The sequence below is a fragment of the Propionivibrio limicola genome (genome assembly GCF_009469695.1).
GTDB lineage: Bacteria > Pseudomonadota > Gammaproteobacteria > Burkholderiales > Rhodocyclaceae > Propionivibrio > Propionivibrio limicola.
The window spans coordinates 57,035-114,285 of sequence record NZ_SSSR01000005.1; the positions used below are offsets into that span (position 1 = coordinate 57,035).

Genomic DNA, 57,251 nt, shown 5'->3' on the forward strand with positions numbered 1-57,251 from the left:
GCAGACGATTGACATACACGACGCTTGGATCGTAGGCAACGCCAAAGTAGTCGAGAAAATCCTCCGCCGACTCGAGATCGGCCATTTCGGATTCAAGATCAATTGGAATGGCAGTAGTCATGGAACACTCCTCTCAATGGACAGCAGATGGCGTAAAAACAGAAGAAACTGGAGCGGTATCGCGGCGCAGGACCGCGGGAAGCAGCGCCAGATCGCGAAAGCTGGCCGCGCCCCGGCGCAGGTCATGCAGCATGCTCATTAATTCATCGGGGGACGGCGGCCGCTTGGCCGCGCAGACGAATTCCTTGACGAAGGAAAGCAGGCAGGCCGCTTCGCTTTCGGTGATCGGCTGGCCGAGCATGGCGTAGACCGCCTGCACGCCGCCCTTGCCGGAATGCTTGCCAAGCACGAAACGGTGCTGGCGGCCGACGATTTCCGGATCAAATCCCTGATAGTTTTCCGGATGCTTGAGCAGGCCATCGACGTGCACACCGGCCTCATGCGTGAACACGCCTTCGCCGACCACGCTTTTCTGCCAGGGAACCGGGCGGCCGGAAGCGTTCGCTACCTTCTGCGAAACCTCGGGCAACTGGTGCAGGTCGATCCCCGTCTCGATGTTGTAGAAGCGGCGCAAACCGAGAACGACTTCGCCAAACGGCGCGTTGCCGGCACGCTCGCCAAGTCCGTTGACCGTCGTATTGACGTGCGTCGCGCCGGCGCGCACGGCGGCCAGCGTATTGGCCGTGGCGAGACCGAGGTCGTCATGGGCGTGCATTTCGATTTCGAGATCGGTCGACCGGCGCAGGCTGCCAACCCGTTCAACCACGGCGAACGGATCGAGCACGCCGAGCGTGTCGGCGAAGCGAATGCGGCGGGCACCGGCCTTTTGCGCGGCTTCGGCGATCTGCGCCAGAAAATCCGGATCGGAGCGCGAAGCATCCTCGGCGCCGATGCACACATCCAGCCCCGCGTCGCGGGCCCGCTGGATGTGGTGGCCAATATTCGTCAGCAGCCAGTTGCGGTCGCGCCGCAGTTTGTAGGCCAGGTGCTGGTCGGATGCCGGCACCGAGATGTTGATCAGATGCACACCCAGGCCGGTGCACGCGTCGATGTCGCCATCGCGCATGCGGCTCCAGACCATCAGGCGCGCCGGCAAACCAAGCGAAGCGATGGCGCGGATGTCGTCGCGCTCGGCCTCGCCCATGGTCGGAATGCCGATTTCGAGTTCCTGCACGCCGAGCGCAACCAGATGGCGCGCGATATCGAGTTTTTCCTCGATGCTGAAGGCAACCCCGGCGGATTGCTCGCCATCGCGCAGGGTCGTATCGTTAATGACGACTAGAGAGTTTGCAGTAGTTGACATAGTGGCCTCCTGGACTTGATCTAGCAAATCCGGTGCCTATACGCCAAAAACTCCTAAAACAACGTAAAAACAGAGAGATAGAAAAAACACACAAACAACAACACCCCTGACGATTGTTATATTGCCAACAAAAGCCAGGGGCTAAAACTGACATCCTCACTCGTTTGATGCTGCCGTCTCTCCTGCGCTGGCCGCCTCTTCCGCGGCGAGAGCTTCTTTGGCAGCCGCTTCGGCCAGCCGCTCCTGCCATCCCGGCCGGCGTTCAAAGAGGGCGATCGATTCGACGTGCGAAGTGTTCGGGAACATATTGACCACCCCCGCTCCGCACAGCGCATAACCTTTGACCGCCACCAGAACCGCCGCATCGCGCGCCAGCGTCGCGGGACTGCAGGAGACATAGACGATCCGTTGCGGCGCATCGTCGCCGAGCGCCTTGACGAGTTCCACCGCCCCTTCGCGCGGCGGATCGATCAGCATCTTGTCGAAGTGTCCCAGCGCGGCGACGGTTTCCGGCGTCGCCTCAAAGAGGTTGGCGACGCCGTATTCCACCTTGTCGGCCAACCCGTTCGCCGCCGCGTTCTCGCCGGCGCGCTGAACGAGTTCGGCACTGCCCTCGATCCCGACCACCTGCGCGCCCGAGCGGGCAATCGGCAGCGTGAAGTTGCCGAGACCGCAGAACATATCCGCGATCCGCTCGCCCGGTTGCGGATCGAGCAGCGCCATCGCCCGACGCACGAGCACGCGATTGATCGCGTGGTTGACCTGCGTGAATTCAGTCGGCGAAAAGTAGTGTTCGATGTCGAATTCCGGCAGGGTGTAAGACAGCCGCGGCCCTTCCAGCGGATAGAAACGGTAGGCGGTCGCCGGACCCTTCGGTTGCAGGTAGAAAACGATGCCGTGCTTGTCGGCAAACGCACGCAACAGTTCTTCATCGTTGGCGTTGATCGGTTCCATGTTGCGCAACACCAGCGCCGTCACATGTTCACCGACGGCAACTTCGATCTGCGGCATCGCCGTGCTGATCGACAGACTCGCCACCAGGTCGCGCAACGGCAGCAACAGGTCGGAAAGGTGCTTCGGCAGATTCGGGCAGACCTGCATGTCGGCCACGTAGCTGCTCTTGCGCTCATGGAAGCCGATCAACATGCCGCCCTTCTTGGGCACCATGCGCGCCGACAGGCGGGCGCGGAAACGGTAGCCCCACGGCTCACCGTAGATCGGCGAATAAAGCTGCTCGGGCGCCAGCCGGCCGAGATGCCACAGGTTCGACTCCAGCACGCGCTGTTTCGCCGCCACCTGCGCCGCCGGATCGAAGTGCTGCATGCTGCAGCCGCCGCAGACGCCAAAATGCGGGCACTTGGGCGTCACCCGGTCGGCCGATGCTTTGATGATCCGGTCCACACGGGCGATTTCGTAAGTCGGCTTCTTGCGGTAGCTGGTGAACTCGACGCGCTCGCCGGGCAAAGCACCTTCGACAAAGATCGTCTTGCCTTCGAGCCGCGTGATTCCGCGCGCTTCATGATCGAGCGATTCAATGGTTCCTACCGGCATGGAGCTTCCCCGAGAAAAAACGCAGGATTCTACCGAAAAACCTGGCCAGCCAGGGAGCGCAGAACAAACTTTCTCAAATAAACAACAAGTTATCCAACGACTGTAGTTCCTGACGGCTCACAACAAGAACGTCCCCTTGCGACTCGGTCAGCACATGTTTGGTCACGCTGCCGAGCAGGTAATTCTCGAACTCGCTGCCATGCTTGCCCATCACGATCAGATCACAGTCGTATTCCTGTTCAAGCAGAAGGATTTGCTGCGTCGGATCGCAGTAGCGCACGGCAAGCAGGCTTCCCTCATCCTTTCCGGCAAACGCGCTGATCGTCTGCGGCACCTCCCCCTCGGCCAGATGCACCGTGGCGCCCACGCAATGCTAACATCCCGATTCCGCAGCAATATGCGGCAGCAGAAGCCGCCAGCTCAAAGGCACGATCCGCTGCATGCCGCGACGGTGCCGACAAGTCGGTGGCCGCCACAATCCGACTATAGCCCGTCCCGCCCGACGGCACCTACAGGAACGGCTCCTCGGCCTTCATACCGACCAGCATTTGCCGTTTCCCGGCAAAGCCCTGCCTTTTTTCGATCGCGAATCCGGCCGCTTGCAACGCCTGTCGAACGTGGCCGGCGACCGACCACGTGGCCAGCGTCGCGCCCGGATTGGCCAGGCGCGTCAGTGAGCGGAACAGTTCGCCGGACCACAAGTCAGGATTCTTGGCGGGTGAAAAACCGTCGAGATAGAAGGCGTCGACGGAGGCTTCGAGCGTCGGCAAGACGGCGACGGCGTCGCCAAAAACCAGGCGCAGCGTGACATGGCCCTCTTCCAGCACCAACCGGTGCTCCCCGGCCACAAGCCGCGGCCATTGCTCGTGCAGATGGGCGACCAGTTCGGCGAACTCCGGCCAAACGGAGTGGGCAACGCGAAGATCGTCGACGGAGAACGGGTGTTTCTCCACGGACACGAATTCCAGCCCCCGGCAGCGCGCCGCATCATTCTTCCAGGCCAGCCAGGTCGCCATGAAATTGAGGCCAAGGCCGAATCCGGTCTCAAGAATCGAAAACGTTTCGCGCCCTTGCCAGCGCTCCGGCAGCCCATTTCCCGCCAGAAAAACATGCTGCGCCTGCGCGTGCCCACCGGCCACCGAATGGTAGACGTCGCCATAGGTCTCGGAAAACGGCGTGCCATCGGGGGCGAGCAGCAGACGGGCGGGTTCGATCGGCATCTTCAACAGCGCTCATTCAAAACATTGAAAAGCGCGGAATATAGCGCACCAGCCGCCAATCACGCCGGTTCGTATTTGTAGCCGATGCCATAAACCGAGCGGATGAGCTCCGCATCCGGCGCGGCCTCGGCGAGCTTGCGCCGGATTTTCTTGATGTGGCTATCGACGGTCCGGTCGGCGACGATGCGGTCGTCGCCGTGCATCGCGTCCATGAGCTGTTCGCGGGTGAAAATCCGTCCGGGTTGCTCGGTCATCTGTTTGAGCAGCTTGAACTCGATGGCGGTCAGGCCGAGATCGCGGCCGTGCCACGCCGCCTGCCAGCGCGCCTGATCGAGCGCCAGCCCGGCATTTCGGTCGGAACGTAAAGACGCGGAATTGATGCGCCGCAACACTGCCTTGACCCGGGCGACCACTTCACGCGGGCTGAACGGCTTGCAGATGTAGTCGTCGGCACCGAGTTCGAGGCCGAGCAGCCGGTCGGATTCCTCGACACGCGCCGTGGTCATGATGATGGCCAGCTTGGCGCCGTTCGCACGCAGGGCTCGACAGACGTTCTGACCGGACAGTCCGGGCAGCATCAGATCGAGCAACAAGAGATCGGTGGAGTTTTCTCGCAGCCACGGGACGACCTCGTCGCCGCGCCTCAGGCGATGGGTCGCGTAGCCGTCGCGGACCAGATAGTCGTGCAGGATGGCGGCGATCTTGTCCTCGTCCTCGACGATCAGGACATGCTCAGTCATGGTGAGACTCCGATAGTGACATATGGGGCAGCGGGAATTGGATGCGCCAACTCAGGCCGCCCAGCGGGCTGTGTCCGCCTTCCAGACGGCCGCCGTGGTCTTCGATGATCGCGTTGGCGATGGCCAGCCCGAGGCCGCTGCCGCCACTCGCGCGATCGCGCGCTTCATCGACCCGGTAAAGGCGTTCGGTCAGGCTGGCCAGATGCTGCGGATCGACGCCGGGCGCCGAATCCTGCCATCGCAGGCACGCCTCACCGTGTTGCCGCGTCAGTTCGATGCGCAGACGGCGTGGCGGATCGGTATAGCGCAAGGTGTTCTGCAGCAGGTTGCCGAGAACTTGCTGCAGGCGGATCTCGTCGCCGTGGATCAGCACGTCGGAGGCAAGTGACAATTCGACAGCCAGCCCACCTTCGGCAATCGTTTGCTGGCTTGCTTCCAGGCAATCGCGGACGACCTCCCCCAGATCGAGTTCGGCAAAGTGATAGCGCAACGCCCCCAGGTCCGACAACGACAGCAGATGCAGATCCTCGACCAGCCGCGTCAGCCGGTTGCTCTCCTGCGCCAGAGAGTTCAGCCCGGCCCGTGTCAGCGGTCGAACGCCGTCCTGCAAGGCTTCGATTTCCGCACGCAAGGTGGTCAATGGCGTGCGCAATTCATGCGCGATGTCGGCGATCCACTGCCGGCGGGAACGCTGGACGCTCTCCAGAGCACTGGCCAGATTGTTGAAATCGGTCGACAGCTGGGCGAATTCGTCGTGGCCGACCACCGCGATGCGCGTGCCGTAATCGCCCTCCGCCAACCGGTTGGCTCCGTTGCGCAGGGCGTTGAGGCGACGCGCCAGCCAGTGCGCGATCAAGGCCGCATTGATCAGCACCGCCGCCAGCATGCCGATGGCGATGGCGAGAAAGCGGTGCGCCTGCTGTCGCTGGAATACCTGCTCCAGCGACTCGACCATCGCCAGCCGCGGAATGTACGCCAGATAGCCGACGACCTCGCCATCGACTTCGATCGTCTTGCGCAACGCCTGCTCGACGCGGTCCGCCGGACCGATCAGAACCTCGCCGTCGCGGTCGAGCAACAGCATGCGCGGGTCGATGGTCAGCGCCGGTGGCGGCGCGCTCCTTTCCTCTCCCGCCATCGGACGCTCTCCATGCGGATGGCGCAAATAGCGGCTGTTTCCTAACACCTCCTCGCGCAGCATGCTCTGCCAACGCGGCTTATCGTCGGCGATCCACGTCCAGTCGGCCGCGTGCTCGCGATAGCCGTCGGCAAGTCGCTGAATCAACGGCGTCAGGCGCGCTTCATCGGCCTTGTTCAGGTATTCGAGCAGCCCGCGATCGAAGCTGTGGCTGTAGATCTGGTAGGCCGCAACGACGAGTACGATATTCGCCCCGGCGATCGCCAGAAAGAGTTTGACGCCCAGCGTATACAGGTGACGGCGCCAGCCTTTTGGGTGACGGGGTGGGTTCATATGCGGAGTGAAGACCAGAGACGCAACAAAGCGTAAATGATAATCCATCCCAATTGCTTCCTTAATTTCTTGTTAACTTCCGGCTCGTTTATCGAAATTTATTCGAGCGGAGCGATATGGATAGAAAAGAGGGTCAGAGCAAGCTACGCGGGCTTGCCGGTCGGGTTCTCGCCCGCGTTTCTCCCCCGGCACTCGGTCTTTTGATCGTTTTTGCCGGCGGCGGGCTTTTGCTGGGCACGTGGTCATGGAGCAGGAACGGCCAGGCATCGGAAGAGTTCATCAGCGTCGAGGTACGCCGAGGCGATATCAAGGATCTCGTTGCGGCCACCGGCGCGCTGCAACCCCGGGATTACGTCGATGTCGGGGCGCAGGTATCGGGGCAGTTGAAGAAAATCCATGTCGAGGTCGGGCAAACGGTCAAGGAAGGCGAACTGCTGGCCGAGATCGATGCCGAGCAGTCGGCCGCCAAGGTCGAAGCCGCCCTCGCCCAGTTGCGTTCGCTGGATGCCCAGTTGGAGCAAAAGAGGCTGAGTCTGGTCAAGACCGAACGCGATCTTGCGCGCTTCCGCAACCTGGTCGCCGAGGAAGCCGCCACGGTCGAAAGCCTACAAAACGCGGAAACCGAGGTCGCCAACATGAAGGCGCAGATGGCCCAGTTGCGCGCCCAGATCGATCAGCTCCGGGCGACGACGCGCGTCGAGCAAGCCAACCTCAAATACACCAAGATCTACGCGCCGATGTCCGGCACGGTGGTCAGCATCGCCGCGAAAAAAGGCCAGACTCTGAACACCAACCAGTCGGCGCCCACGCTGATGCGCATCGCCGACCTGGCGGTGATGAACGTGCAGACGCAGGTTTCCGAAGCCGACGTGAGCAAATTGGAGATGGGCATGGAAGCTTACTTCACGACACTGGGCGGTCAGGGGCGGCGCTGGTACGGCAAGCTGATGAAGATCGAGCCGACGCCGACCGTCACCAACAACGTCGTTCTCTACAACGCCCTGTTCGAGGTGCCCAACGACACCGGGATGCTGATGACCCAGATGACCGCGCAGGTGTTTTTCGTCGTAGCGCAGGTTCACAAGGTGCTGGTCATCCCGATGTCGGCTCTGAGCCAGCTCGGGCCAGCCGATGAAACGAAATCCCCACGCAGCAAAGCAGAAGGTGAAGCACGAGTGGGGCGTCGCGATGGCGCTAGCGAACAACGCCAACGCCGCACACCGGATTCTTCGGCCCCCAAGGGGCAACACGAGGCGCGGGTTCGGGTGCTCCTGTCCGATGGCTCGATCGAGGAACGCAAGGTGAAGATCGGCGTCAGCAACCGCATTCACGCCGAGGTCATCTCCGGCCTGAAGGAAGGAGACAAGGTCGTGGCCGGCGTGCGTACACAGGAAAAATCGTCGGAAAAAGCCCAGGACAAGGCACGCGGCCAGGATTCATCGAATCGCCAGTCGGCCATGCAGCAGCCGATGCCCGGCGTGCCGGGTATGCCGGGTGGCGCAGGTGGCATGAGTCGGGGTCGATAAGATGAACGTGCAGGAAGCGCAACCAGCACCACCGCCTTGCCCGCCGACGCCGCTCATCGAACTGCACGGCGTCACCAAGACCTACCAGAGCGGCGAACTGGCCGTCCAGGTGTTGCACGGCCTCGACCTGACGATCCACGAAGGCGAGTTCGTCGCCATCGTCGGCGCGTCGGGCTCCGGCAAATCGACGCTGATGAATATTCTCGGCTTCCTCGACCGTCCGACGTCCGGCGCCTACCTGTTTCGCGGCAAGGACGTTTCCGGCCTCGACCGCGATGCGCTGGCCGAATTGCGACGCGAGGATTTCGGCTTCGTCTTTCAGAGCTACAACCTGATTGCGACAGCCACCGCCGCCGAGAACGTCGAAGTGCCGGCCATGTACGCCGGCGTGCCGCCCGCCGAACGGCACCGGCGCGCCAACGCGTTGCTCGACGTGCTCGGCCTTTCCGATCGCGGCCACCATCGCCCGAACCAGCTCTCCGGCGGTCAGCAGCAAAGGGTGTCGATCGCCCGCGCGCTGATGAACGGCGGCCGGGTGATTCTGGCCGACGAGCCGACCGGCGCCCTCGACAGCAAGAGCGGTGCCGAAGTCATGAAGTTGCTGAAGGAACTCTCGGAAGCCGGCCATACGGTCATTCTGATTACCCACGCCACCGAAGTCGCCGCGCATGCGGCACGCGTTATCGAATTGCGCGACGGCAACGTGATGTCGGATTCCGGATCGTGCCAGCCAACCGACTTGCCTGCACCGGAAAACCTACCAACGGTTCGCGAGACCAACAGTGCGGCCGACCTCTTCGAATCGGCGAAAAGCGCCTTGCGGGCCTTGCGCGCCAACATCTTCCGCTCGGCGCTGACCCTGCTCGGCATCGTCATCGGTGTCGCCTCGGTCATCGCCATGCTGGCCATCGGCGACGGCGCGAAGCAGGAAGTGCTCGACCGGATCAGCGCGATGGGCTCGAACCTGCTGCTGGTGCGCCCCGGTGCGCCGAATCAGCGCGGCTTTCGCAATACGGCGACGCTCGTGCTCGCCGACGTGCAGGCCATCGACAAGGAAGTGCCGAACGTGCTGGCCGCCGTGCCCGAGCAGGAAAGCAGCTCGACGCTGCGCTACGAGGAATCGGACTACTCGACGAGCATCATGGGCACCTCGGCCAAATTCCCGCTGGCGCGGCAATGGCCGGTCGCCGAAGGAACCTTCTTCTCCGACGAGGACGAAGCCGCTTATGCGACGGTCGCCGTGCTCGGACAGACGGTGGCACGCGGCCTGTTCCCGGATGGCCGTTCGCCGCTCGGGGAGTACGTACTGGTCAACAACCTGATTTTCCAGGTGATCGGCGTCATGTCCGCGCGCGGCGCCTCGCCGAACGGCCAGGATCAGGACGATGTCGTTCTCGTGCCCTACCAGACCAGCCAGCTGCGCCTGTCCGGGCAGCGCTTCCTGCGCAACGTGACGGTGGCGGTCGCCGACGTGCGCCACATCAACGCGACGCAGACCGCCGTCGAATCGCTGCTGACGGCACGTCACGGCACGGTCGATTTCCAGATCCGCAACATGGCGTCGATCATCGATGCGGCGACCGAAACGCAGAACACGATGACGCTGCTGCTCGGCTCGATCGCCGCCATCTCGCTGCTGGTCGGCGGCATTGGCGTGATGAACATCATGCTGGTCAGCGTGACCGAGCGGACGCGGGAAATCGGCATCCGCATGGCGACCGGTGCGCGCACCAGCAATATCCTGCAGCAGTTCCTGATCGAAGCGCTGGTCGTCTCGGCGCTCGGCGGACTGATCGGCATCGCCTGCGGGCTGGGCACAGCGGCGGTCATCGCGGCGTTCGGCACGCCGATCCGCTATTCGCTGCTGCCCGTCGTTCTCGCTTTCGGCTGTTCGTTCGCCACCGGCCTCGTCTTCGGTTATTTGCCGGCGCGCAAGGCGGCCGGTCTCGATCCGGTCGTCGCGCTGGCCTCGGAGTAGAAAATCCAATGATCGTCAAAGACTCACCGCGTTTCAGCCGTTCCCTGACGGCGATGGCGACGGCGCTCGCGCTCCAGCTCGGTGCGTGCACCATCCACGAACCCACTTCGTTGCCACGGATGCAACTGCCGGAAAAATGGAGCGAATCGGTCCCGACCGGGGCGGCGCTCACCGGCGTCGAGGCCGATTGGTGGAAGGGCTTTGCCTCCACCGAACTCAATCGCCTCGTCGACATCGCGCTCAAGGACAATCCCGATCTGCTGATTTCAGCCGAACGTATCCGGCAAGCCGAGATTGCTCTGGGCATCACGCAGGCTTCCCGCCTGCCGAATGTCGGCCTGAGCGCCGGCAGTTCGCAAAGCCGCCGCACGCCGGACGGCGAGTCGACTACGCGCACCGAGGCCAGCAGCCTCGGCGTGTCGGTCAGTTACGAAGTCGATCTGTGGGGAAAGATCGCGGCGAACGTCGCGGCCGGCGAAGCAAGCCTGAAGTCGACGCGTTTCGATTACGAGGCGTCCCGGCTGTCGCTGATCGCCAGCGTCGCCAGCGTCCACTTCCAGTCGCTGACGGCGAGTGAGCGGCTGCGCATTGCGCAGGAAAACCTCTCGCTCGCGCAACGCATTCTCGCCATTGTCGAAGCGCGCCACCGGAATGGCATCGCCACCCGCCTCGATGTCTCGCAGCAACGCACTACCGTCCTGTCGGCACAAGCGGCCCTGATTCCGCTCGCCGTGCAGGTGCGCCAACTGCATTCGGCGCTCGCCCTGCTGCTCGGTCAAATACCGCAGCAAGCCGCCTTCGCCGACGAGGAATTGTCGCGGCTGAGCATTCCGGTAATCGCCCCGGAAATGCCGCCGGCGCTGCTGACGCGCCGCCCGGACATCGCGGCGGCCGAAGCAACGCTGGCCGCCAACGACGCCAACGTCGCCGCCGCGCGTGCCGCCCTCCTGCCGAGCGCTTCGCTGTCGCTCTCCGGCAGCCTGAGCAGCGCCGTGCTGCTCGATCTGGCCAGCCCGACGCGCAGTGTCTCCACCGCCTTGTCGCTGGCGCAGAACATTTTCGACGGCGGCAAGCTGCGTCTGCAAACCGAAAGCGCACGTTCGCAACGCGCCGTGCAGATCATCACCTACTCGAAAACGGTACGAACCGCGCTCAAGGAAGTCGACGACGGACTCGGCAACATCGAAAAATCCGAACGTCAGGAAGCGGCCCAGCAAGCCGTGCTGGAGCAATCTTCACGCTCGCTACGCCTCGCCGGGTTGCAATACCGCGAAGGCACCGGCCAATTGCTCTCGGTGCTGGAGGCCCAGAAAACCGTTTTCTCCGCCCGCGACCAGCTGGCCACCCTGCGGCTGGCCCGGTTGCAGGCGGTGATCGATTTGAGCAAGGCGCTGGGCGGCGGTTGGCGGAATGAACTTTGACGCCTCGCGTTACGAGCGGCGCCAGATCGCCGTCGACGGCCAGCCCCTCCCCGCATCACTCGCAGTAATGGCTATTCAGACATTACATCCAGCTGGGCGTGCCTTCGGCCGGCACGCCATCGGTTTCAGTGAACTGGTTCAGGCTGTTGGCTTTGCTCTGGATACAAACGAAGCGCAGCGAGCTGCCGGCATCCGCCTTGATGCAGCGTTTGGCGACCGGATCGACACGCAAGACATCGCCTTCGCACAGAGCCAGCTCTTCGCCATCGAGATAGAACAGCCCTTTGCCGGAGAGGATCAGATACACCTCTTCGTTTTGCTGATGCGCGTGCACAAACGGAACCGCCACGCCTGCCGGCAGCTCGTTGATGGAAACTTCCGAGCCGGTCAGGGCAAGGTCGTTGTGCAGGGTGATACGGCCGAGTGTTTTGATATCGCCGAGTGTGATGCGTTTGTAGTTAGCCATGTTTTCTACTTTCCGTTGAGAGGTTGGATCGATTATTTCGCCACGGGTGCGGTCGAAAAACTGTAGTGCGAGAACTTCCGGATTGGCGATCAGCCGCCGAACAATTGGCCTGCCCCGGCCCAGTCTGAAGGCGCCAAGTCTTCGAAAATGACGTAGATGTACTTCGGATCAGTCCCGGTATTGCGGACGATGCTTTCCGTAATTTCGGCAGCGACCGCTTGTTTTGTGGGGGTGTCTTTCCCTTCGAACCAGCTGACACGTACGACGGGCATGAATATCTCCTTGCGTGGAAAAATGGTGGGAAATGAGCGTCAGATTGATCAACGCTCAAGAAAATCGCGAAGGTCTTCCGTGAACTTGAACGGGTTCTTGAACATGAGGAAGTGGTCGCCCTGTTCTTCTTTGCGATAGACATGGAGCGAGGCATTCGGGATGACCGAGGCCATCCAGCGCTGGCTGGGTACGTTGGCGCTGTACTCCCCGGTAAAAATGGCCACGGGCAGATCAATCTTGTGCCGAATGACATCGCGCCAGTCGTTCGTGACATGGTCGAACAGGATCAGCGACAGGTACTTCGGATCGTTCTTGATGAATTCCGCCACGAATTTCTCCGAGTTCTCGTAATACGGAGAATCCATGGCCACGTAGCGCTCAAACAACTTCGTGTCGGCAATCAGGCTATTCACTGGGATACCGGCCGTGAAAGCGGCGATCATGCGCTCCGGCGAGGTCGTCATTCCACCGGCTTCCAGTCTTTCCTGTTCCGACCAATCGGCATGGGAATAAATGGAGATAGGCTCATCGACAAAGATGGCCTTGCGCATGGCTTGACTGCCGAACAGGTCGATGTAATTCCACAGGACGGAGGCACCCATCGACCAGCCCAGATAATCTGCCGATTTCAAACCGAGGTGATCGCCGAACTCCTTTACGTCCATCGCGTAACGCGAGATGCGCAGGCCGTAGTCGCCCCGCTCGGAGAGTCCCTGATTGCGCGGGTCCAGCACATAGACGCGGTAATGCTTGCTGAGCAGGTACATCACGTTGATGAACTCGGCGCCGCCCGCCGACCAGCCGGGGATGATCACCAGTGGCTTGCCTTCGCCTGCTTCCCAGTAGGCGAGCTTCACGCCATCGCTGGTCTTGAAGCTGTTGATTTGCAAGGCCGTGAAGTCCGACAACCTGGCCGGCAAGCCTGCCAGCGTGTTGGGAAAGGTAAAGTCGCGCCCCAACACGTCGATGGCCGGCGCCGCCAGCGCAAGGCTGGACGAAACGATCAGGGAAAGCGCATACAGCGCTGTACGGATACCGCATCCGACGGCTCCGTGACCGATTTTGTCCGCCAGGACTGCACCCATATTGCCCGTTCTGCTGATGGCAATTTTCATCGTTTTCTCTCGCTAAAAGACCCAGTGCCCGCACTTTAAGACTTGAAACCCCTATGGATAAATGGTCAAAATTGACCATCACTTGAAATGGAGTGTTTCAAATGGACAGACTGCTCAGCATGAGCGTATTTGCCAAAGCGGTGGAACTTGGGTCTTTTTCTGCGGCGGGAGAGATCTTGAGGATGTCCTCCCAGTTGGTTGGCAAGCATGTGCAGACGCTGGAGCAGCATCTGGGCATCCGTCTGATCAATCGCACGACACGACGGCACCACCTCACGGAGGCAGGCCTGGCCTTCTACGAACGGGTGAAAATCATTCTCGCGGAAGTCGAAGCCGCCGAGGGAATGGCCGCCATGAGCATCGGAACCCCTCGGGGACGATTGCGTATCAATGCCCCAGTCTCGTTCGGCATCCACGCCTTGTCCAAACGTTTGCCTGAATACATGGCCGCGTATCCCGAAGTATCGGTCGACATATCGCTGTCAAACCGATTCATCGACCTCATCGACGAAGGTTTCGATGTGGCATTTAGAGTCGGAGAACTGTCGGATAGCGGCCTTATCGCCCGAGCCCTTGCGCCTTATCGCCTGCGGCTGTGTGCAGCGCCATCCTATCTGGCGAATCATCCGCCGATTACGCATCCGAACGACCTGGCACGGCACGAATGTTTAGGATTTTCGTACACCGAGTTGCGCACGCGCTGGACGTTCGAGGGGCCGGACGGCGAAATGACCGTACCTGTTTCCGGAAAGTTGATGGTCGATAGTGGGGAAGCTTTGCTGACGGTGGCACGGGCCGGCATGGGCCTGCTGCTTCAACCTTGTGAATTGGTCAGAGAGGATCTGGCGGCCGGCAGACTCGTCGAGGTACTTCCCGACTACCCCATCCCCACGCGCCCCTTTCACATTCTCTACACCCCCGACCGGCGAATGACGCCGAAGTTGCGGAGTTTTATCGACTTTGCCGTCGCAGCGTTCGGGATAAATGTTCAAGCGAACGTCGATTCAACAGGCATTCAGATAGCCCGAAGGTGACATTCAAGGACGGGTAGCAGAATGGCCGCTTTAGCGTAACGGCAAGCAGCATCAATTTTTTTGCACATTTCTAGTTAATAATAACTCTCGTTACGTTATTTGAGGTTTAGGATCGTCCCATGGCTTCAACACTCAACTTTGTCTCGTTCGCCGATCGGCGGCCCAGACTGAACACCGCCTTGCGTTCCCTGCTGGCGATCTTCGGCGGCTACGGACTGGCGGCGCTGACCTCCGCGACGCTGGCGCTCGCGTTGCCGCTGGCGCGTGTCGATGCGGTGATGGCGGCAACGATGATCGCTTTCTTCGTCTACCTGCTGGCAGTTATCTGGGCTTTCGCCACGGCGACGCTGGCCCGGGCGTTTGGCGGTCTGCTGCTGCCGGCCGGCATTCTGGCGATCTGCTTCGCCGCCTTGCCCAAAGGAGTTCCGGCATGAGATTCGACCAGCCGCGCTATTTTCGCCAGTCGATGTCCTGGGTGCACACCTGGACCGGCCTGCTGATGGGATGGCTGTTGTTCGCCGTCTATGTCACCGGCAGCCTGTCCTACTTCCGCAACGAGATCACGCTCTGGATGCAGCCCGAGCTGCATGCGGCCACACCCGACGCCAACTGGCTGCCGAGGGCCATCAACTTGCTGAACGAGCAGGGAAGCAAGGCGCAGCAATGGACGATCAACCCGCCCGGGCCGCGCAGTTCGGTCGTCGGCCTGTCGTACCGGGAAGGTACGCCGGGCGGCCGACAGCAAGAAATGGGCGGCGCCGCCAATGGCCCGCAAGGCCAACAGGGGCAACAAAACCAGCAAGGTCAGCCGCCCGAGCGGGATCGCGGCGTCAAACGCCTGACGATGGACCCGGCGACCGGCGAGGTCCTTGAGGCGCGCACCACGGCCGGCGGCAATTTCCTTTACCGCTTCCACTACCAGCTGCACGGCATGGACCGGATGTGGGGTCGCTGGATCGTCGGCATTGCGACGATGCTGATGTTCATCGCGATCATCACCGGCGTCATCGTGCACCGGAACATCTTCAAGGATTTCTTCACTTTCCGGCCGGCCAAGGGCAAGCGTTCCTGGCTCGACGGACATAACGCCACCGGCGTCCTCGCCCTACCCTTCCACATCCTCATCACGTTTTCCGGTCTGTTGCTGCTCGCCGCGCAACTGATGCCCTGGGCGGCCGATGCACTGTACGCTGGCGATCGGCGCGCCTACATGCAGGACGTACGCGGTGGCGGCGCGGGACGCGAAACGCCGGCCGTCGCCGGTCAGACCGCTCAGGCGGGCGGGCGTGGCGAGGAACGTGAAAGGGGAAGCGAAGATGGCCGTCGCGGTGATCGTGCTAATCGTGGCGGAGGCAAAGAACCGGCTGCGCTGACCGACCTTCGTCCCTTATACGCGCAAGCGCTGCACCAGTGGCCGAAACAGGGTGTCGGCGCCATCGTCGTGACCAATCCGGGCAAGTCGAATGCCACCGTTGAAATACGTCAGGCCTTCGGCGAACAACTGACGGCGCGCGGCGGCGCCGAACGCCTGCTGTTCAACGGACTGACCGGCGAGTCGCTGGAAACGCTCGAAACTCCGACCACGCAGGCGCCCTCCTTCACCCGCTCGATCTGGAACGTATTAACGACGGTGCATGAAGGCCGCTTCGCCACGGCGATGGTGCGCTGGCTGCTCTTCCTCTGCGGCGTACTCGGCTCGGCGATGGTCGCCAGCGGCCTCGTACTCTGGGTGGTGTCGAGACAAAAGGAACGCCAGGCGCTCGGTCGTGCGCCGCTTGGACATCGCTTTGTGGAAATCATGAACGTCGGCGCGGTCAGCGGGCTGCTTCTCGCCATTGCCGCTTTCTTCTGGGCCAACCGCCTCATCCCCGCCGCGCTCGAGAACCGCAGCGCTCTGGAAATCCAGACTTTCTTCGTCATCTGGGGACTCGCCTTCGTGCACGCCTTGCTGCGTCGCCACAAACAGGCCTGGGTCGAGCAGCTTTCGGCAGGCGCGGCCATGTTCGTGCTCATACCGATGCTCAACGGACTGACCGGCGGCGCGCATTTGGGACGCAGCTTGCTGCAAGGGCACTGGCAAGTGGCCAGCTTTGACATCGCCGTATTCGTGACAGGAATCCTGATGCTGTTCATCGCCTACCGCTTGCACCTCTACGTCCCCAAACCGTCTAAAAAAGGTTCGAACGGTTTGGCGATCGCCGAATCCACCTAAATTCCAAGGAGTTAATGTGAGCTTCCTGATTCTCGCCTCTTCCTTTGCCGGCTTCGGCGCGCTGTGCCTGAGCATGGAGCGCCACGGCAAACAGGTCATCGGGTCGGTACCGCCGCTTGCTTTCCAGTTGCTGGCATCGATTCTCGGCTGGGGCCTGCTGGCCCTGGCGCTGACCCTGTCGGTGCGCAACTACGGCGCATCGGTCGGCATCACGGCCTGGTTCGGCTATTTGACCCTGGCGGCCGTTGCCGTCGGCCTGTCGCTGACTTATGCGCCGCGAACGCTTCGCCATGTTGCCCCAGCCTTATTGGTGCTGGCCGGCGTGTTGGCGGTGCTGGTTTAACCCTTACGATCGACCTTTTCCGCGACCAAACCGCAATCATCCTGGTCATTCTGATCGCCAGGATGATTCGCTTGGCGCTTGGCGGGGCAAACGGATCGTCACCTGCAGTCCGCCCGCTTTCATGTTCTCCAGACAGACGCTGCCGCCGTGCCGCTGCACACACGAGCGGACGATACTCAGCCCCAGCCCCACGTTTTCATGCTCACCGGTCGTACTCGCCGGCAAACGGAAGAATGGCTCGAAGACGCGCTTGTGAAATTCTTGAGGAATTCCCGGGCCGTCATCCGTGACCCGGATTTCGACACGCCGGGGCGATTCGCTCAAGCTAATCGCCGCTTGCGACCCATGCCGCAAGGCGTTGTCCAGCAGGTTGCCCAAGGCTCTCGACAGTGCCAGCGGGTAACCGGCGAATGGCAGCGTCGGCGGCCCGGAACAACTAACGCGCTGCGCCGGCCCGGTTCGCTGGGCTACGAGCTCCTCCAACAACACGGACAGGTCGAATTCTTCACGCTTTTCCTGACAGGCCTCACCGCGCAGGAAAGACAAGGCTTCGTCGACCATCCGCTGCAGTTGCGTAATGGTCTTGAGCATGGCGTTCTTGTTCGCTCCATCCTCGACCAGCTCGGCCCGAATACGCAACGACGTGATCGGCGTTCTCAAATCATGGCTGACCGAGGCGAGCAGGCAGGTCCGGTCACGAACGTGCCGGGCCAGGTTTTCGTGCATGGAGTTGAATGCGCCGATCAACTGTTGCAATTCGCGCGGTCCTCGCTTGAGCAACGGCCCCGCCGAAACACCGTGGCTCATTTTCATCGCCGCACGCTCCAGATCGCGCAACGGACGAAGCAACCAGCGCGTGAAAAGAACGACGAGCAACAGAACGGGCAGCACGCGGTCGGCCAGTGAAAAAACAAGCGAGCGCCACCATCGATTCTGAACCGTGACGTGCTGAACCGAGACCAGCCACTGTTCGCCAAAACGAAGCGCCGTCACGAGTTCGCCACGGCCGCGGGAAAATGCTGAATCGTCGGCAAAGCCCCGTTCATTCAGCGAAACAACGATCGACTGAGGCGGCCAATCGCCAGCCTGCACAAATTGATCGGCCAGCTTCGCCTCCCGTTCATCCATCGCTCGATCGGCGAGCGGATTCCGGCGCTGCATGGAAAAGCGGACGCGCTCGGTACTGAGAGAGCGCAGCATCAACTCGCGATCACACGTCCCGCAGGTGGCCAGCAGACGAGTGGCGACCACAACGCGTTCGATCGCCTGGTTCCGGGCGATTGGATGCAGTTCATCGCCCACCCTCACATTGATCAAAACGCCGATCAGGTGGGCCGCCGCAATTCCGGCGACAAGCAGGAGGCTCAATTGGGCCGTCAACGAAGCGGGGCGAAAAATCATGCCGATGAGCGAACGACATCGGCGGTCAGAATGTAACCATCGCCCCAAACCGTGCGCAGAAGTCGCGGGTTGCGGGCATCATCGCCAAGCTTGCGACGCAACCGGCTGATCTGGCTATCGATACTCCGGTCAAACACATTCGCCTCCAGCCGGCAGGTCAGGTCCAGCAAGCGATCGCGGCTGAGGACGGTCTGCGGATTCTCGAGCAAAACCCGTAGCAGACGAAACTCCGCATCTCCGATATCCAGCGGCGTTCCGTCCTGCACATTTGAAAGCTCGCGCTTTTCGACATCCATCACCCAACTGGCAAACCGGTAGCGCGTTCGCGGCGCGCCGGAAAGAGGACTATCGGCGTGGCGTGTGCGTCGAATGACACGCCGGATCCGCGCGACCAGTCCCCGTGGATCAAACGGCTTGACGAGATAGTCGTCCGCGCCGATTTCCAAACCGGCGATGCGATCGGAGGTTTCTCCCAGAGCGCTGAGCAGAATCACCGGAATCGCCAGATGTTCATGGACATACCGGCAAAGCGACAGGCCATCCTCGCCTGGCAACATCACATCGAGCACGATCAAATCGAAGCGACTTTCGTGCAGCGCGGCACGCATCTGCTCCCCGTCTTCAGCGGCCGAAACCTCAAAACCATAGCGGCGAAGGTAAGCCGCGAGCGGCTCATGAATCTCGGGATGGTCGTCGACGATCAGAAGCCGGAGCGCGATTTGGGTAGTTTTTTGCATGGCGCGTATTTGTGTCAATTTGTGTAATCCAGAAACAAAATTATACAACTGTTGTTGCTTATCATTCTCAACGAGATTTATCGCTCGTGACATTGGAGAATGGAAAAATGCAAAGAAGCACCGAGTTGAAACTGCGCCCGCTGGTTGTCGCGGTGGGGATGGCCTGCACGTTGCCGCACTTCGCGCTGGCCCAGCAGGTCGAGAGTACGTTGCAAGAAGTCGAGGTCATCGGCACCGCCGAGGAAATGCTCAAGCAGGCTCCCGGGGTATCCATCATTTCCAAGGAAGATCTGGAAAAACGCCCGCCGGCCAACGACCTCTCCGAAATCATCCGGACCATGCCCGGCGTCAACCTGACCGGCAACTCCGCCTCCGGCCAATACGGCAACAATCGCCAGATCGACCTGCGCGGCATGGGGCCAGAAAACACACTGATCCTCATCGACGGCACTCCCGTGTCGTCGCGCAATTCGACCCGGATGGGGCGCAGCGGTGAGCGCAATACACGCGGTGACAGCAACTGGGTGCCGGTCGAAGCCGTCGAGAGCATCGAAGTCCTGCGCGGCCCGGCCGCGGCCCGCTACGGCTCTGGAGCGGCCGGCGGCGTGGTCAACATCATCACCAAGAAGCCAACGGACAAGCTGACCGGGTCGGTCACCTATTACACCAATCAACCGGAAGACAGCGACGAACAGGACACCAACCGGATCGGTTTCAATCTGGCCGGGCCGTTGAGTGAAAAAGTGTCGTTCCGCTTCTACGGCAACGCCAACAAGACCGATGCCGATGCACTCAGCCTCAACCAGGACTACGCGACTGGCACGACCCCGCCCGCCGGACGTGAGGGCGTGCGCAACCGCGACGCCAACCTGCTGCTGCGCTGGGATCTGACCGACAATCAGGTGCTGGAATTCAACACCGGTTTCAGCCGCCAGGGCAACATTTACGCGGGGGACCGTGCGGTATCGACTGCGGGCTCTGCAACTCTCAACGAGTTGGCTAACGACGGCGCCGAAACCAACACCCTCTATCGTCGAACATCATCGCTGGTTCATCGCGGAAACTGGGGTGAAGGGCGCAAGTCCAAACTGACGTTGGCCTATGAGGGCACCGACAATCGTCGCCTCAACGAGGGGCTGGTCGGTGGGAGCGAAGGCTCGATCAATACGACAGTAGCCACCTCAACGTCGGAATTGAGAAACTGGATGTTCAACGGCGAGTACAACGCCCCGCTTCAACTCGGTGGCCTGAAGCAGATGATGACGTTCGGCTTTGATGTCAAACAGGAAACCCTCGATGATCCGTGGGCGATGAGCAACACAGTCGCGGCGCTTGGCCTCAACTCGGGCCGCGACACCGATTCGGAAGCCAAAAGCTGGGCCTTGCTCGTCGAAGACAACATTGAGCTGACCGACAAGCTGATCCTTACCCCGGGCCTGCGTTTCGACCAGCATGACCAGTTCGGCAGCAACTGGAGCCCGAGCCTGAACGCCTCCTATCAGTTGCGTCCGGCAATCACGCTGAAAGGCGGCATCGCCCGCGCCTTCAAGGCCCCCAACCTGTATCAGACGAACCCGAATTACATCTACCGGTCGTCCGGCAACGGTTGTCCGCTCGGCTATCTGAACTCCCAGACGCCCGGCTACAGCGGCTGCAATATTCTGGGCAACGCCGATCTGGAAGCGGAAACCAGCGTCAACAAGGAAGTCGGCATTGACTACAACCGCGACGGTTGGGGCGCCGGCTTGACCTATTTCCGCAACGACTACAAGAACAAGGTCGTCGCCGACATGCCTGACCAGACGCCGACGCTCGTTAACGGCACCAAGCTGTTCCAGTGGATGAATGCCAAAGAGGCCGTCGTGCGCGGCTTTGAGGGGCATTTCACGATGCCGATTCTCGGCAAATACGGTAGCCGCCTGAAGTGGATCAACAACTTCACCTACATGATCGAGAACAAGGACCGCACAACTCGCCAGCCGCTGGCGACGGTGCCGGAATACACGGTCAACTCCAGTCTCGACTGGCAAGCCACGGACAAACTGTCGGTCATGGTGACTGCCACCTTCTACGGCGACCAGGAGCCGCGCACCCGGAACGCCAACGGCAGCACGACGAGCGGTACCGAAACACAGGTCCGCGACGCCTATCACCTGGTCGGCATCAGCGCCGGCTACACCTTCGACCGGAACCTGAAGGGGCGCGTTGGTATTTCCAACCTGTTCGACAAGCGTCTGTACCGCGAAGCGAACAGCAGCGGCGCCGGAGCGGCGACCTACAACGAAGCCGGTCGTGCCTTCTATGCGACGGTGACGGCGTCGTTCTAAGTCCCAGGCCCCGTCCAAGTCCCGTCTGATAATGCGGCGGGGAATCGATGAGACGAGTCGCGAAGCCCCCCGGACAAAAAAAGACCGGCGGAGCTATTTTTCTCCGCCGGTTGAAGGCTTCAGTCTTATTTCACGTGCCTCAAGAGGCCCAGCCCGCTTGCAGTCAGGCAAAACTTCTCTCAGCGGGATGAAATATAGGCGCGCTCCGCCATTCCGTAAATCGCAAAATATGCATACAAACCATACACAAAATGGAATAATAACGGCATTTCAATTACAAACACACAGCGTTCGACCGGCCAGGACTTGCAGTAGCCACCCCGGAACAGGCCGGGTCGAACCTGATACAGGCTATGAACGAAGGCTTCGAAAACGAGCAATATCTTGATCCAAAGGATTTACGGCTACTCGACGTGCTCTACACCACGCGGAGCGTGACCCGAACCGCCGAACTGATGGGGCAAACCCAGCCCCGCATCAGCATCTGGCTGAAAAGAATCCGTGACCAACTGCAGGACCCGCTGTTTGTGCGGACGTCGCAAGGCATGGCGCCGACGGCACGGGCGGAAGTCGTGGTCGGCAAGGCTCGGGAGATTCTCGATGCCATGCATCAGATTACCGACACGCCGGTTTTCGATCCGCTTACCTCGTCGCGTATCTTCCGGATGTGCATCCCCGACGGCGCACAGACGACGCTCCTGCCGAGCATGCTGCATCACATCTACAGCGTCGCGCCGAATGTGCGTTTCGAAGCCCTGCCGCTCGACAAGAACACGCCGCGCCTGCTCGAAACCGGCGAGGCCGATCTGGCCTTTGGCGGATTCGTCCCCGAAATGGTCGCCGGTTTCTACGAACAAACGCTGTTCGACCAGGCTTATATCTGCCTCGTCAACGTCAATCATCCCCGCATCAAGACTGAGCTGACGATCGACGACTTTCAGCGCGAAGCACACGTCGCCTTCGGCTACGGCCGCTCCTACGAGATCATCGAATCGGAGATGAAGCAGCGCAACATTACGCGGCGGGTATTGGTCTATCTGCCGGGTGTACTGGGCGTTGCGAAAATCATCGCCTCCACCGAGATGATCACCACCCTCCCCGGCCAGATCGGCACCATTCTCGGCAACAGCAGCGACGCCGTCCGCGTATTTCCCTGCCCGGTGCCGCTGCCGAACATCGTTGTCAAACAGTTCTGGCACGCCCGCGTCCACCGCGATCCCGCCCACCAATGGCTGCGCGGCATCTGCGCGGACGAAGCACGCGCCGGCATGGCGCAGCTTCTGGAGCACGACATCGCCGAACATATGGCCGTCGCTATCGAATGACAGGCCACAAAACAACAAAGGGCCGTATTTCGCGGCCCTTTGTTGTTTGAGGAACGGCTTTCAGTTGCAGGTTTTCAGTTGCCACCGGCCGGCGGCTGCGTCACAAAGCCAATCTTGTTCACGCCGGCGCGCCGTGCGGCGCTCATGACCTCGGCGACCGTCTCATAGCGCGTCGCCCGATCGGCCATCAGATGCACTTCCACCGCCTCATCCCGCTGCACGGCTTCGCGGAAGCGCCGTTCAATCTCTTCGCCGGCGACGGCCACGCCACCGAACTGCACCTGATTCGCCGCATCGATGCTGACCTGCAGCGCCGTAAGCGTCTGCGGAGCCGGCGCGCTCGCCGTTTTGGGCAATTCGACATTAACCGAATGCGTCAGCAGCGGAGCGGTGATGATGAAAATGATCAACAGCACCAGCATCACATCGACCAGCGGCGTCATGTTGATTTCGGCCATCGGCATCTGGCCGCCGCCCGAATTGAAGCTGCCCATCGCCATGTCAGGCCGCCTCCGACGCCAGACGCGCACGCATCGGATGAATTTGCGCGCTATTGGCGACAAACGGCTTGCCGACGGTGAAGAAGGCGTGCAGATCGTGTGCGAACGCGTCCAAGTCGGCGAGGATGACGCGATTGGCGCGTGAGAAGGCGTTGTAGGCAAGCACCGCCGGCAAGGCGACGGCCAGGCCGGCGGCGGTCATGATCAGCGCCTCGCCGACCGGGCCGGCGACCTTTTCCAGCGACGCCTGCCCGGACAGGCCGATCGCCACCAGCGCGTGGTAAATCCCCCACACCGTCCCGAACAGCCCGACGAACGGCGCCGTCGCCCCGGTCGTTGCCAGCAGCGTCAAACCGTTCTCCATGCTCGCCTGCGTCGTCGACAACTGCTGGCGCAGCGCCCGCTCCATCTGCTCGGCCGGATCGAAACGCGACGCCAGCCGACCGCTGAGCGCTTCGCAATCGCTGTTGCACAGGCTCGCCTGCGTCGCCAACTGTGCATACGGGCTGCCGGCCCCGGCTTCGAGCAAGCGATCGAGGCCGCTCGCCACGCTGGAGGCCGCCCAGAATCCGGCCACGCCGCGCGCTGCCCGACGCAGGCGCCACCAATCCCACGCCTTGGCCAGAATCAGATACCAGCTGGCCACCGACATGATGCCGAGGGCAATCGCCACCGTATGCGATATCGCGTCGCCACTGGCCCAAAGATGGGCGAAACCGAAAGCGTTTTCCTGCATGTTATTGCTCCAACTTGAAAATAATGGGAACGACTACCGAGCTTTGCACCGGCGTATCACCGCGCTTGGCAGGGATGAACCTCCATTTGCGAACAGTACGCAGCGCCGAATCATCCAGCCGCGAGCTACCCGACGACGTTTTCAACTCGACGTTCGCCGCGCTGCCGTCGGCATTGACCAGCACGCGCAGCAAGACCTTGCCTGTTTCGCCCATGCGCCGCGACATCGGCGGATATGGGGGCGGCGGATTGCGCAGATAGTCGGCATCGAAGCGTGCCGAACTCGCCGAATCGCCTTCGCCCCCCGCCGCGCCATGCGCGTTGCCGCCCGTACCTTTTCCTGATGACGAACCGCCGGACGATGCACCCGCCCCGCTTTCGCCCCCCAAAGCCGCCGCGACAGGGGCCGGGCTTGCCGGAGTCGATTCAACAGCCGACTCCGCCTTGGCGGGGACTGGAATGACCGACTCCGGTTTGCTCACCCGTTCCGCTTTTTCAATCTTGACCGGCACACTCGGCGATTTTTTCTGCACACTTGGCGCTTTCCTGGCAGACGAAGAACTGGAAGCGGAGGCGGAGGCCGCTTTCGCGGCTGGCGTTCCAAGCGCCGCCGGCAACATCTCAACAAACATGGGAGCCGGAGGCGTTATCGGAGCCGACGAATTGGCAAAGAGCAACGCAAGAAGGAAGGCCAAATGCACACCAATCACGAGGCCGAAAAGACTGCCTCGCTGCGCCGTCGTCGCCGCCGGAAACGTATCAGGCATCAGGGCATAGCTCATCGAAGTTTCCCCCTGTGCGCTCTCGCGCCACACGACATGCAACGATTAGCGATGAACGACATTGCACACATCCCTTTTTGCGTATTTCATGCGTCGCTGGGTTATGCCTGTCCGAACCTCAACCCAAGCCAAACCAGAGCGCAGTCCGGTAGGTCAGGAATGCCGCCAGATAAGCCAGCCCAAAGAGATAAACCGCCGTGATGATCGGCATCCTCCAGCCACCGGTTTCGCGTTTGATGGCGGCCAGCGTTGCAAGGCAATGCGGGGCAAAAACAAACCAGGCGAGCATGGACAGCGCCGTCGCCAGACTCCATGTCTCGGAGATCAGCGAGCCAAGCGCCTGTTCAGTTTCCTCCTCGCCTTCGGCTGACAGCGAATACACCGTACCGAGGGCACTGACAACCACTTCGCGGGCAGCCATCGCCGGGATCAACGCGACGCTGATCTGCCAGTTGAAGCCGACCGGCTCAAACGCCACCGACATCGCCTTGCCGATCTGCCCCGCATAGCTGTACTCAATCTGTGACTTGTCGCCATCTTCAGGCGCCGCCGGGAAGCTCGCCAGGAACCACAGGAGGACGCTGGAAACGAGGATGATGCCGCCAACGCGCCGGATAAAAATCGACGCGCGCTGCCACAGGCCGATGCCTACGTTGCGCACCGTCGGCAGGTGATAGCTCGGCAACTCCATCATCAAGGGACGGACCTGACGGCCGGCTGCGGTAAACTGCTTGAGCACCCACGCCACGCCCATCGCCCCGATGATTCCGGCCAGGTAGAGCGCGAACAGCACCACGCCTTGCAGCTCGAAGAATCCGCCCACCTCGCGCTGCGGAATGAATGCACCGATCAGCAACGCATAGACCGGCAGACGGGCCGAACACGTCATCAGCGGCGCGATCAGGATCGTCACCAATCGGTCGCGTGGATTGCCGATGGTGCGCGCCGCCATGATGCCGGGAATGGCGCAGGCAAAGCTCGACAGCATCGGGATGAACGAACGGCCGGAGAGGCCAACCCAGCCCATAAACCGGTCGAGCAGGAATGCCGCCCGTGGCAGATAGCCGGACTCCTCAAGCACGAGGATGAAGAAGAACAAGATCAGAATCTGCGGCAAGAACACCAGCACGCCACCGGCACCGGCGATAACGCCGTCGACGATCAAGCTCTTCAGCCAGCCGTCGGCCAGATAAGCACCGGCCAACTCGCCAACGGTGGTCGTGGCATCCTCGATCCAGCCCATCGGCGCTTCCGCCCATGAGAAAACTGCTTGGAAGACCATGAACAGAACCGCCGTCAACAATAACGGCCCGAGCACCGGATTCAGAACAAAACGATCGATGCGATCGCTCGTCGTATGCGGAACGATCTCGTCGAGGCCGAGCTTCTGCAGAATATGACGTACCGCGATGTGGTCGCCATGCTCCGTCGCTTCGACGTTCGCCGCGACCGGAGGCAGCGTACGCCATGTCGCCTGTTCATCGATCAGTTTCAGCAGCGATTCGACGCCGTTATTCTTTACCGCCACGGTACTAACGACCGGCATCCCGAGTTCCGCCGCCAAAGTTTCGGGGACGACCTTGATGCCACGCTTTTCCGCGATGTCGGTCATATTGAGTGCCACGAGGCATGGCAGCCCGAGGCGCTTGACGGCCAGCGCCAGCCGGAGATTGCGTCGCAGGTTGGTCGCATCGACGACGCAAACGACCAGATCCGGGCGTTTTTCACCGGTTGCCCGGCCATAAAGCACATCGCACGTCACCCGCTCGTCCGGCGAGCGCGGATAGAGGCTGTAAGCACCCGGCAAATCGAGGACGCGCACCGTCTTGCCGGCCGGCGTCGTAAAACGCCCTTCCTTGCGCTCGACCGTCACGCCGGCGTAATTGGCGACTTTCTGGCGGCTGCCGGTCAGCAGGTTGAACAGCGCCGTCTTGCCGCAGTTGGGGTTGCCAACCAGCGCCATGAGCAGGCCGGCCGGATGAACGTGAATGACCGCCTGTTTCATGCCTGCGCGCCTCCCAGCGCCAGCCTCTCGAGAGAAGACGACGAAGCAAATGCCTCTACGGGAACCACGCTGACACACGCAGCTTCGGCGCGCCGCAGGGCAAACGTCGATTGCCCCACCCGAACGACCAACGGATCGCCCCCGGGAATGGCACGCGCCATCAGGCTCACCTGTTCGCCGGCAATGAAGCCGATCTCCTCGAGCCAGCGCGCCCATTCAGGCGCCGCAACCGGTGCATGAACTTTCAGCACCGCCAGTGTTTCGCCGATCCCGGCTGTTTCCAGGGTTGCAGTTGAAGTGCTGCAGTCAAACTTATTCACGATAACCTCCTGCGCCGGAGCGGGTAATGAAGAATGATTAAATTTGGTACCGACGGCCCGAAACTCACTCCGGCCACCGACTCGAACTGACCTTAAAACCGCCACGTAACGCCAAGCGTGGCCGAATCCGTTTTGGTTTTCGGACTTTCATCGTCCCGCGCATGGATAAAGCCAAGCGCCAGATCGACATCCTTGCTGGGGGAATAGATCGCACCGATTTCGACGAACTTTGTACGCACGGTTTCGTTATCCGCTTTCGCCGATTCGACGCCCAAATCGAGCGCCAACTTCCACTGTTCTGAGACATCCCAGACCGGAGCGACCGACAGGCGCTTGGTGGTCGTATTCGGGTTGTCTTCGGTATTGCGGAAGCGGTCGCGACCGACGCCGGCATTGAAGTGGATGGCGCCGAACGGAACGTCTTGTGACAGGATGAAGGTCAGCGCCCCCGAGGTCTCACCCGAGCCCAATCCCTCCGCCTCGCGGCTCGAACTCACCGGGATGGCGATTTCAGGCTTGATCGCCAAGCTCGTTCCGGAAGCCTCACTCTCGAAGAAACGCCATTTCGCGCCGAACACCGTATTGGCGAAACCGTTCGCATCTCCGCCGGAAACGCTCGAATTGATGCGCGTATATTCAACCCCGATGCCCAGATCGAGCGAATCGGTGACGCCATACGTATAAACGACTGGCACGGCATGCACGCGCTCCGTCTCGCCATAAACGCGAGAGCGGTCTTGATTGTAGGAAAACTCGACCTGGTTGCCGCCCGTACCCTGCGTGCCGGTATCGTCGGTAATCAATGGCTGAAGCGCGGCGGCCGGCGCAGAAAGTCCGGCCAGAACGACGAGAGCGGGCAGACCGAGCGAAACCTTACTGCTTGATTTATTACTTGTTCTAATTGGCATCAGAAGACCTCTATAGACCTAAAAAGTTCAATGATAACGATTTACATATTACATGAGAATTATTAACATTTGCAACGACCATTTCCCCAAAGAAGCAGACAACCGCGACTACACGGCCCGCAAGAACTGTTCCGGTTCAAAACACACCGGCAAAAAGAACCTGCCGACCCAAAAAAAGGAACCGCCACTGGCGCATCCAGCGTTGCATTGTTTGCTTCGACGGAGAACAGACAAGCAACTGTCGCCCCAACAATACGGATGAAGATCCTGTTTCGTTTGTCGCACGTGCGACAAACGAAACGAACGCGCATAGTCTCAGATCAACGAACGCCGCCGATAGAACAACATCCCCGGCAAGGCAAGCCCAACGGCCAATGCGGCAACGATGAAGCACGCGCTAAGACCAGAGTTGATGGCGGCAGCCAAAAGTTCCGGCGTGACACCCGAGCGCTGCATTCTTGCCAACGAGAGCAACGCTGTAAAAATCGGCACGCCCGGAATCATGGGGATCATGGCGGCGACCGTGAAGGCTTTCGGGTGCATCCGGAGTTTCCTCCCCACGAAAACACCCAGCGTGCTCACCGTCGCCGCCGCGATGAAGGTTGCCCATTCAATCGGAGCAACCTCCCAGACATCGGCGATCAGGAAACGCAAACCACGCGCGACGGCCCCGCCTGCCGCGCACACCCCGAGCAATCTGACCGGCACGTTGAACGACACGCCGAAGCCGGTTGCCGCAAGAGCCGCCAACAACGTGTTTTCAATGAAACCAACGATAAACACGTTCATAGCCACCCCCACACATCCCATACGGAAGTCGCCAGGATGACGCCGGTGCACGTCGCCGCCGACAACATCGTCGCGACCGCCCAGCGCGTGATCCCGGTATTCATGTAGCCCTTCACCATATCGGCAACGGCGTTGATCAGCGGAAAACCGGGCACCAGCATCAGGACACTCGCCGCCATGGCGACCTTGGGGGTGCTACCAATTCCCCAGACGAGTCCCTGGGCGGCGATCGACGTTGCGACAAAAGCGGTCGCGAAGAAATTGATGAGGGGGCTGAAATGCAAGGCCGCCAGATGCTGACGCACGAACATCGCCGAACCGCTCGCCACGAACGCCACCAGACAACCGGCCAGATCGGCATGCGCCAGCCGGGCAAAACATGCGCACGCGAGACCGACGACCAGCGCCACCAGCCAGCGCGGATAACGCAATGGACGGATGACCTCAAGCCGCTCACGGTAGCCGTGGCGATCGAGCTTGCCGGTTTCGGCGTCGAGCATGGCCTGCTGCACTTCGATAAGCACATGGACATTGATCCCGCGATCCTCATTTCGCCGAACCGTCGTGATGCAATGCCGCTCGCTCAACGTCGTAACCACCACGGCGCTCGACATCAGCGCGATTTCCACCCCTTCGGCACCCAACGCAACGCCCACGCGACGCGCCGTGTTTTCCACCAGCGCACTTTCCGCGCCGTGCTGCAAGAGCATCAATGCCGTGCGCGCACACAAACGCGTCACCTCACGCTGCTCCGATTCGCTCAGGATTCTTGATTGAGGGCAAGCGGAAGATCCGGCCTGTTGTAGCCCCATCGGAAAAACCTCCAAATTTGAACAACCGTCGAAAGGCCCTTGAAACAAACATACCTACCAGAAACAGGATAGCGCTGCCAACGCTAGCGCAACTCGACGCGCCCGATTTCTGCAGCCATCGCCTCAATGAAAGACGCACTGATCGGCAGCGTCACTCCATTGACCATTCGTTTGGCCTGCAGAACGATATGATCAACGCCCAATTTCACGAGCTGCCCGGCCATGCGTCCGGCGTCCGCCGGGCTGAGCAGCGTCTCGTCCGCCGTACATCGTATCTCGTACGGTTTCCCTGAAGCCAGAACGTACGAGAGCGCGCGTTGCGCCGCGTTGCCGCTCTTCGCGCCCGTCACTCTCGGGTAATCGCAGAACGGCGCTTTGACGTCAAACCCGACCCAGTCGACCAGCGGAAACAAACCAGCCAGACGGTCCGGATAGACGCCGGCCGTGTGCAGACCGACACCGAATCCCCGTTCGCGCACCTGCCACATCGCGCCGGCCAATCCTCTTTGCAACAACGGCTCGCCGCCGCTGAACACAACGCTATCGAGCATGCCGCGCCGCGTTTGCAGCCAGTCAAGAACTTCGGTCCAGAGTGGGCCGTTGCGAACGCCCGCCGGTTGCAGGTGCGGGTTATGGCAATACGGACAACGCCACGGACAGCCCTGGCAAAACACCACGGCAGACAGACGGCCGGGGTAATCAACGGTCGAAAACCGCGTCAGCCCCCCGACCGTGATCGGGTGTAACGCGACCATCAATCGCCCCGCGCGAAACAGTCGGGCTCGGAAAAATGCTGCCGCTCACGGTGTTCGCACTGCTTGCCGAGGTTGAATTCGGTCACCGGGCGGTGATAGCCCATGACGCGCGTCCACACTTCGCAACGCTGACGCTCGTGTTCAGGCAACAGACTGGCCAAATTTTCGTTCATGGCATTCATGGTCATTCCTTCATTCAAAAAGGGGAAACAAGTGCATCGTCGGACGTAGCGCCCGACTGTTGGTCAGCTTTCTTGCGCCGCGCCAGAATTTCCTCGTCGCAGCGCGGGCAGAACTCGTGCTCGCCGGCCAGATAACCGTGCTTCGGGCAGATCGAGAAAGTCGGCGTCACGGTGATGTACGGCAGGCGAAACTTCGACAAGGAGGTCTGTACCAGCTTGCGGCAGGCTTCCGGCGAGGAAATGCGTTCGCGCATGTACAGGTGCAGTACGGTGCCGCCGGTGTAGCGTGTCTGCAGCTCATCCTGCCGTTGCAGGGCTTCGAACGGGTCGTCGGTGAAGCCGACCGGCAGTTGCGTCGAATTGGTGTAGTACGGCGCTTCCGGTGTGCCGGCCTGCAGGATGTCGGGATAACGCTTTTTGTCCTCGCGCGCGAAGCGGTAGGTCGTGCCTTCGGCCGGGGTCGCTTCGAGGTTGTAGAGGTTGCCGGTCTGTTCCTGGTAGCCGCGCATGCGTTCGCGCAGGAAGTCGAGCAGGCGGATCGCCAGTGCGTGGCCGTCTGGCTGGCTGATGTCAGAGGCACCGTGCGTGAAGTTGCGCACCAGCTCGTTGACGCCGTTGATGCCGATCGTCGAGAAGTGGTTGCGCAGCGTGCCCAGGTAGCGCCTGGTGTAGGGGAAGAGGCCGTCGTCCATCAGGCGCTGCACGACCTTGCGCTTGATCTCCAGGCTGTCGCGCGCCATGTCGGCGAGGTGGCCGAGGCGCGACAGCAGGCCGGCTTCGTCGCCGGCAAAACGGTAGCCCAGCCGTGCGCAGTTGATCGTGACGACGCCGAGCGAGCCGGTCTGCTCGGCCGAGCCGAACAGGCCGTTGCCGCGCTTCAGCAACTCGCGCAGATCGAGCTGCAGGCGGCAGCACATCGAGCGCACGTGGTTCGGCTGCATGTCCGAATTCAGGAAATTCTGGAAGTACGGCAGGCCGTACTTGGCGGTCATGGCGAACAGCCGCTCGGCGTTTTCCGATTCCCACGGGAAGTCGGGCGTGATGTTGTAGGTCGGGATCGGGAAGGTGAACACCCGGCCGCGCCGGTCGCCGGCGCTCATCACCTCGATGAAGGCACGGTTGATCAGGTCCATCTCGGCCTGCAGCTCGCCATAGGCGAAGGGCATCTCGACGCCACCAATGACCGGCACCTGTTCGCGCAGGTCGGCCGGGCAGACCCAGTCGAAGGTGAGGTTGGTGAACGGCGTTTGCGTGCCCCAGCGCGACGGCACGTTGAGGTTGTAGATGAACTCCTGCATCCCTTGGCGCACGGCATCGTAGTTGAGCCCGTCGTTGCGCACGTAGGCGGCCAGGTAGGTGTCGAAGGAACTGAATGCCTGCGCGCCTGCCCATTCGTTCTGCAGCGTGCCGAGAAAATTGACCATCTGCCCGAGCGCGCTGGAAAAGTGCTTCGGCGGATCGGCCTCCGGCTTGCCGGCGACACCGTTGAAACCCTCGAACAGCAGGGTGCGCAGCGACCAGCCGGCGCAGTAGCCGGAGAGCATGTCGAGGTCGTGGATATGGAAATCGGCTTCGCGGTGCGCCTGCCCGATTTCCGGCGGATAAACGTGCGACAACCAGTAGTTGGCGATGACCTTGCCGGAGACGTTGAGAATCAGCCCGCCCAGCGAATAGCCCTGGTTGGCGTTGGCCTTGACGCGCCAGTCGGCACGGTCGACGTATTCGTTGATCGAGATTTCGACGTCGATCAGCGTCTTGCGCGTTTCACGCAGCCGGCGGTGCTGGTCGCGGTAGGTGACGTAGGCGCGGAAGGTGCGCAGGTGGTTGGCTTCGACCAGTACCTGCTCGACGACGTCCTGCACCTGTTCGACGGTCGGGTCGGACGATGCGAAGCGGTGGTGCAGGACTTTGAGCACGCGCTGCGTCAACAGGGCGGCTTCGTCCTCGTCAAACTCGCCGGAAGCCTGTCCGGCGCGGGTCAGCGCATCGGCAATACGGCGCGGCGCAAAGCTGGCGCGCTCGCCGTTGCGCTTGACGATGCCGCCGGGAAAGCGCGTTTTGGGTATGGCCGCAGCCTCAGGTAAGTGCATCAGAGTTGTCCTTCAATGGTTGGAGGCAGCGCAATCCAGAGGCTGGCCGCGATGACGCCGACGATGCCGGCCCAGATCAGCCAGCCTTGACAGGTGCGGGGATGGCCGATCAGTAGGGATTGACCGAACAGGCCGCGCCGGTTCAGGAAATTGCGCGAAAGCTCGCGCTGGCGAAACCAGCGTTCTTTTCGCTCCGGACCGATCAGTCTGACGATGACCTGCACGACTGCGATCCAGAGAAAAAACACGAGCAGTAGCCGGGAAATTGCTGTCACAGCCCTGTTCCTTCCCGATGTCGGCGAACAGTTCGTACGTGTGCCGGTCCACTTGCCGCGCTGGCCAGGGTGGTCGTCGAACACGGGTTGGCACGCGCGGTAGCGTAGGCGCCAAAAAGCGCTGTGGATCGTTCCTCCGGAAAAAACACAAGTTCGAGGCGACCGGCATGTTCGTGCAGCCATGACTGCACGCCTTGGTGCTGAAAAGCATCGAATCTATCGACGATCAGGACGATTTTTCGGGTGGCGTCATTGATCAGCGCGGTCATGAACTCGATCAGCCGATCTTCGCTAACCAGGCCCGGAAAGAGCATCCAGCGGCTTTTTCGCCGATTGCTTGTGGCCGACAACATGGTCAGTCGCGGTTGGTCTTCCGGACGCCCAGGGGCAGGATCGAGATGTGTCGAACGTCGGGCCCACAGGATTTGCGCCCCCTCTCCAACGGCCCTGAGCCGGACCGACGGGTACGACACTTCCAGCCAGCGTTGCAGCCAGCCGGGACGGGAATCCGTATCGTTGCTTTGAGCTTGAGGCGGGAGCAGTCCCCATCGCGCCAGATATTTCCCGGTGGAGCGCAGGATCGGCTGTCTGCCGCTTTCGCGGCGAATGAGTTGCGCCACAGCCTGCCTATCCCACAACGCTCCATCCAACCCAACTTGTTCGGGGCGTTGGCGACAAAGAAGGTGCTGGATGCGGGCCTCCTGCGCCTCGCTCAGGCGCCGTCCGCTTCCCGGTTTTCTGCCGCGCTCAGTCGGCTTCAGTGCGGCCATTCCGCCTTCCGCGAATAGTGTGAGGGCCGCTCGGACGCCGGGCCTGCTAAGCCCGGTCGCCGCAACGATCCGCATCATCGGCACGTCCTGAAGATGCAGCCGCACGGCCACCTTGCGTCGGGCGTGCAATTCCGCCAGCGTGGGTACCTCTCGCTTTCTGCTTGGCATGGCGTCGTCCTTTTATGGCTTGGGCAGGGAAAACGGCCAGACCAGCGGAATGACCGCGACCGAGACCAGCAGGCAGACGATGACCAGACCGCTGCCGACTTTCACGTAATCCATGAACTTGTAGCCGCCCGGGCCAAGCACAAGCGTGTTGGGCGGCGTGCCGACCAGTGTGATGATGCCGCCGAGCCCGGCGGCGAAGGCCATCGGCATCATCTGGCGTTTGGCGGAAATGCCGGATACGCCGCAAATGCCTGCAACCACAGGGATCAGGCAGGCGGTAGTCGCCGTGTTCGAAGTGACCGAGGAAAGCGCCGCCGCCGTTACCATGGTGCCGATCATCAGCGAGTTTTCGCCGGTGCCGGTGACCTTGACGACCGAGGCACCGATCTTTTGCGCCAGCCCGGTGTGAAACATGGCGGCGCCGATCACGAACATCGAGGCGAACAACACCACTGTGGAGTTCGAGAGTCCCGAGAAAATGTCATGTATCGGGATGATGCCGAGCACGCCGACGGCGATGGCGCCGGCCATGGCCGTCACCGCCAGAGGTACCAGTTCCGTGATGAAGAAGAAGGCCACGACGGCCAGCACGACGAGTGTCAGGAGGTCATGGCTCATTGCATTGCCCTCCTTGTGGCGTTGGCCGTCGGGAGGAGGCTGCAAAGGGTTAATTCGGGAAAATCATGGTTGTGCATCGGGTCGCTCCGTCGGAACGGGGAGCCGAATGGGCCGATGCCACGATGCGCGCGTCTGTGTCAGCCCGCAGGGCGAGCGTTGGCCCGAACCTGAAATGGGGTGCAGCAAGATGAATACGCATGATGAACCTCTCGTCCGGGACGCCCCGCCCCTGTTACGTGAAAAGAATGCTGAGGCAGGTCTCCTGGCTCTCGGGTCATCACGCTTTGCCCGCCTTCCCGGTGTTTTACCAGTGGCAAGATGGGGCAAAGATTCGCCGATTACAGTTGCGGGGGCAGCCCCGGATTTCGGGTCGAAGCAATCACAAAACGCGCTCGACCCGGCACCGGATTCCCTATTAATCCCTTTTGGGGAACCTTCAACGGCGCAAAGTATAGGAACGCACCGATGGCATTGTCAAACCTGAGCCGCAGCGCCGGAACATAACGCCTGGCGATTGCCGGGGCTTTGTCATCGCTTCGGCGACTGGCTCGTTAAGCGAGCACAAAAGCCAGGGACGCAAACCCTGCCATCGACGAAAAGCGGCGCGAAATCGAACCACGCAGAAGGGTATACTCGGCGCCCTCGCTGCACACTGCCGAAAACCGCCGCGTTATTACGGAAGCTCCATGACATCTCGAACCTCTACGCGAATTGCTGCCAGTTCCCATCCCGCAACGGCCGAAATCAAAGAGTCCCCCCTCCCCCTTCCCGAGATGTGGAAATCGCAGGTCGAAACACAGATGGATGACAACGAGAAAATCCTCGCTTGGCTGGAAATCGACCTCGATACCCAACTGCGCTTCACCAAAGGCGTTGTCGTACTGACCAGCAGGCACTTGCTCGCCAGGAGCGAAGAATCAGCAGACTGGCAAAGCCTCGAACTTCGTCCCGGCCTGAAGCTGACCCGCCGCGACCATGCCGGCGTCGGCAGCCTGGAGCTTTTCGATCAGGAGGGACGTCGAGCGCTGTGGCGCTATACGTTGCAGCTGGACGTTGCCGCCGGACGGCTGATCGATCGTTTCACACGTCAGCTCGAATTTCTCGCAACAGGTGCCCTGACACCACCGCCCGCACATGCCCTGTGCCCAAAGTGCGAAACCCCGCTGCTCGCCGGCCAGGATGAATGCCCGGTGTGCAGCAAGGAAGAACTGACGCCGCCTTCGACGTGGACGCTGTTCCGCCTGTGGCGCTTCGCCCGCCCGTACCGCTGGCAACTGCTGGCCGGCTTCCTGCTCTCGCTCGCCACCACGGCAGCGACGCTGGTAGCGCCCTACCTGACCATGCCGCTGATGGACAAGGTGCTGATCCCGTACCAGAACGGCAAGCCGATCGACACCGGCCTCGTCACGCTCTACCTCTCCGGCCTGCTTGGCGCGGCGCTGCTCGCCTGGGTGCTCGGCTGGGCGCGTACCTACATTCTGGCGCTGGTTTCCGAACGCATCGGCCGCGACCTGCGCACGACGACGTATGAGCACCTGCTCAAGCTTTCGCAGGAATACTTCGGCGGCAAGCGCACCGGCGACCTGATGGCACGGATCGGCTCGGAAACCGACCGCATCAACCTGTTCATTTCGCTGCACTTCCTCGACTTCGCCACCGACGTCCTGATGATCACGATGACGACGCTGATCCTCGTCTCGATCAACCCGTGGCTGGCGCTCGTCACGCTTTTACCGCTGCCGGTCATCGCTTTCCTGATCCACACCGTGCGCGAGAAGCTGCGCACCGGCTTCGAGCGCGTCGACCGTATCTGGGCCGAAGTCACCAACGTGCTCGCCGACACCATTCCCGGCATCCGCGTCGTTAAGGCCTTCGCGCAGGAAAGCCGCGAGGCCGCGCGCTTCCGCGCCGCCAACCAGCACAATCTGGAAGTCAACGACAAGGTCAACCGAGTGTGGTCGCTGTTCGGCCCGACCGTCACCCTGCTCACCGAGATCGGCCTGCTGATCATCTGGGCCTTCGGCATCTGGCAGATTTCTCGCAACGACATCTCGGTCGGTGTGCTGACCGCCTTCCTCGCCTACATCGGCCGTTTCTACACCCGCCTCGACTCGATGAGCCGCATCGTTTCGGTGACGCAAAAGGCCGCCGCCGGCGCCAAGCGCATCTTCGACATCCTCGACCATGTATCGAGCGTGCCGGAACCCGCCAATCCGGTGCATCTGCCGGCCGTCACCGGGCGCATCGAGCTGCGCAACGTTGGCTTCCGCTACGGCACGCGCAGCGTCACGCGCGACATCAGCCTGACCATCGAACCGGGCGAAATGGTCGGTCTCGTCGGCCACAGCGGTTCGGGCAAGAGCACGATGGTCAACCTGATCTGCCGCTTCTACGACGTTTCCGAAGGCGCGATCCTGATCGACGGCGTCGACATCCGTTCGGTGCCAGTCGCCGAATACCGCAAGCACATCGGCCTCGTGCTGCAGGAGCCGTTCCTGTTCTTCGGCACCATCGCCGAGAACATCGCCTACGGCAAGCCCGACGCGACGCGCGAGGAAATCGTCGCCGCCGCCCGCGCCGCGCACGCCCACGAGTTCATCCTGCGCCTGCCGCACGGCTACGATTCGCTGGTCGGCGAACGTGGCCAGGCGCTCTCCGGCGGCGAGCGCCAGCGCATCTCGATTGCCCGCGCCTTGCTGATCGACCCGAAGATCCTGATCCTCGACGAAGCCACCTCGTCGGTCGACACGACGACCGAGAAGGAAATCCAGAAGGCGCTCGACAACCTCGTGCGCGGGCGGACCACGATCGCCATCGCCCACCGCCTGTCGACGCTGCGCGAAGCCAACCGGCTGGTCGTGCTCGATCGCGGCAGCGTCGTCGAGGTCGGCAGCCACGATGAGCTGATGGCCAGGGAAGGTCATTACTACGAGCTTTATCAGGCACAGGCACGCAACGTCGACACCGAGAACGGCAGCGAAGGCAACGAGGAAGGAGAAGAAGAATGAGTCTGACGCCCGATTACCAACTGCAGCGCAATCCCTTCGGCAAACTGATCTTCACCGGCAGCGACGGCGAAGCGAAGGAGGCCGTCCCCGTGCGCGCCTTTCCGATCGGAGCACCGGATGAAGGCATCGCGCTCGTCGACCCGCATGGCCATGAACTGGCTTGGGTCGAACGGCTTTCCGAACTTCCCGCTCCTTTGCGCGAACTGATCGAAAGCGAACTGGCCAGCCGCGAGTTCATGCCCGCCATCGAACGGATCGTCGATGTGTCGAGCTTTGCCACGCCGAGCACGTGGACGGTCGCCACCAACCGCGGCGAGACGAAACTGATCCTAAAAGGCGAGGAGGACATCCGCCGCCTGCCCGGACCGGCCTTGCTGATCGCCGACAACAACGGCATCCAGTACCTGATCCGCGACCGTTACGGACTGGATACGCACAGCCGCAAGATTCTCGACCGTTTCCTCTAATAACCCCTGCGTGTCCGTGTCAGCCGAATGCCACGAACCGCGTTACTTGCAAACTTAGTCGCCGCATAATAACGAACCGTTTTTCCGATCATCCATCGACCGCTTCAGGCAACCATTGATCACATGAAAACAAAAGACATCAAGTTCCTCGACATCCGCCACCTGCGCGGCCCCAACATGTGGACCTACCGTCCCGTTCTCGAAGCGATCGTCGATATCGGTGATCTCGAAGACTGCCCGTCGAACACCATCCCCGGCTACTACGAGCGTCTGAAGGACATGCTGCCCTCGCTCTACGAACACCGCTGCAGCTATGAAGAGCCGGGCGGCTTTCTGCGTCGGGTGCAGGAAGGCACCTGGCCGGCGCACATCCTCGAACATGTGACGCTGGAACTGCAGAACCTGGCCGGGCTGCCGGGCGGATTCGGCAAGGCACGCGGCACCTCCGAGCGCGGCGTCTACAAGGTTGTCGTCCGCGCCTGGCAAGAACAGGTGACCCACGCCGCGCTGCACGAAGCCCGCGAGCTCATCATGGCGGCGATGGAAGACCGTCCGTTCGACGTCAAAGCCTCGGTCGAAAAACTCGCCGACATGGTCGACTCGCTCTGCCTTGGCCCCTCCACGGCCAGCATCGTGGACGCGGCCGATGACCGCAACATCCCGTGCATCCGGCTGCTGGAAACCGGCAATCTCGTCCAGCTCGCCTACGGCGCCGCCATGCGCCGCATCTGGACGGCGGAAACCGACCAGACCAGCGCCATCGCCGAGGGCATCTCGCGCGACAAGGACCTCACCAAAACGCTGCTGCAGAACTGCGGCGTGCCGGTGCCGGAAGGGCGTGAAGTCGACAGCCCGGAAGACGCCTGGGAAGCCGCCGAGGACATCGGCTTGCCGGTCTGCGTCAAACCGGTTGACGGCAACCACGGACGCGGGGTGTTCATCGACCTCAACACCCGTGAAGAAATCGAGATGGCGTACAAGATCGCCGTCGATGAAGGCAGCGGCGTGCTCGTCGAGCGTTCCATCCCGGGTTCCGAACACCGTCTGCTGATCATCGGCGGCAAGATGGTCGCCGCCAACCGTGGCGACGTCGTCAAGGTCACTGGCGACGGCAAGCATACGATCCGCGAACTCATCGACATCCAGATCAACTCCGACCCGCGCCGCGGCCCGAGCGAGAGCCATCCGCTTTCCAATATCCGCATCGACTCCGCCGCACGCATCGAACTGTCGCGCCAGAAACTCGACGCCGAATCGATCCCGGCCGAAGGCCGCGAGGTGCTGATCCAGCGCAATGCAAATCACGAATTCGACGTCACCGACGAGGTTCATCCGGAAACGGCCGCCCTCGCCTCGCTGGCGGCGCGCATCGTCGGCCTCGACATCGCCGGCATCGATCTCGTCGTCGAAGACATTTCGAAACCGCTCGCCGAGCAAGGCGGCGCCATCGTCGAAGTCAATGCCGGGCCGGGCCTGTTGATGCACCTGAAACCCGGCGTCGGCAAGCCACGCCCGGTCGGCAAGGCGATTGTCGAACACCTGTTCCCGAACAACGGCACCGGCCGCATTCCGCTGGTCGGCATCACCGGCAGCTACGGCAAGACCACCGTCGCACAAATCATCGCCCGCCTGCTCACCCTGTCCGGCAAACACACCGGCCTCGTGTGCAGCAAAGGCGTCTTTTTCGACCGCCGCCAGTCGGAAACCGGCGACTGCGCGCGCTGGGAACACATGAACCGCCTGTTGATGAACCGCGCCATCGAAGCGGCGGTTTTCGAGAACGGCAGCGACACCATCGTTGGCGAAGGGCTGGCTTACGACCGCTGCCAGATCGGCGTCGTCACCAATCTCGACGTGGCCCGCCATACGGGACGGCATTACATCGAAACGCCGGAACAGGTCTTCAACGCCCTGCGCACTCAGGTCGATCTGGTGCTCGACGACGGCGCCGCCATCCTGAATGCCAAGGAGCCGATGCTGGTCGACATGGCGCCGCTGTGCGACGGCGAAGTCATTTTCTTCGCCTACGATCCTGCGCTGCCGGTCATTACCGAACACCTCGAACAGGGCAAGCGCGCCGTCATCGTCCGCTACGGCCAGATCATGCTGGCCAGCCGTGAGGGCGAAGTCTCGCTCGCCAAGCTCAAGGACATTCCGCTCACCGAGGGCGGCAAGAACGTGGAGCAGACCGAAAACGTGCTGGCCGCCGTCGGCGCGACATGGGCGCTCGGCGTCTCGCCCGACGTCATGCGCACCGGCATCGAGACATTCTTCGTCGATCAGGAATAAGCGACAACAGGAAAAGCCCCCCGGAAGCCTCGCTTCCGGGCCAAAGACAACACACGAGAAACAAAGGACACCGTTCATGGACGTATCACGCATCCGGGCATTGCGCGGCCCCAACCTGTGGAGCCGCCACACGGCCATCGAGGCCATCGTTTCCTGCAGCGACGCCGAGCGCAACATCGACAACATCCCCGGTTTCGAAATGCGTCTGCGCGAACGTTTCCCGGAAATTGCGCTGCTGCAACCGGTTGGCCGCGACAAAATCGTCACCATGGCGCACGCACTCGAATTCGCCGCGCTCGGGCTGCAAGCCCAGGCCGGCTGCCCGGTCACGTTCAGCCGCACGACGCAAACGCTTGAAACCGGCGTTTATCAGGTTGTCGTCGAATACAGCGAGGAAGAAGTCGGCCGCCTGGCCTTTGAATTGGCCCAGGAACTCTGCATCGCCGCCGTCAATGACCAGCCGTTCGACCTCGCCGATGTGCTGCATCGCCTACGCGAACTTGATGAGGACGTCCGCCTCGGCCCGAGCACCGGGTCGATCGTCTACGCGGCCGTCGCCCGCAACATTCCCTACCGGCGCCTGACGCAAGGCAGCCTCGTCCAGTTCGGCTGGGGCAGCAAGCAGCGGCGCATCCAGGCCGCCGAAACGGACCGGACGAGCGCCGTCGCCGAATCGATCGCCCAGGACAAGGAACTCACCAAGCGTCTGTTGCAATCGGCCGGCGTGCCGGTGCCAAGCGGCCGGCCAGTCAAGGATGCCGAAGACGCCTGGGCCGCCGCCTGCGAAATCGGCATCGAGAAAGGTGTCGCCGTCGTCATCAAGCCGCAGGACGGCAACCAGGGCAAAGGCGTGGCCGTCAACCTGACGACCAGGGAGCAGGTGCTCGCCGCCTACGCCGTAGCCTACAAGATCAGCGACGATGTGCTGGTCGAGCGTTACATTTCCGGCCAGGATCACCGTTTCCTGATCGTCGGAGACAAACTGGTCGCCGCCGCCCGCCGCGAACCGCCGATGGTGCTCGGTGATGGCGTGCATACCGTCCGCGAACTGGTTGATCAGGTCAATGCCGACCCGCGCCGCGGCACCGGCCATGCGACCTCGCTGACCAAAATCCGCTTTGACGACATCGCCCTCGCCCGCCTGGCCGAGGATGGCCTGACCGCCGAATCGATTCCGGCCAAGGGTCAGCGCGTCATCCTGCGCAACAACGCCAACCTATCCACCGGCGGCACCGCCACCGACGTCACCGACGACGTTCACCCCGACTTTGCCGCCCGCGCCATCGCTGCGGCGCAGATGGTCGGCCTCGACATCGCCGGCGTCGATATTGTCTGCCAGAACGTGCTGCGCCCGCTCGAAGAACAGGGCGGCGGCATTGTCGAACTCAACGCCGCACCGGGCCTGCGCATGCATCTTCAGCCCTCGTTCGGCAAGGGCCGCGCCGTCGGCGAGGCAATCATCGGCAGCATGTTCGCCGATGGCAGCGATGCGCGCATCCCGCTCGTTGCCGTCGCCGGCACCAACGGCAAGACGACCACCGTGCGCCTGATCGCCAGCATCCTCTCTAGCCACGGTCTGCGCGTCGGCATGACCAGCACCGACGGCGTGTATATCGAGGGCAAGCGCATCGACACCGGCGACTGCAGCGGCCCGAAGAGCGCGCGCAATGTGCTGATGCATCCTGACGTCGACGCCGCCGTGCTCGAAACCGCCCGCGGCGGCGTGTTGCGCGAGGGACTGGGCTTCGACCGCTGCGATGTCGCCGTGGTCACCAACATCGGCAAGGGCGACCACCTCGGTCTGTCCTACATCAGCACCGTCGAAGACCTCTCGGTGGTCAAGCGCGTCATCGTGCAGAACGTCAAGTCTGATACCGGCGTCGCCGTGCTCAACGCCGCCGACCCGATGGTCGCCCGCATGGCCGACGCCTGCCCCGGCAAGGTCACCTTCTTCGCCCTCGACCGCAACCATCCGGTGATGGCCATGCATCGCGCCCAAGGCAAGCGCATCATTTATCTCGACGGCGACAGCATCGTCGCCTCGGAAGGCGGCTTCGAGCACCGCATCAAGCTCGCCGGCATTCCGGTGACGGCCAACGGCGCGGTCAGCTTCCAGATCGAGAACGCCATGGCCGCGACGGGCGCCGGCTGGGCGCTCGGTCTCGACTGGAAGATCGTCGAAGCCGGCCTCGGCAATTTCGTCAATGACGCCCAATCGGCCCCGGGGCGCTTCAACCTCTTCGACTACAAGGGCGCGACGCTGATCGCCGACTACGGCCACAACCCGGACGCGATTCAGGCGCTCGTCAGCGCCATCGACAACATGCCGGGCAAATCGGGCGCACGCCGCTCCGTGGTCATCAGCGGCGCCGGCGACCGGCGCGATCAGGACATCCGCGAGCAGACGCAGATTCTCGGCGATGCCTTCGATTCGGTCGTGCTGTATCAGGATCAGTGCCAACGCGGCCGCGCCGACGGCGAAGTACTGGCGCTCCTGCGCGAAGGTCTGCAGGACGCCAAGCGCACGGCCGACATCAAGGAAATCCGCGGCGAATTCCTGGCCATCGACACGGCCTTGGCCGAACTCAAGGCCGGCGACGTGTGCCTGATCCTCGTCGATCAGGTGGAGGAAGCGCTCGATCACATTGCCAAGCGCATTGCCGAGGTTGAAAAAGCGTCCTAGGAAAAGCAAGAATCGTCATTCCGGCGAACGCCGGAATCCAGAAAAATCAACGAGCTGGACACCGGCTTTCGCCGGTGTGACGAATAAATCAGCGCAACGCGATTTTCTTTACAGCCGGGAAAGCCAAGCCAGGGTCGCGTCTTCGACTGCCGTCCGCCACGCGGCCGACGAGAAAGTATGGTCAGCTCCAGCGATATCGATACGACTGACCTTCGACGCCGACAGGTTGCCCTCCCATTCGCGGCTCGTGGCGACGAATTCGAGAAATTCCCGCGCCGTGTAATCCTCGCCGCTCAGGACGAGCAGAATTTTTCCCGGAAAATCGCGCCATCCCAGCCCCATCCGCTCCCGGAACGACTGCATCCCGGCGCCGCGTTGCCGATGCGCCAGCCGGGCGTTCCCGAGGAACTCGCGCAATGATTCCAGCAACTGCAGCCTCCCGCGAAGCAGCTTGAGCCAGAACTCGCGCTGCAACAAACGGCGGCCGTAGTAGTGCTTGATATGCGTCTGGGCCAAGCCCACCTCGGAACGCACCCACGGATTCAGCAACACGACCCCGGCCACGCGCGGATCGGGGCGCTCATGGACGTACAACAAGGTGGCCGACGCCGCATCGCACAGCCCCCACAAGACGACGCGCCGGAGTTCGGGGCACGCCCCCAGCAGGGCATCGATGGCCGCCCCCACGTCATCGCCCACAGTCTCGAAACTGCGAGTCTCGCCTGAACTATCGCCCATGCCCCGATAATCGAAGCGCAGCGACGCATAACCCGCGTCGGCCAGCCGGCGCGCCAACAGCACGAACTGCCGATGGCTCCCGGCGCGATACTGCGGACCGCCGACGACGATAACCACGCCGCAATCGGCCATTTGCTCGGGCTTGGCGACGATGCCCAGCAGCGACTCGTCGGCAACCTGAAAAACGAGCGGAATTTCGTCGTAAGTCTTGGCGCTCATGGCTGCTTCGCCGATTTCATGGCACGCAAACTGGCGTCGATCAGCGCTGGACATTCGGCAATCTCGACGGTTTGCCAGAAGGCCGGGCCGGCAACCGCGCTACCACGCACACAGCTTCCCGCCGCCCGCCATTGATCGATTTTCGCCTTCGCCACCGGCGACAAGATGCCGTCCATACGGCCCGACAGTTCGAGCCATTCGACCCGCCCCGCCGCAGGCGGAGCCGCCAATTCAGCCATCTCCAGCCCTTCGGCGAGCGCCGGCGACAGCAGATACCCGCCGATTTCCACCGGACAACCTTGCGCCAACTGCTCACGCAAGCGGGCCATCGCCCCCTTGCTTTCCCCAGCGAGCGCCTCCCCTGCCACTTTCAGACGCAGGAACTGCTGCAGGAACTGCTTGCCGGAAACCACCGGTTGCCAGAGCAGCAAATTGCACGGACGACTTCGCCGCGCCGCCGCCTGCGCCGCCAGCAGGCAACCGGTGCGCAGGCCCCACAACCAGAAGTCGACGCTCTCATCTTTCCGGCGTGCCTGCAGCCAGTCACAGGCCAACTCGACATCGGCCAGCCAATGCGTCCACGTCGCTTCGCCAAAGTCGCCGGCGCTGTCTCCGCAGCCGAACAGGTCGATCTGCAACACCGCATAGCCGGACTTCGCCATCGCCCGCGCCTGCAAGGCCGCCATGCGCCGCGCCTTGTTCATCTCTTCAGCGAAAGGATGAATGTAGACGACGGCGCCGCGTGGGCTCATGCCTGCGGCCGGCGGGTAATACAGGCAGAAACGCCGGCCCGAGGGCCCCGCGCCGGGTGTCAGATAGAAAGCCTCAACCGTCATGAGCGGTCCCCCAATGCCGCACCGATGGCGTTCCGCTAACCCGCCATTTTCTGCTGCACGAAACCGACCAGCGTCCCCACCGAGGCGAACACGCTGCCGTCGATTTCGTCATCTTCAACGGCGAATCCGAAGCGATCCTCCAGCGTCGTGATCAGCGACACCACGGCCATCGAATCGAGTTCCGGTATCGCTCCGAGCAACGGCGTTTCCAGCGAAAAACCGGCGGACCGCCCTTTCAGGCTCAACACTTCGTCGAGAATCGACAACACCTCGCGCATGCAATCCATATGCCCTCCCTATTCGTCTCTCCAAACTGCAAAACAGAAAGCCTCCCTTTGACTATATATACTGAAAAACAGGCACCTGCCGTGGAATCGCGCACAGACGCTCCCCGCAAGCATTGGCGGGAACATTTTCACGGCAACGCGAGGTCTATTGTCTAGAATGACCATTAAAGACTGTGGCTTGCGAGGTTCGGACATGAACGATTCCTATCTGCTCCCCGATCTGGTCTCCCGCTCGGCTCTGAGCAGTCCCACCGCCACGGCCCTGACCTACGGCCCGGAATCCCTCACCTACGCCAGTCTGCAGCAATCCGTTGCCGGATTTGTCGGCGGCGTGCTTGACCTCGGCCTGCAACGCGGGGAGCGCGTCGCCATCTATCTGGAAAAACGCTTCGAAACGGTCATCGCCAGCTTCGGCGCGACGGCAGCCGGTTGCGTCTTCGTGCCGCTCAATCCGCTGCTGAAAGCCGAACAGGTCACCTACATCCTGCGTGACTGCAATGTGCGCGTGCTGATTACCTCGAACGAGCGTCTGCCACCGCTGACGGAGTCGCTGGCAAGCTGCCACGACTTGCGCCACATCGTCCTGACCAACGCCGAACAGCTACCGCCCTGCGGCGGCCCGGTCGCCTACCTGCGCTGGGATGAACTGCTACAGACGCCGCCCCGCGCCGGGCACCGCGTCATCGACACCGACATGGCGGCGATCCTCTACACCTCGGGCAGCACCGGCAAGCCGAAAGGCGTCGTCCTCTCGCACCGCAACATGGTCGCCGGCGCCAAGAGCGTGGCGAGCTACCTCGAAAACACGCCCGACGACACTCTGCTCGCCGCCCTGCCGCTCTCGTTTGATGCCGGCTTCAGCCAGCTCACGACGGCATTTCACGTCGGCGCCCGCGTCGTCCTGCTCAACTACCTGCTGCCGCGCGACGTGTTGAAGGCGCTGGAGAGAGAAAAAGTGACCGGCCTTACCGCCGTGCCGCCGCTCTACATTCAGCTGGCGCAGCTCGACTGGCCGGCCAGCATCACCGAACATCTGCGCTACTTCGCCAACACCGGCGGCCGCATGCCGCGCGAGACGCTTGAGGCATTGCGGCGGCGTCTGCCGAAAACGAAACCGTTCCTGATGTACGGCCTGACCGAAGCGTTCCGCTCGACTTTCCTGCCGCCGGGCGAAGTCGACAAGCGGCCCGATTCGATCGGCAAGGCAATCCCCAACGCCGAAATACTCGTCCTGCGCGAGGACGGCTCGCCCTGCGCGCCGAACGAACCCGGCGAACTCGTGCATCGCGGCGCGCTGGTCGGCCTGGGCTACTGGAACGATCCGGAGAAAACGGCCGAGCGCTACAAGCCGCTGCCGGCCAATACACCGGGCCGCGAGCCCGGGCTGGTCATTCCCGAACTCGCGGTCTTCTCGGGCGACACCGTGCGCATGGACGAGGAAGGCTTCATCTACTTCATCGGCCGGCGCGACGAGATGATCAAGACCTCCGGCTACCGCGTCAGCCCGACCGAAGTCGAGGAGATTCTCTACGCCACCAAGATGGTCGGCGAATGCGTCGCCTTCGGCGTCGATCATCCCGCGCTCGGGCAAGCGATCCAGGTCATCGCCACGCCACCCGCCGGCGGCATGCTCGACCCGGTCGCGCTGCTCGCCGAATGCCGCCAGCGCATGCCGGCCTACATGGTGCCGGCCGGCATCGACGCGCAGAACGGACCGTTGCCACGCAATCCGAACGGCAAGATCGACCGGAAAACGCTCTCCACCGAGTGGGTCGAGAAAAACATGTGAGCGCCGTGGATACGACCATGAATGCCAATCCAAACCCCCGCCCCACGCACGCGCCGATGGAATACTTCCCGGTTCGCCACGGCGAATTGACCGTTGGCGGCCTGCCGCTCTCCCGGCTTGCCGCGCGCGTCGGACAAACGCCGTTTTACGCCTACGACCGGCATCTGATCGCCCAGCGTGTCGCCGAACTGCGCGCCGCGCTGCCCGCCTCGATCAAGCTGCACTATGCGATGAAGGCCAACCCGATGCCGGCGCTGGTCTGTCACCTGGCCGGACGGGTCGACGGACTCGACGTCGCCTCGGCCGGCGAATTGAAGGTCGCCCTCGATGCTGGCGCCAAAGCGCACGAAATCAGCTTCGCCGGCCCGGGCAAAAGGCGCGCCGAGCTTGAGTGTGCCGTCGCGGCGGGAATCCTGATCAACGTCGAATCGTTCCGCGAAGTATCCGAACTCGCCGACATCGGCGAACGAACCGACGACCGGGCGCGCGTCGCCGTGCGCGTCAATCCCGATTTCGAGCTGAAAGGTTCGGGCATGAAAATGGGCGGCGGTCCGAAACAGTTCGGCGTCGATGCCGAGCAGGTGCCGGCACTGCTGGCTGCCATCGGCAAAGCCAATCTCGACTTTGAAGGCTTCCACCTGTTCGCCGGCGCGCAGAATCTGAAAGCCGAAGCCATCATCGAGGCCCAGTGCAAAAGCTACGAACTGGCGCGGCAGATTGCCGAATCGGCACCCGCGCCGGTGCGAACCCTCAACCTCGGTGGTGGCTTCGGCATCCCCTACTTTCCCGGCGAACAACGGCTCGACCTGGCACCGATCGGCGCCAACCTCGCCGAGTTGGCAGAACGCGCTACCGCCGATTTCCCGGGCGCCCAACTCGTCATCGAACTGGGCCGCTACCTCGTCGGCGAGGCCGGCCTCTACGTCACGCGCGTCATCGACAAGAAAGTATCGCGCGGCCAGATTTTCCTCGTTGTTGACGGCGGACTGCATCACCATCTGGCGGCTTCCGGCAATTTCGGACAGGTTATCCGCAAGAATTACCCGGTTGCGATCGGGAACCGGATGGATCGTGTAACGCACGAGACGGTATCGATCGTCGGCCCGCTCTGCACGCCGCTCGACCTGCTGGCCGAAAAGATGGAACTCCCCGCTGCCGACGTCGGCGACATCGTGGTCATCTACCAATCGGGCGCTTATGGTTTTACCGCGAGCCCACAAGCGTTTTTGGGGCATCCGCCGTGCGTCGAGGTGCTGGCATGAAGCAATCCATCCGAGTGAAGCGCTGTGGAACTTGCTCGTTTTGATCCGGCGCCTTGTGGTTTTCCCCGCCCCGGAATTCCGCCCCTGCCGCATCGGCTGGAATGGACAACAGCATGGGATGGTCTTGCAAGAATTTTTCACGCTTTTCAACAAACGAAATCGCCCCACTTTCGGCATTTTTCACGCGGACGATACGCGTTGGGCGAGGCGTACCGACTGGCCGGGCTGAGTCCGGGCAGCACGCTGCTCGCTCCCGCCTACCACTGCATGACGATGCTCGATTCGGCGCTGCATCTTGGTGCCGACATCAGCTTTTATCCATTAACAACGGATCTTTCGCCCGATATCGGCCGACTGGAAGCAGTTTTCCAGGCTTCACAAAAACCGGTAAGAGCCTTGCTGGCTACCCATTTTTTTGGTTTCGCCAAAGACTTATCGAACCTGCAAACGTGGTGCGACGAGAACGATATCGTCCTGATCGAAGACTGTTCGCACGTTTTATTCACCCCGTTCTTTCAGGCGCCCGGTACCGGTGTTTATGGAAAATTCGTCGTCGCCAGCCCCTACAAATTTTTCCCCTGCGAGGATGGGGGGCTCTTATACGCGCCCGAAAGTCGCGATCTCGACGGGGTGGAGACAACACCCACAGGGGTCGGGGATGAACTGCGAGGCGTCAAGCACGCTATCGAACATAGCTGGACAAGCCAAAGAATTCCCGGCGGCAATCGGGACAGACCCAAGCGAATCGACGAGAAACTCGCCGCCCTCGCCACAGCGCCGATGATTACGGGGCACGAAACCATCAATCGCTACGCGCAAACGTCACCGTATTTCTCCGCCTCTGCCTGCCGGACCGCTTCGTTGAAAGTCTCGCAGCTGATCGTCAAGCTCACGCCCGTTGCCGCGCTTACAGCGGCTCGTCAAGCGAATTACCGTCGATGGTCGATGGCCGTCGGGGATCTGCCGCATTGCCGGGCGCTCTTTTCCGTACTCCCGGAAAACACGACCCCTTACATGTTCCCGCTCCTGATCGCGCATCCGGAGCCGCATTTTTACTGGCTGAAGCAGCTCGGATTCCCAGTATGGCGCTGGGATGAAATGGCCGTTTCCAGTTGTGCCGTCGCTGCAAAATATCGCGCCCGGCTTCTTCACCTCCCGTGTCATCAATCCTTGAGCGATGCGCAGATGGACTGGATGGTCGCTGTCCTGAGTAGGACATTGCGCCAATCCCCCGCAGGTAGCCATCCATGAAGCCCTCCATCGACATGTCGGCCGAAAAAATCCTGACTTATCCGGATGTCGATTCGATCATCGGGGCTGGATACGATCTGCGCGCATTTACCCCGCGAGAGAGCATCGAGACCTCGCTCGACTGGTTCGATCTGCTGCAAAAAAACGTTTTCCCGGCCGATGCCGGCGTGCGTTATTACTTGGCGATCCGCAATGGCGAAGTGAAGGCTCTTTTACCGGTAAAGCACGCGCAGAACGGCTTCATCGCCTCGGTCGACGCACTGGCCAATTACTACACGTCGCTTTACACCCCACTCGTGGCCCAAACCATCGACGCGGCCTCAAATCAGTCAATCCATGCCCTGATCGAAGCCGCCGCCAACGATAGAGAAATCCGGACGGCCCCATCGGTCATGCGTTTTGCGCCGATGGATATCGATTCACCGGCCTATGCTGCACTCTTTGAAGCATTGCAGGCGATTGGCTGGAAACCGTTCAGATTTCTCTGTTTCGGCAACTGGTTTCTTGAAGTGGATAGCGACTGGGAGGGCTATCTAAAAAAACGGAGCGCCCACCTGCGCAGCACTATCAAACGCATGAACAAAAAGTTCTTTGCTGATGGAGGGAACTTCGAAATCGCCAGCGACATGACGGACATTGAAAACAAAATCCGTGCCTTTCAGCAGGTGTACTCGGCCAGCTGGAAAATCCCCGAGCCCTATCCCGAATTCATTCCGGCGCTGATTCGCCGTCTCGCGGGACTCGGCATGCTCCGCCTGGGAATTGCCAGCATCAAGGGGGTAGCGATCGCCGCTCAACTCTGGATCGCAGGCGATGGCAAGGCATCCATCTACAAAGTTGCCTATCATGAAAACTACGCGCCGTACTCTCCTGGAACGATTTTGACCAGCCACGTTTTGCAACACGTAATCGAACAGGACGGGGTCAGGGAAGTCGATTTTTTGATGGGTGACGACAAATACAAACAAATATGGATGAGCCACCGCCGTGAACGCTGGGGAATCGTCGCTTACAACCCTCGCACTTTTGTCGGTCTGGCGCTGTTCCTGAAAGAAAGCGCATGGCGTGAAATCAAGGAGGCCAAAAACACAATCGCTAAACTCATCGGATAGACCATTTGGGGCATTCGATCTACGCGACCAATGCGTTCTTTGCTGGAAAGGGAAATCATGACTTTCATCGCGGAGTTAATGGGAAAAATCAGCAAAGCAGAGACAAGACGCTCTGATAATCGGCCTTTGCTGAATGGATGTCTGCGCTAGGTGGCGACCATGCCGTTCATCCCATCTTCCCGTTCCGCGCTCCTTGCCTTCTGGCTCGGCTACGTCGCCTTCATTATCTACGGGAGCTTCATTCCCTTCAATTTCCGGCCGCTACCGCTTGATGGCGCGTGGGCAATGTTCGAGCAGACGCCGATGCTCAAGCTCGGTATCGAGTCCCGCGCGGACTGGATCGCCAATGGCGTGTTGTATGCACCCGTCGGGTTTCTTACGGCCTGGCTATTCGCCTCGCCATTGGAAAATGGACGCGAAGGTTTTGTCGTGGCGTTCCATCCTGGCCGCGTGTTGCTTGCGGGCCTCTTCTGCATCGGTTTGGCGTTGGGCGTCGAATTCACGCAACTGTTCTTCCCGCCGCGCACGGTCTCGCTCAACGATCTTCTCGCCGAAGCCATCGGCAGCGGCATCGGGCTGATCGCGGCGTCGCTGAGTCCCGCGTGGATTGGAAAGTTTCTTCATGCGCACCGTTTCGACCCCGAGCGAATTTTCTGGCATCTGGTCGAGGCATTCCTCGTCGCCTATGTCGCCTTCAGCCTCTTTCCTTACGACGTTCTCGTTTCGCTAGACGAACTGACCCAAAAGGCAAAAGGAACCACTTGGGGAGTGTGGCTGGCCGGAGAAGCGCCGCTCGACCTCCAAAGCTACTTCAAACTTTGTGCCGAGGTGGTGCTAACCCTGCCCTTCGGGATTTACATTGGCCATCGGTTGGCAAGGGGCCATGAGGAATCAAAACAACCTGACGGAATCCGTCATTCCGGCTTCCGGCGGAATGACGTGGCTTCGCTGGCGCAGGCAGCCGTTTGGGGCGCACTGCTAGGCATCGCGCTTGAACTAACTCAGTTCTTTATTGCCACAGGCGTCACCCAGGGAATGTCGGTCCTCACACGGATGATTGGAACCGCCGCAGGACTCGCCCTGTGGCAACGACGTAGCGTCTTTACCCCTGACCGGCTGGCGCTCACACTTCGGCGCCATGCACTTCCGCTGACGGTCCTCTACATTGCCGCGCTGCTCCTGGCCAACGGCTGGTTCTCCTACCGCTGGCGCGGGATCGAATTTGCCGCCGCGCAACTGACTGATTTGAGGTTCCTGCCGTTCTACTACCACTACTACACCACCGAGGCCCGCGCTCTTTTCAGTCTCGCCAGCGTGATCCTCATGTATTTGCCGGTCGGAATCCTGACGTGGGCCAATCGCCGCACGCCGGTTTTCGCGCTTTGGCTGTCCGTCTTGCTGGCCGGCATCGTCGAGACGGGAAAGCTTTTTCTGCAAGGAACCCACCCAGACCCAACCAACATTCCGGTCGCAGGGGTTTTCGCCTGGCTTGCTGTACTCGGTGCTGACAAGCTATCCAATGCCGCCAATCCCCCACCAACGCCCAACGTCGTTAGCGAAAACTCAGCTCCACCATCAGGGCACCAACCGGGCGGCAAAGCCTCTGGAAACAAATTGGCGTATTTTGGCATGCTGGCGATCCTGACGTTTTGCGCCTATCGCGCCGCGACTTTTCCAGTGGCGCCAGTCATCATTTCGCTGATCTTGGCGGCCAGCGCGTTTACCGTCTGGCATCGTCCGGCCATCGCATTCTTGCTTATTCCCCTAGCGCTGCCGGTTTTCGATCTCGCCCCGTGGAGCGGGCGATTCTATTTCGACGAGTTCGACTTCCTCGTCCTGACTTGTCTGGCCGTCGGCTATGCCCGCGTAGCGCCCCCGCCAAAAAACACCCGGCGCGACCCCATGCTGGTCGTTTGCCTGACGCTCGGCGGCCTCAGCTTGATCCTCTCGACCGCCATCGCGCTTTTCCCCTGGCCAGCTTCCAACGAGAACGCGTTCGTCAGCTACTTCAGTCCATTCAATGCCTTGCGTATCGTCAAGGGGGCGTTGTGGGCTTTTCTCGGCTTTGGACTGATACGGCGTCTGCAGGCCGATGGGCAGGATGTCATGCGCCCGTGGGCGTTAGGGATGACCGGAGGACTGGCGCTGACCGTCGCGGTCGTCATCTGGGAACGCCTGACCTTTGCCGGACTGTTCGATTTTGCCTCCGACTATCGCGTGACCGGCCCGTTCTCGGCGATGCACGTCGGCGGGGCCTACGTCGAGGGATTCATTGTCGTCGCCACGCCGTTCCTGTTGCTGTTGATCATGCAAACGACGAGCCGCATCAACCGCCTTCTTGGGTTCTTCCTCCTTCTCGCCACCGCTTACGCCTTGATGGTCACCTACTCGCGAGGCGGTTATGCCGCCTTCGCCGTCGCGCTGGCCGTTTTCCTGTGTTTCGCCACGATTCGCTCCGGACAACCGCGGCGCGGAATACTGGCCGTCGCGGTGAGCACGATCGTACTGACCGTTGCCATTCCGGTCTTGAACGGTGAATTTGCCCGGCAGCGTCTGGCCAGCGTAGGCCACGACTTCGGGATACGCAAAGCGCACTGGGTAGACGCTCTGGCCATTCGCTCGTCCGACTGGCGCACGACCTTGTTCGGCATGGGGATCGGACGTTTTCCGGGAAACCACTATCTATTCAGCCGTGAGCAAAACCGGACCGGCACCTACCGTCTGCAAACAGAAAACGGCAACACTTTCCTGCGCCTCGCTGGCGGCTCGGCGCTCTACGTCGAACAGGTCGTTGCCGTCGATCCGCAGCAGAGCTATCGATTGAAAATGGACGTGCGCGGGGAGCCACCGCCGGAGAAAATAACCGTTTCGTTGTGCGAAAAATGGATGCTCACTTCGTTCCGCTGCGTCTGGAAAACGCTTGCCATTCCTCAGAACGGAAATGACTGGAACGACCTGCAGACAAACATCGCGACCGGTATCCTCGGCACCGCCCCGTGGTACGCCGCAAGGCCGGTCAAGCTCACCCTGCACACGCCGCCCAGTCCTGCCAGCCATTACGACATCGACAACATCCGGCTGGAGACGAATCAGGGCGAGAATCTGCTACGCAACGGCAACTTCGCGACAACTCTCGACCGCTGGTTCTTCACCGTAGACGACCACCTGCCCTGGCACACAAAAAACCTGCCCCTCGCGATATTTTTCGACCTCGGCTGGTTCGGACTGGCGGCGCTGGGCGGCTTTGCGTTGCTCGCCATTGCGCGTGCGGCCAACCGCGCCTGGCAAGGTGATTTGCCAGCGACAGCAGCCTTGTCTGCTTTTACCGCCTTCCTCGTCGTCGGCCTATTCGACACGCTGGTCGATGCACCGCGCTTTCTCTTCCTGTTCATCCTGCTCGGCATGCTTTGCGGAAAATCAACGCATAGCGCCGGAGGCAATATTCATGGCATCGTGACGTAAAGGAGCCCAAACCATGTGCACCCGCAAACCGGAAAACCGTTCATCCCCCCGCTTGGCGCTTCCTTTCCTACTGACCTTCATGCTTGCGACGATAACGCCAATCGCGATGGCAAAGCCCCAAAACGTAACTGAAGCCGAATTGCAGCTGCTACCGCGTTATTGCCGCGACACGCAGTGGTTCCCCGAACGTTACGCACAGCAGCGCAATTACTGGGTCAGTCGAATGGGGCCCACGTTCTCCCATATGCACCACTATTGCTGGGGCCTCACCAACCTGAACCGCGCACGCAGGGCAGACGTGCGGCTGGGAAAACGCATGGGCAGCCTGAATGACATATTGAACGACTTCCACTACGTCACGAACCAGGCGCCGCCCGACTTCGTCCTTCTGCCCGAAATCTACACAAGGATAGGAGAAGTCCAGCTCTTGCTCCGTGCTCCGAACAGGGCAAACGAAGCCTTTGCCCGGGCCCGCAATCTCAAGCCGGACTACTGGCCGGCGTATTCGCAATGGGCCGAGTATCTGATGCAAATAGGCAAGCGTCCTGAAGCGCTGAAAATCGTCACATCCGGTCTGAAGCATTCCCCGGAATCCAAGGTGCTACGCGAGCAATACAGGATTCTTGGCGGCAAGCCTGGATCATCGACGGTCTCCGAAAACCCCGCCGAGAACGCCGACGCAGATTCCAGTCCGAAGGCGCCCCCCGACTGATTTTCTCCGGTGCCCGGTTCACGACAAAACGCAGGACAGGAATCCGAAAATGCCGAAAGTATCCGTCATCATCCCAAGTTATAACAGCGAGAAATACATCGAAACCACGCTCGGTAGCGTCCTCGGCCAGACCTTCAAGGACATCGAGGTTCTGGTCGTTGATGACGGATCGGACGATCGTTCGCCAGAAATCGTGCGAAATCACGGTGCTCCGGTGAGACTAATCCACCAGAGCAATTCCGGCGTAAGCACCGCCCGCAATAGGGGAATCAGCGAGGCCATTGGTCAGTTTATCTGTTTCATAGACAGCGACGATTACTGGTTTCCAGACAAGTTGGCCCGCCAACTGCAAATCTTCGACACCTATCCGGATACAGGCGCCGTTTACTCGAGCTTCATCCGATGGGAATCTAACGAAGCGGGTTGCTTTCCCCCTCCCGATAGCTTCGACCTAGCGTCTTTTGCCGACGGCATCGATACTGAATATTCTGGATGGATTTACCACTTGCTTCTGCTCGATTGCTGGATGCTCACCAGCGCGACCATGATCAGAAGGGATGTCTTCAACAAATGTGGCACGTTCGACGTCACACTTCCGTGCGGGGAAGATTGGGATCTTTGGCTGCGCATCGCTAGGGATTACCCGATCATCAAACTGCGCAAACCAACCACGCTTTATCGACAGCATACGCAGCAAACCACACGCAGCCCCCAAACCGTGGATTTCCGCACTAGGCTGTTGACCCAAGCGGTCAACAAATGGGGGCTGTGCAGCGGCGATGGACGCTGCATCAGCCGACGTCGCTTTCTCGACCAATTGGCCGTCTACCACGCCATTTTTGCCAAAAGTCAATTGCGTAACAATGGCAAAGTACGCATCGCAATCGATTCCTTCGTCAAGGCATGGCGATGCGCTCCTCTCAACATGAAATACCTGTCTTACATTCCACTCGCCCTGCTCGAATGGAGGAAAAACGTTAAGAACGAACCATCATCTAGGCGATCAATGCAAGAATCAGGGGAAGCGCAATGAGGCTCTATTACTACAAAGATCCCGATGGAAACTTCGGAGACGATCTAAATCCATGGCTGTGGCCGAAACTGATCGGCAACATCTTAGACGACAATAACGAGGAGATCTTCGTCGGCATCGGCACGCTGCTCAATCAACGCCTGCCGGCCTCCCCTATAAAACATATCTTCGGTAGCGGCCTAGGCTACGGAACCCGGCCGACGATGGACAGCCACTTCATCGTCCATGCTGTTCGCGGTTATGAAACTGCGAAGGCGCTCGACCTTGACCCCGGCCTTGTGATCACCGATGCGGCGGTATTGATTCGAGCGATAAGCCACCCAAAAGCCGACCGCAAGAATTTTCGCCATGGCCTCATGCCGCATAGCGACAGCCTGCGTAACTTCGATTGGGAAGATATCTGCAAAGACACAGGCATTCGCTACATCAGCTGCCGCTGGGGAGTCGAAAGAGTGATCCAGGAAATCAGCCAATGCGACGTGTTGTTGGCAGAAGCAATGCATGGCGCAATTATCGCGGACGCAATCAGGGTTCCGTGGATACCGATTAGTTGCTATGGGAGTGTTCTGGATTTCAAGTGGAGGGACTGGCTTTCCACGTTGGATATCGAATATTTCCCGCGCCGTCTGCCGTCCATTTATGCACAGGATAGAAACATCGACGCTTACGATCGGTTCAAGATCCATATCAAGCGAGGTCTCAAGTACTGCGGCATCTGGTCAGATCGTTGGACACCGCCACCCCCCAAACACTCCAGCGTAGCCGAAATAGATCGAGCAAAGGAGGCTTTGCTTTCCATCGCTGACGGACAAACGTTTCTCAGCGACGAAAGAGTCCTAAACTCGCACACGTGCCGATATCTCGATCTGTTGGAAAACTTCAAGAAATCACGGGAACGGCACGGATGAATAACGAACAGGAGCGGCAACAAGACAACAGCATCGTAATCGACCGAATTCTTTCGGGTGCACGCTGGGCAACGCTTTTCCGGATCGTCACCCAGATCGTGAGCTGGGGCTGCACGATCATCGTCGTCCGCTTCATCAGCACAGGCGACTATGGCCTCTACGCGATGCTTGAATCGCCGATGGAACTCCTCTTCCTCGCCAGCATATTCGGCCTCGACAGTGCGCTTGTCCGCGCAAAGGCAATCTCGCAAGAAGCACTCCGAAGTTCATTTGGCTGGCTGTTGCTCATCAATGGACTCCTCTTTCTCGGTTATTTTTTCAGCGCCCCGCTGATCGCCGCCTATTTCAACGCGCCGAGGCTCGAACGCCTCGCCCAGACCCTCACCTTCGTTTTCCTTCTGATACCGTTCCGCGCCATTCCCGACGCGCTGCTCGACCGCGATCTCAAATTCAAACTCAAGGCATTCGCCGGTCTGATAGCGAGCCTGACCGGTGCGATCACGACACTCATCCTCGCCGTTCTCGACGCCGGTGTATGGGCGCTGATCATCGGACTTCTGACGAATCGCATCCTGCTCGCAATCATTCTGATGATTTTCCAGCCGTGGTTCATCCTTCCATCGCTCGCATTCCGCCCAGTCAGAGAAATCCTCGTATTCGGCGGAATAATGGCGCTCGCAAGCGCCGTCGCGATCACCGGCAACATGCTGCCAGCGATCATTGCCGGCCCGGTTCTCGGGCCACAGGCACTCGGCATTTTTTCCGTATCGCTGCAATTTGCGCTCCTTCCGCTCGCCAAAGCGATGCCTGTCATCAATCCGATCATCTTTCCGGCGTTCTCGAAATTCCAGGGGCAACCTGTGGCAATCGCCCGTTATCTGGAAAAGACTGCCGGATTTGCCGCACTCGTTCTTCTGCCTGGGATAATCGGACTTGCGTGCGTGGCGAAAGATTTTGTCGAAGTCGTTCTGGGTTACGGATGG

At 61.2% G+C, this 57,251-nt stretch carries 52 protein-coding genes and 1 riboswitch (2 of these 53 running past the window's edge); of the genes, 23 read left to right on the forward strand and 29 right to left on the reverse strand.

Annotated elements, in window-relative coordinates; genetic code table 11:
* The 7 genes from nifW to GH659_RS06155 all read right to left on the reverse strand — a co-directional run.
* On the reverse strand, positions 1-121 hold the 5' portion of the coding sequence (gene nifW / locus GH659_RS06125) for a nitrogenase-stabilizing/protective protein NifW (protein ID WP_153110191.1). The gene continues 218 nt to the left of window position 1, outside the view; the window shows 121 of its 339 coding nt (coding positions 1-121); the start codon lies at positions 119-121; its stop codon lies beyond the left edge, outside the window.
* 12 nt (positions 122-133) lie between these two features.
* Positions 134-1,363 carry a homocitrate synthase gene (gene nifV / locus GH659_RS06130; RefSeq protein WP_153110194.1) on the reverse strand — a complete coding sequence of 410 codons (1,230 nt, stop codon included), beginning with the start codon at positions 1,361-1,363 and terminating at the stop codon, positions 134-136.
* Positions 1,364-1,519: 156 nt separating this feature from the next.
* A complete protein-coding gene (rlmD, locus tag GH659_RS06135; protein WP_153110196.1) occupies positions 1,520-2,914 on the reverse strand; it encodes a 23S rRNA (uracil(1939)-C(5))-methyltransferase RlmD in 1,395 nt (464 codons plus the stop codon).
* A gap of 73 nt (positions 2,915-2,987) precedes the next feature.
* Entirely contained in the window at positions 2,988-3,281 is a 294-nt protein-coding gene (locus tag GH659_RS06140) for a universal stress protein (protein ID WP_153110198.1), read from the reverse strand.
* Positions 3,282-3,423: 142 nt separating this feature from the next.
* Positions 3,424-4,134, reverse strand: a complete 711-nt coding sequence (gene mnmC2, locus GH659_RS06145) for a tRNA (5-methylaminomethyl-2-thiouridine)(34)-methyltransferase MnmC2 (RefSeq protein WP_153110200.1) — start codon at positions 4,132-4,134, stop codon at positions 3,424-3,426.
* A gap of 59 nt (positions 4,135-4,193) precedes the next feature.
* Positions 4,194-4,874, reverse strand: coding sequence for a response regulator (locus GH659_RS06150; RefSeq protein ID WP_153110202.1), 681 nt, complete (start codon positions 4,872-4,874; stop codon positions 4,194-4,196).
* Positions 4,867-6,345 carry an ATP-binding protein gene (locus GH659_RS06155; RefSeq protein WP_170285834.1) on the reverse strand — a complete coding sequence of 493 codons (1,479 nt, stop codon included), beginning with the start codon at positions 6,343-6,345 and terminating at the stop codon, positions 4,867-4,869. The genes GH659_RS06150 and GH659_RS06155 overlap by 8 nt, the downstream gene beginning before the upstream one ends.
* Before the next feature lie 116 nt (positions 6,346-6,461).
* On the opposite strand from GH659_RS06155, the gene GH659_RS06160 reads away from it, so the two are divergent.
* From GH659_RS06160 to GH659_RS06170, 3 genes are read left to right on the forward strand one after another with little or no spacing between them, the layout of a single operon-like run.
* Positions 6,462-7,871, forward strand: coding sequence for an efflux RND transporter periplasmic adaptor subunit (locus GH659_RS06160; RefSeq protein ID WP_153110206.1), 1,410 nt, complete (start codon positions 6,462-6,464; stop codon positions 7,869-7,871).
* A gap of 1 nt (position 7,872) precedes the next feature.
* Positions 7,873-9,849 carry a MacB family efflux pump subunit gene (locus tag GH659_RS06165; protein WP_153110208.1) on the forward strand — a complete coding sequence of 659 codons (1,977 nt, stop codon included), beginning with the start codon at positions 7,873-7,875 and terminating at the stop codon, positions 9,847-9,849.
* Positions 9,850-9,857: 8 nt separating this feature from the next.
* On the forward strand, positions 9,858-11,270 hold the full coding sequence (locus GH659_RS06170; RefSeq protein WP_153110210.1) for an efflux transporter outer membrane subunit: 1,413 nt from the start codon (positions 9,858-9,860) through the stop codon (positions 11,268-11,270).
* A gap of 82 nt (positions 11,271-11,352) precedes the next feature.
* On the opposite strand, the gene GH659_RS06175 is transcribed toward GH659_RS06170, so the two are convergent.
* From GH659_RS06175 to GH659_RS06185, 3 genes are all read right to left on the reverse strand, one after another.
* The gene (locus tag GH659_RS06175; RefSeq protein ID WP_153110212.1) at positions 11,353-11,736 is read right to left on the reverse strand and encodes a cupin domain-containing protein; all 384 of its coding nucleotides are present in this window, start codon (positions 11,734-11,736) and stop codon (positions 11,353-11,355) included.
* Positions 11,737-11,825: 89 nt separating this feature from the next.
* Positions 11,826-12,008: a tautomerase family protein gene (locus tag GH659_RS06180; protein ID WP_153110214.1), complete on the reverse strand. Its 183-nt coding sequence runs from the start codon at positions 12,006-12,008 to the stop codon at positions 11,826-11,828.
* A 48-nt stretch (positions 12,009-12,056) separates the two neighbouring features.
* The gene (locus GH659_RS06185; protein WP_211364126.1) at positions 12,057-13,124 is read right to left on the reverse strand and encodes an alpha/beta fold hydrolase; all 1,068 of its coding nucleotides are present in this window, start codon (positions 13,122-13,124) and stop codon (positions 12,057-12,059) included.
* Between the two features lie 101 nt (positions 13,125-13,225).
* Between GH659_RS06185 and GH659_RS06190 the strand changes: the two genes are divergently transcribed.
* The 4 genes from GH659_RS06190 to GH659_RS06205 all read left to right on the forward strand — a co-directional run bounded on the left by GH659_RS06190 (position 13,226) and on the right by GH659_RS06205 (position 16,713).
* Positions 13,226-14,158, forward strand: coding sequence for a LysR family transcriptional regulator (locus GH659_RS06190; RefSeq protein ID WP_153110215.1), 933 nt, complete (start codon positions 13,226-13,228; stop codon positions 14,156-14,158).
* Between the two features lie 119 nt (positions 14,159-14,277).
* Positions 14,278-14,592 carry an iron transporter gene (locus GH659_RS06195; protein WP_153110217.1) on the forward strand — a complete coding sequence of 105 codons (315 nt, stop codon included), beginning with the start codon at positions 14,278-14,280 and terminating at the stop codon, positions 14,590-14,592.
* A complete protein-coding gene (locus GH659_RS06200) occupies positions 14,589-16,370 on the forward strand; it encodes a PepSY-associated TM helix domain-containing protein (RefSeq protein ID WP_153110219.1) in 1,782 nt (593 codons plus the stop codon). The genes GH659_RS06195 and GH659_RS06200 overlap by 4 nt, the downstream gene beginning before the upstream one ends.
* 16 nt (positions 16,371-16,386) lie before the next feature.
* Positions 16,387-16,713, forward strand: coding sequence for a DUF3325 domain-containing protein (locus GH659_RS06205; RefSeq protein WP_153110221.1), 327 nt, complete (start codon positions 16,387-16,389; stop codon positions 16,711-16,713).
* Positions 16,714-16,758: 45 nt separating this feature from the next.
* On the opposite strand, the gene GH659_RS06210 is transcribed toward GH659_RS06205, so the two are convergent.
* Together GH659_RS06210 and GH659_RS06215 are read right to left on the reverse strand one after the other, a co-directional pair.
* On the reverse strand, positions 16,759-18,114 hold the full coding sequence (locus GH659_RS06210; protein WP_153110223.1) for an ATP-binding protein: 1,356 nt from the start codon (positions 18,112-18,114) through the stop codon (positions 16,759-16,761).
* Positions 18,111-18,851, reverse strand: coding sequence for a response regulator (locus GH659_RS06215; protein WP_153110225.1), 741 nt, complete (start codon positions 18,849-18,851; stop codon positions 18,111-18,113). The genes GH659_RS06210 and GH659_RS06215 overlap by 4 nt, the downstream gene beginning before the upstream one ends.
* A 107-nt stretch (positions 18,852-18,958) precedes the next feature.
* On the opposite strand from GH659_RS06215, the gene GH659_RS06220 reads away from it, so the two are divergent.
* Positions 18,959-21,178 (forward strand): FepA family TonB-dependent siderophore receptor, encoded by a 2,220-nt coding sequence (locus tag GH659_RS06220; RefSeq protein WP_153110227.1) that lies wholly within the window; start codon positions 18,959-18,961, stop codon positions 21,176-21,178.
* Between the two features lie 353 nt (positions 21,179-21,531).
* Positions 21,532-22,503, forward strand: coding sequence for a LysR family transcriptional regulator (locus GH659_RS06225; RefSeq protein WP_153110229.1), 972 nt, complete (start codon positions 21,532-21,534; stop codon positions 22,501-22,503).
* A 74-nt stretch (positions 22,504-22,577) separates the two neighbouring features.
* On the opposite strand, the gene GH659_RS06230 is transcribed toward GH659_RS06225, so the two are convergent.
* From GH659_RS06230 to GH659_RS06255, 6 genes are all read right to left on the reverse strand, one after another.
* On the reverse strand, positions 22,578-23,003 hold the full coding sequence (locus GH659_RS06230) for an ExbD/TolR family protein (RefSeq protein ID WP_153110231.1): 426 nt from the start codon (positions 23,001-23,003) through the stop codon (positions 22,578-22,580).
* Between the two features lies 1 nt (position 23,004).
* Positions 23,005-23,739 (reverse strand): MotA/TolQ/ExbB proton channel family protein, encoded by a 735-nt coding sequence (locus GH659_RS06235; RefSeq protein WP_153110233.1) that lies wholly within the window; start codon positions 23,737-23,739, stop codon positions 23,005-23,007.
* A 1-nt stretch (position 23,740) separates the two neighbouring features.
* Positions 23,741-24,520 (reverse strand): energy transducer TonB, encoded by a 780-nt coding sequence (locus GH659_RS06240; RefSeq protein ID WP_211364127.1) that lies wholly within the window; start codon positions 24,518-24,520, stop codon positions 23,741-23,743.
* A 118-nt stretch (positions 24,521-24,638) separates the two neighbouring features.
* Complete coding sequence (gene feoB, locus GH659_RS06245) at positions 24,639-26,525, reverse strand: ferrous iron transporter B (protein ID WP_153110235.1); 1,887 nt, start codon at positions 26,523-26,525, stop codon at positions 24,639-24,641.
* A complete protein-coding gene (locus GH659_RS06250) occupies positions 26,522-26,845 on the reverse strand; it encodes a FeoA family protein (RefSeq protein ID WP_211364128.1) in 324 nt (107 codons plus the stop codon). Before GH659_RS06250 ends, feoB begins: the two co-directional genes overlap by 4 nt.
* A gap of 92 nt (positions 26,846-26,937) precedes the next feature.
* A complete protein-coding gene (locus tag GH659_RS06255; RefSeq protein ID WP_153110237.1) occupies positions 26,938-27,753 on the reverse strand; it encodes a transporter in 816 nt (271 codons plus the stop codon).
* Positions 27,754-27,805: 52 nt separating this feature from the next.
* Between GH659_RS06255 and GH659_RS06260 the strand changes: the two genes are divergently transcribed.
* Positions 27,806-28,015: a hypothetical protein gene (locus GH659_RS06260; protein WP_153110239.1), complete on the forward strand. Its 210-nt coding sequence runs from the start codon at positions 27,806-27,808 to the stop codon at positions 28,013-28,015.
* 53 nt (positions 28,016-28,068) lie between these two features.
* On the opposite strand, the gene GH659_RS06265 is transcribed toward GH659_RS06260, so the two are convergent.
* The 8 genes from GH659_RS06265 to GH659_RS06300 all read right to left on the reverse strand — a co-directional run bounded on the left by GH659_RS06265 (position 28,069) and on the right by GH659_RS06300 (position 34,212).
* Positions 28,069-28,542, reverse strand: coding sequence for a threonine/serine exporter family protein (locus GH659_RS06265; protein WP_153110340.1), 474 nt, complete (start codon positions 28,540-28,542; stop codon positions 28,069-28,071).
* The gene (locus GH659_RS06270; protein ID WP_211364129.1) at positions 28,539-29,282 is read right to left on the reverse strand and encodes a threonine/serine exporter family protein; all 744 of its coding nucleotides are present in this window, start codon (positions 29,280-29,282) and stop codon (positions 28,539-28,541) included. The genes GH659_RS06265 and GH659_RS06270 overlap by 4 nt, the downstream gene beginning before the upstream one ends.
* A gap of 155 nt (positions 29,283-29,437) precedes the next feature.
* Positions 29,438-30,109, reverse strand: coding sequence for an anaerobic ribonucleoside-triphosphate reductase activating protein (locus GH659_RS06275; RefSeq protein WP_153110243.1), 672 nt, complete (start codon positions 30,107-30,109; stop codon positions 29,438-29,440).
* Positions 30,109-30,291: an anaerobic ribonucleoside-triphosphate reductase gene (nrdD, locus tag GH659_RS06280; protein ID WP_246167748.1), complete on the reverse strand. Its 183-nt coding sequence runs from the start codon at positions 30,289-30,291 to the stop codon at positions 30,109-30,111. The genes GH659_RS06275 and nrdD overlap by 1 nt, the downstream gene beginning before the upstream one ends.
* Positions 30,292-30,305: 14 nt before the next feature.
* Positions 30,306-32,381 (reverse strand): ribonucleoside triphosphate reductase, encoded by a 2,076-nt coding sequence (locus GH659_RS06285; RefSeq protein WP_153110245.1) that lies wholly within the window; start codon positions 32,379-32,381, stop codon positions 30,306-30,308.
* Positions 32,381-32,656: a hypothetical protein gene (locus tag GH659_RS06290; protein ID WP_153110247.1), complete on the reverse strand. Its 276-nt coding sequence runs from the start codon at positions 32,654-32,656 to the stop codon at positions 32,381-32,383. Before GH659_RS06290 ends, GH659_RS06285 begins: the two co-directional genes overlap by 1 nt.
* A complete protein-coding gene (locus GH659_RS06295; protein WP_153110249.1) occupies positions 32,653-33,594 on the reverse strand; it encodes a transposase in 942 nt (313 codons plus the stop codon). Before GH659_RS06295 ends, GH659_RS06290 begins: the two co-directional genes overlap by 4 nt.
* 12 nt (positions 33,595-33,606) lie before the next feature.
* Positions 33,607-34,212, reverse strand: a complete 606-nt coding sequence (locus tag GH659_RS06300; protein WP_153110251.1) for an SLC13 family permease — start codon at positions 34,210-34,212, stop codon at positions 33,607-33,609.
* A gap of 235 nt (positions 34,213-34,447) precedes the next feature.
* Positions 34,448-34,666, reverse strand: a riboswitch (cobalamin riboswitch).
* A gap of 232 nt (positions 34,667-34,898) precedes the next feature.
* On the opposite strand from GH659_RS06300, the gene GH659_RS06305 reads away from it, so the two are divergent.
* The 4 genes from GH659_RS06305 to cphA all read left to right on the forward strand — a co-directional run bounded on the left by GH659_RS06305 (position 34,899) and on the right by cphA (position 42,659).
* Positions 34,899-37,220: a cyanophycin metabolism-associated ABC transporter gene (locus GH659_RS06305; protein ID WP_211364131.1), complete on the forward strand. Its 2,322-nt coding sequence runs from the start codon at positions 34,899-34,901 to the stop codon at positions 37,218-37,220.
* On the forward strand, positions 37,217-37,687 hold the full coding sequence (locus tag GH659_RS06310; protein WP_153110253.1) for a cyanophycin metabolism-associated DUF1854 family protein: 471 nt from the start codon (positions 37,217-37,219) through the stop codon (positions 37,685-37,687). Before GH659_RS06305 ends, GH659_RS06310 begins: the two co-directional genes overlap by 4 nt.
* A gap of 123 nt (positions 37,688-37,810) precedes the next feature.
* A complete protein-coding gene (locus GH659_RS06315) occupies positions 37,811-39,976 on the forward strand; it encodes a cyanophycin synthetase (RefSeq protein WP_153110255.1) in 2,166 nt (721 codons plus the stop codon).
* A 76-nt stretch (positions 39,977-40,052) separates the two neighbouring features.
* Positions 40,053-42,659 carry a cyanophycin synthetase gene (cphA, locus tag GH659_RS06320; RefSeq protein ID WP_153110257.1) on the forward strand — a complete coding sequence of 869 codons (2,607 nt, stop codon included), beginning with the start codon at positions 40,053-40,055 and terminating at the stop codon, positions 42,657-42,659.
* Positions 42,660-42,767: 108 nt separating this feature from the next.
* Here cphA and GH659_RS06325 read toward each other — a convergent pair whose 3' ends face one another.
* From GH659_RS06325 to GH659_RS06335, 3 genes are read right to left on the reverse strand one after another with little or no spacing between them, the layout of a single operon-like run.
* Positions 42,768-43,616, reverse strand: a complete 849-nt coding sequence (locus GH659_RS06325; RefSeq protein ID WP_170285835.1) for a hydrolase 1, exosortase A system-associated — start codon at positions 43,614-43,616, stop codon at positions 42,768-42,770.
* A complete protein-coding gene (locus GH659_RS06330; RefSeq protein WP_153110262.1) occupies positions 43,613-44,452 on the reverse strand; it encodes a hydrolase 2, exosortase A system-associated in 840 nt (279 codons plus the stop codon). Before GH659_RS06330 ends, GH659_RS06325 begins: the two co-directional genes overlap by 4 nt.
* Before the next feature lie 35 nt (positions 44,453-44,487).
* Complete coding sequence (locus GH659_RS06335) at positions 44,488-44,739, reverse strand: acyl carrier protein (protein WP_153110263.1); 252 nt, start codon at positions 44,737-44,739, stop codon at positions 44,488-44,490.
* 193 nt (positions 44,740-44,932) lie between these two features.
* On the opposite strand from GH659_RS06335, the gene GH659_RS06340 reads away from it, so the two are divergent.
* From GH659_RS06340 to GH659_RS06380, 9 genes are all read left to right on the forward strand, one after another.
* Positions 44,933-46,528 carry an acyl-CoA ligase (AMP-forming), exosortase A system-associated gene (locus GH659_RS06340; RefSeq protein WP_153110265.1) on the forward strand — a complete coding sequence of 532 codons (1,596 nt, stop codon included), beginning with the start codon at positions 44,933-44,935 and terminating at the stop codon, positions 46,526-46,528.
* A 17-nt stretch (positions 46,529-46,545) separates the two neighbouring features.
* Positions 46,546-47,790, forward strand: a complete 1,245-nt coding sequence (locus GH659_RS06345; protein ID WP_425499981.1) for a pyridoxal-dependent decarboxylase, exosortase A system-associated — start codon at positions 46,546-46,548, stop codon at positions 47,788-47,790.
* 24 nt (positions 47,791-47,814) lie between these two features.
* Positions 47,815-49,041 (forward strand): DegT/DnrJ/EryC1/StrS family aminotransferase, encoded by a 1,227-nt coding sequence (locus tag GH659_RS06350; protein ID WP_153110267.1) that lies wholly within the window; start codon positions 47,815-47,817, stop codon positions 49,039-49,041.
* Positions 49,038-50,153, forward strand: coding sequence for a GNAT family N-acetyltransferase (locus GH659_RS06355; protein WP_153110269.1), 1,116 nt, complete (start codon positions 49,038-49,040; stop codon positions 50,151-50,153). The genes GH659_RS06350 and GH659_RS06355 overlap by 4 nt, the downstream gene beginning before the upstream one ends.
* Before the next feature lie 159 nt (positions 50,154-50,312).
* Positions 50,313-53,615 carry a VanZ family protein gene (locus tag GH659_RS06360; RefSeq protein ID WP_153110270.1) on the forward strand — a complete coding sequence of 1,101 codons (3,303 nt, stop codon included), beginning with the start codon at positions 50,313-50,315 and terminating at the stop codon, positions 53,613-53,615.
* Positions 53,616-53,628: 13 nt separating this feature from the next.
* A complete protein-coding gene (locus tag GH659_RS06365) occupies positions 53,629-54,327 on the forward strand; it encodes a tetratricopeptide repeat protein (RefSeq protein ID WP_153110272.1) in 699 nt (232 codons plus the stop codon).
* Positions 54,328-54,376: 49 nt separating this feature from the next.
* On the forward strand, positions 54,377-55,360 hold the full coding sequence (locus GH659_RS06370) for a glycosyltransferase family 2 protein (protein WP_153110274.1): 984 nt from the start codon (positions 54,377-54,379) through the stop codon (positions 55,358-55,360).
* Positions 55,357-56,268: a polysaccharide pyruvyl transferase family protein gene (locus tag GH659_RS06375; protein WP_153110276.1), complete on the forward strand. Its 912-nt coding sequence runs from the start codon at positions 55,357-55,359 to the stop codon at positions 56,266-56,268. Before GH659_RS06370 ends, GH659_RS06375 begins: the two co-directional genes overlap by 4 nt.
* Positions 56,265-57,251: the 5' portion of a lipopolysaccharide biosynthesis protein gene (locus GH659_RS06380; protein WP_153110278.1), read on the forward strand. The gene runs 504 nt beyond the window's last position; 987 of the gene's 1,491 nt are visible here — the first part of the coding sequence; its start codon is at positions 56,265-56,267; its stop codon lies off the right edge, out of view. Before GH659_RS06375 ends, GH659_RS06380 begins: the two co-directional genes overlap by 4 nt.

What these genes read in the sequence shown, in the direction of transcription:
- nifV (WP_153110194.1), bottom strand. Translation starts at nt 1,363, where the DNA reads ATGTCAACTACTGCAAACTCTCTAGTCGTCATTAACGATACGACCCTG.
- rlmD (WP_153110196.1), bottom strand. Translation starts at nt 2,914, where the DNA reads ATGCCGGTAGGAACCATTGAATCGCTCGATCATGAAGCGCGCGGAATC.
- mnmC2 (WP_153110200.1), bottom strand. Translation starts at nt 4,134, where the DNA reads ATGCCGATCGAACCCGCCCGTCTGCTGCTCGCCCCCGATGGCACGCCG.
- GH659_RS06150 (WP_153110202.1), bottom strand. Translation starts at nt 4,874, where the DNA reads ATGACTGAGCATGTCCTGATCGTCGAGGACGAGGACAAGATCGCCGCC.
- GH659_RS06155 (WP_170285834.1), bottom strand. Translation starts at nt 6,345, where the DNA reads ATGAACCCACCCCGTCACCCAAAAGGCTGGCGCCGTCACCTGTATACG.
- GH659_RS06160 (WP_153110206.1), top strand. Translation starts at nt 6,462, where the DNA reads ATGGATAGAAAAGAGGGTCAGAGCAAGCTACGCGGGCTTGCCGGTCGG.
- GH659_RS06165 (WP_153110208.1), top strand. Translation starts at nt 7,873, where the DNA reads ATGAACGTGCAGGAAGCGCAACCAGCACCACCGCCTTGCCCGCCGACG.
- GH659_RS06170 (WP_153110210.1), top strand. Translation starts at nt 9,858, where the DNA reads ATGATCGTCAAAGACTCACCGCGTTTCAGCCGTTCCCTGACGGCGATG.
- GH659_RS06175 (WP_153110212.1), bottom strand. Translation starts at nt 11,736, where the DNA reads ATGGCTAACTACAAACGCATCACACTCGGCGATATCAAAACACTCGGC.
- GH659_RS06180 (WP_153110214.1), bottom strand. Translation starts at nt 12,008, where the DNA reads ATGCCCGTCGTACGTGTCAGCTGGTTCGAAGGGAAAGACACCCCCACA.
- GH659_RS06185 (WP_211364126.1), bottom strand. Translation starts at nt 13,124, where the DNA reads ATGAAAATTGCCATCAGCAGAACGGGCAATATGGGTGCAGTCCTGGCG.
- GH659_RS06190 (WP_153110215.1), top strand. Translation starts at nt 13,226, where the DNA reads ATGGACAGACTGCTCAGCATGAGCGTATTTGCCAAAGCGGTGGAACTT.
- GH659_RS06195 (WP_153110217.1), top strand. Translation starts at nt 14,278, where the DNA reads ATGGCTTCAACACTCAACTTTGTCTCGTTCGCCGATCGGCGGCCCAGA.
- GH659_RS06200 (WP_153110219.1), top strand. Translation starts at nt 14,589, where the DNA reads ATGAGATTCGACCAGCCGCGCTATTTTCGCCAGTCGATGTCCTGGGTG.
- GH659_RS06210 (WP_153110223.1), bottom strand. Translation starts at nt 18,114, where the DNA reads ATGATTTTTCGCCCCGCTTCGTTGACGGCCCAATTGAGCCTCCTGCTT.
- GH659_RS06215 (WP_153110225.1), bottom strand. Translation starts at nt 18,851, where the DNA reads ATGCAAAAAACTACCCAAATCGCGCTCCGGCTTCTGATCGTCGACGAC.
- GH659_RS06220 (WP_153110227.1), top strand. Translation starts at nt 18,959, where the DNA reads ATGCAAAGAAGCACCGAGTTGAAACTGCGCCCGCTGGTTGTCGCGGTG.
- GH659_RS06225 (WP_153110229.1), top strand. Translation starts at nt 21,532, where the DNA reads ATGAACGAAGGCTTCGAAAACGAGCAATATCTTGATCCAAAGGATTTA.
- GH659_RS06230 (WP_153110231.1), bottom strand. Translation starts at nt 23,003, where the DNA reads ATGGCGATGGGCAGCTTCAATTCGGGCGGCGGCCAGATGCCGATGGCC.
- GH659_RS06235 (WP_153110233.1), bottom strand. Translation starts at nt 23,739, where the DNA reads ATGCAGGAAAACGCTTTCGGTTTCGCCCATCTTTGGGCCAGTGGCGAC.
- GH659_RS06240 (WP_211364127.1), bottom strand. Translation starts at nt 24,520, where the DNA reads ATGAGCTATGCCCTGATGCCTGATACGTTTCCGGCGGCGACGACGGCG.
- feoB (WP_153110235.1), bottom strand. Translation starts at nt 26,525, where the DNA reads ATGAAACAGGCGGTCATTCACGTTCATCCGGCCGGCCTGCTCATGGCG.
- GH659_RS06255 (WP_153110237.1), bottom strand. Translation starts at nt 27,753, where the DNA reads ATGCCAATTAGAACAAGTAATAAATCAAGCAGTAAGGTTTCGCTCGGT.
- GH659_RS06260 (WP_153110239.1), top strand. Translation starts at nt 27,806, where the DNA reads ATGAGAATTATTAACATTTGCAACGACCATTTCCCCAAAGAAGCAGAC.
- GH659_RS06265 (WP_153110340.1), bottom strand. Translation starts at nt 28,542, where the DNA reads ATGAACGTGTTTATCGTTGGTTTCATTGAAAACACGTTGTTGGCGGCT.
- GH659_RS06275 (WP_153110243.1), bottom strand. Translation starts at nt 30,109, where the DNA reads ATGGTCGCGTTACACCCGATCACGGTCGGGGGGCTGACGCGGTTTTCG.
- nrdD (WP_246167748.1), bottom strand. Translation starts at nt 30,291, where the DNA reads ATGAATGCCATGAACGAAAATTTGGCCAGTCTGTTGCCTGAACACGAG.
- GH659_RS06285 (WP_153110245.1), bottom strand. Translation starts at nt 32,381, where the DNA reads ATGCACTTACCTGAGGCTGCGGCCATACCCAAAACGCGCTTTCCCGGC.
- GH659_RS06295 (WP_153110249.1), bottom strand. Translation starts at nt 33,594, where the DNA reads ATGCCAAGCAGAAAGCGAGAGGTACCCACGCTGGCGGAATTGCACGCC.
- GH659_RS06300 (WP_153110251.1), bottom strand. Translation starts at nt 34,212, where the DNA reads ATGAGCCATGACCTCCTGACACTCGTCGTGCTGGCCGTCGTGGCCTTC.
- GH659_RS06305 (WP_211364131.1), top strand. Translation starts at nt 34,899, where the DNA reads ATGACATCTCGAACCTCTACGCGAATTGCTGCCAGTTCCCATCCCGCA.
- GH659_RS06310 (WP_153110253.1), top strand. Translation starts at nt 37,217, where the DNA reads ATGAGTCTGACGCCCGATTACCAACTGCAGCGCAATCCCTTCGGCAAA.
- GH659_RS06315 (WP_153110255.1), top strand. Translation starts at nt 37,811, where the DNA reads ATGAAAACAAAAGACATCAAGTTCCTCGACATCCGCCACCTGCGCGGC.
- cphA (WP_153110257.1), top strand. Translation starts at nt 40,053, where the DNA reads ATGGACGTATCACGCATCCGGGCATTGCGCGGCCCCAACCTGTGGAGC.
- GH659_RS06325 (WP_170285835.1), bottom strand. Translation starts at nt 43,616, where the DNA reads ATGAGCGCCAAGACTTACGACGAAATTCCGCTCGTTTTTCAGGTTGCC.
- GH659_RS06330 (WP_153110262.1), bottom strand. Translation starts at nt 44,452, where the DNA reads ATGACGGTTGAGGCTTTCTATCTGACACCCGGCGCGGGGCCCTCGGGC.
- GH659_RS06335 (WP_153110263.1), bottom strand. Translation starts at nt 44,739, where the DNA reads ATGGATTGCATGCGCGAGGTGTTGTCGATTCTCGACGAAGTGTTGAGC.
- GH659_RS06340 (WP_153110265.1), top strand. Translation starts at nt 44,933, where the DNA reads ATGAACGATTCCTATCTGCTCCCCGATCTGGTCTCCCGCTCGGCTCTG.
- GH659_RS06345 (WP_425499981.1), top strand. Translation starts at nt 46,546, where the DNA reads ATGAATGCCAATCCAAACCCCCGCCCCACGCACGCGCCGATGGAATAC.
- GH659_RS06355 (WP_153110269.1), top strand. Translation starts at nt 49,038, where the DNA reads ATGAAGCCCTCCATCGACATGTCGGCCGAAAAAATCCTGACTTATCCG.
- GH659_RS06360 (WP_153110270.1), top strand. Translation starts at nt 50,313, where the DNA reads ATGCCGTTCATCCCATCTTCCCGTTCCGCGCTCCTTGCCTTCTGGCTC.
- GH659_RS06365 (WP_153110272.1), top strand. Translation starts at nt 53,629, where the DNA reads ATGTGCACCCGCAAACCGGAAAACCGTTCATCCCCCCGCTTGGCGCTT.
- GH659_RS06370 (WP_153110274.1), top strand. Translation starts at nt 54,377, where the DNA reads ATGCCGAAAGTATCCGTCATCATCCCAAGTTATAACAGCGAGAAATAC.
- GH659_RS06375 (WP_153110276.1), top strand. Translation starts at nt 55,357, where the DNA reads ATGAGGCTCTATTACTACAAAGATCCCGATGGAAACTTCGGAGACGAT.